Source organism: Streptomyces sp. NPDC090022 (assembly GCF_044748145.1).
Taxonomy (GTDB): Bacteria; Actinomycetota; Actinomycetes; order Streptomycetales; family Streptomycetaceae; genus Streptomyces.
This window is the reverse complement of the sequence record NZ_JBIVFN010000025.1, coordinates 1-57671: the sequence shown is the minus strand read 5'-3', so window position 1 is coordinate 57671 and position 57671 is coordinate 1. Positions and strand designations below refer to the sequence as shown.

The following is a 57671-nucleotide window of genomic DNA, read 5'->3' as shown; positions in this document are numbered from 1 at the left end:
CGGCGGCGGCCTGGTACGACTTCTTCCTGACCAGGCCGTACCAGCAGTTCACCATCGCCGACAGCGACGAGGTCCAGTCGGCGGTCCTGCTGCTCGTCGTCGGCCTGCTCGTCTCCCAGCTGGCGGTCCGCGGCCGCCGGCTCCAGGCGGTGGTGGTCACGGACGCAGCCCAGCTGTCGAGCCTGGAGGGAACCGCCCGGCTCGCGGAGGAGGGCGGCTCGCCGGAAGCGGTGGTCGAGTACGCGCGCACGCAGCTCGTGGAGCTGCTGGGGCTGCGCGGCTGCCGTTTCGAGTACGGGCACCTGACGGGGCGGCTGCCCCGGCTGGAGCACGGCGGCGGCGTATGGCTGCGCCGTCCGGGCCGGATCACGGAGTACGCGGACTGGCCGGACGGCGAGACCGAGCTGCGGGTGATCGGCGGCGGCCACTACTACGGCCGCTACCTCCTCGACGCGTACCCCGGCCGGCCCCTGCCGCCCGAGGCGGCCCGTCTGGTGGCGGTCGCGCTGGCGGCCCAGGTCGGCGCCGCGCTGGATTCGGCCGGCCTGTCCCACCCGGGCTGACGGTACCCGGGCTGACGGTACCCGCCCCGGACGTCCGGGCCCGCAGGGGCCGCGGGGCGGTTCCGGCCGGGCGGAGAAGGTTTGGCTGCCGACCTCTTGTGGTGGGGAGCGGAGGGGCGCTATCCATGTCCCTACCGTCAGGAAACTTTCCTTACGATCGCACGATCGTCAACAGATGGAGAGACCTTGAGATCCCCACGCCTCCGCCTGATCGGCCTCGCCGGCTCCGGCATCCTGTCCGGCGCTCTCCTCACCGGACTGGCGGGCGGCTCGACGGCCACCGCCGCCGCTCCCCCCGCATCCCCCGCCGCCGCGCCCGCCGCGCCCGCCGCATCCGCCGCATCCGCCGCGGCCGTGGTCCACGAGGCCGAATCGGCCCGCGTCTCGAAGGGACTGGTCGAGTCCAACCACGCCGGGTACACCGGATCCGGCTTCGTCAACTACGACAACGTCAGCGGCGGTTACGTCGAGTGGACGGTGAACGCCGCGCAGGCCGGCAGCGCCGCGCTCACGTTCCGCTACGCCAACGGCACCACCGTCAACCGCCCCATGACCATCACCGTCAACGGCACGCCCGTGGCCACCGGCAAGGCCTTCAACGGCACCGGCGGCTGGACCTCCTGGACGACCGCGGGCCTCGACGCCACCCTCCGGGCGGGCGCCAACACCGTCCGCGCCACCGCCACCACCGCCAACGGCGGTCCGAACGTGGACCACCTGTCCGTGGACGCGGGCACCACCCCGCCGCAGCCCGGCACCACGCCGGTCGGCATCAACGGACAGCTCACGGTCTGCGGCACCAAGCTCTGCAACCGGTACGGCAAACCGATCCAGCTGCGCGGCATGAGCTCGCACGGCACCCAGTGGTACCCCCAGTGCCTCACCAACGGCTCGCTCGACGCCCTCGCCAAGGACTGGAACGCGGACGTGCTGCGCGTCTCGACGTACGTCCAGGAGGGCGGCTACGAGACCGACCCGGCCAGGTTCACCGCCCTGGCCCACTCGCTCATCGAGCAGGCCACCGCCCGCGGCATGTACGTGATCGTCGACTGGCACATGCTCGACCCGGGCGACCCGAACGCCAACACCGCCCGCGCGAAGACCTTCTTCTCGGAGATCGCGGGCCGCCACAAGGGCAAGAACAACGTCCTCTACGAGATCGCCAACGAGCCCAGCGGGGTCTCCTGGTCGCGGATCAAGAAGTACGCCGAGACGATGATCCCGCACATACGGGCCATCGACGGTGACGCCCCGGTCCTGGTCGGCACCCGCGCCTGGTCATCGCTCGGCATGTCCGAGGACGGCACCGAGTCCGAGGTCGTGAACAACCCGGTCAACGCCTCCAACATCATGTACACGTTCCACTTCTACGCCGCCTCGCACGGCCAGGAGTACCTGAACACGCTCTCCCGGGCGGCGGAGCGCATCCCCATGTTCGTCACCGAGTTCGGCACCCAGGACTACGCCGGTGAGGGCGCGAACGACTTCACGATGTCGCAGAAGTACCTCGACCTGATGGCCTCGAAGAAGATCAGCTGGGTCAACTGGAACTTCTCCGACGACTGGCGCTCGGGCGCCGTCTTCAAGGACGGCACCTGCAACGCAGGCGGCCCCTGGACCGGTACGTCGTCCCTGAAGCCGGCCGGCGTCTGGATCCGCGACCGCATCCGCTCCGCCGACAACTTCCCGACCTCCTGACAGACGCGTGAGGAAGGGGCCCCGGGCCGCCGTCACCGCGGCGGCCCGGGGCCCCTCCCGTGATCCGGCGGGCGCGGCTCAGCCGAAGCGCCCCTCCACGTAGTCCGCCGTCCGCTGGTCGGTCGGGCTGGAGAACATCGCCGGGGTCGGGCCGTGCTCGACGATCCGGCCCGGGGTGCCCTGCTCCGCGAGGAAGAAGGCGCACTGGTCCGAGACGCGGGCCGCCTGCTGCATGTTGTGGGTGACGATCACGATGGTGACCTCGTCGGCCAGCTCGCGGATGGTCTCCTCGATGCGGCGCGTCGACGTGGGGTCCAGGGCCGAACACGGCTCGTCCATCAGCAGGATCCGCGGCCGGACCGCCAGGGAGCGGGCGATGCACAGGCGCTGCTGCTGACCGCCCGAGAGGGCGCCGCCCGGCTGGCGCAGCCGGTCGCGGACCTCCTTCCACAGGCCCGCCTTGGTCAGGCACTCCTCCACCAGGTCGTCCTTCTGCGCCGACGAGGCCCGCACGCCCGTGAGCTTCAGGCCCGCCGTGACGTTGTCGTAGACCGACATCGCCGGGAACGGGTTCGGCTTCTGGAAGACCATGCCGATCATCCGGCGGGCGTCGGTCAGGCGGCGGCCGCGGGCGTAGATGTCCTCGCCGTCCAGCAGTACCTCGCCCGCGAGCTCCGCGCCGGGGATCAGCTCGTGCATGCGGTTGAGGATGCGCAGGAAGGTCGACTTGCCGCAGCCCGAGGGGCCGATGAGGGCGGTCACCTGGCCGCCCGGCATGGTCAGCGACACCCGGTTCAGGACCTTGCGGCCGCCGAACCAGGCGGAGAGGGAACGGGCCTCCAGGGAGGAGGAGGGCGCCGCGGTGACCGCGGGCAGGGGCAGCGTCTCGGTGGTCATGGGGGCCTCGATCACAGGAGGTTGGGCAGGAGCAGGGCGGCCTGGTCGGCCGCCGCGAGGCCGAGGGCGGCCAGCACGGGGAAGCCCACCAGCCAGGTGTGGGGCCGGCCCCAGCGGACCCTGGCCCAGGCCAGCGCAACCGCCCCGGCCAGCAGGGCCTGGCCCCACAGGATCAGCGGGATCCAGGCCGAGGGCTGACCGGCCAGCGGCGCCTCGTCGGCGGCCAGCCGGCCGGGGGTGCGCCCCCCGGACTGCTGGGCGGGGGTGACCAGTTCGGCGTCGACGTGGAGCACGCCCCGGGGCATGTACGGGGTGCCGTCGGCGGTCATCAGGGTCAGCAGGCCCGCGTCCCCCTTGGGCTTGACCGGTTGCCGGTCCCCGGCGCGCCGGACGCCGAGCACCCGGTACTCGTGCTCGCCCTGCCCGGTCGTGACCGTGAAGGTCTCGCCCTTCTCCAGGTCGCCGATGCGGGCGAACGGGCCGCCGTAGCCGGCCTGCCGGCCCATCAGGATGCTGGTACCGGGCTGGCCGGGCAGGACGGTGTCGCGCCGGTGTCCGGGGCCGGAGGCCAGCACGTCGGCGGTGGTCGCCTCGCGGACGACCTCCCGCAGGCCGATCTGCGGGATCGTGAGCAGCGCGACGGGCGTGCCGACCGAGGTGGGGCCGACCGGGGCGGTGGCGTTGGCGAGCCCGCCCCGCAGCTCGGCGTACCCCACCCGGCGGTCCCGCTCGTGCCGGAGGCTGCCGAGGGGGCCGACCTCGGCGACGAAGCCGAGCAGGAGGGCGCCCAGGATGGCCAGGGCGGCCCCGGCCGCCCACAGGCCGGGGCCGGCGGACGGCCCGGCGGACCCGGTGGACCCGGCGCCGCGCCCGGGCCGCCCGGCGTACGGCCCGGGCGGGGAGCCCGGGTACGGCCCGGCCGGGGGGCCGGCGGACGCCCGCCCCGCCGGGGCCGGGCCGGCTCCGGCGGGGTCGGGGCGCACGTCCACCGGCGGGGTGGAGGTGGCGGTCATCTGTCGTTCTCCGATGGTCGGTCGCGTCACGTGCCGTCAGGCACGCGGGAAGGTCAGCAGGCCGCGGCGGCGGGCCCACCAGACGGCCGAGCCGCCGATCAGGACGAGGGCCGCGGCGATCAGGGCGAGGGTGCCCGCGTCGCCACCGGTGTCGGCGAGGCTGCCGCCCGGCTTGGAGCCGGAGCCACCGGTCGTGCCGCTGCCCCCGGTGCCGCCGGCCGTGGTGCCCGCGCCGCCGGTCGTGACGTTGGTGGTCAGCCCGAGGCCCGAACCGCCCGTCGCCGTGGCGCTGGAGGTCGGCGTCGGCGAGGCGCTGCCGGAGGGGTCCGGGGTGGTGGTGGGGGTGGGCGACGGCGTACCCGTGGCCGTCGGGGTGGTGGTCGGCGTCGGGGTCGGGGTGGGCGTCGGGGTGGGCGTCGGAGTCGGCTGGCCGCCGCCGGACGGGTCGGTGGTGCGGTACTCGGTGTTCGAGGTGAACCACATCGAACCGGTGAAGTCCCCGAACGTCTCGGTGCCGAACGCCTTGCGGCACACCACCTTCAACTCGTAGCGGCCCTCCAGGGTGGTGAAGCCGGCCTCGTTGGCGTAGTCGCGCATGGTCATCGTGAGCGGGATGACGATGCCGCCCGAGGGCGCCTGCCCGTACGTGGAGATCGGGGAGTTGCCCACCACGTTCTTGCCCTCGGCCGGGAAGCCCTTGCCGGTGACCTTCACCAGGACGTTGGTGGCGGGCGACGGGCAGGCCGCCGAGGTGGTGAGGTCGACGCTGGTGGTGTCCAGGCCAGTGGCCGGGTTGATCACGGCCGTGCCGGCCGGGGCGGCCTGGGCGGCCCCGGGCACGGCGACCGCGGCCGTGACGGCCACGGCCGCGAGGGCGGCGGTGAACACGGCGATTCCGGCCGCGTCGCGCCGGGTGGGACGGGAGAACTGCACGATGGGCTCCTTCGGGGCGATCTCGGTGGTGGTGCGCCGGCCGGCCGACGCGGTGGCCGCCGCCCGGGCCAGGCGCCGGCGGCGCCACAGCCACACCCCGACCGCGACGAACGCGAGGACCAGGGCGAGCAGCGTCCACGGAACCGTCCACAGCGACACCGAACGGGTCACGGACGGGAGCTTGGGGTCCACGCCTTCGCGGGTGGCGACCGCCTGGACGGAGACGACGGCCGACGCGCGCAGGCCCGGCACCACCCCGTTCGCCTTCGCGGTGATCGTCAGCGAGCTGCCGGGCAGCAGGTCGCCGAGGTCCTTCAGGCCGCCCGCGGTGGCGGAGCCGCCGAGCATCCCGTTGATCCGGACGGCCTGGCGGGCGCCGAGCCGGACGTTGCCGGTGTTGCGCAGGGTGTACGTCACGGTCGCCGAGCCGGTGCCGAAGGGGTTGAAGGTGCCCTCGTACGAGGCCTTGACGTCCTCGACGGCCAGCTTCGGGGTCAGCTCTCCGGCGACGCGCAGGTAGACGCGCGTGCCGACGCGCTGGTCGAGGCGGACCCTGTTGCCCTGGCTGTCCGCGCCGTCGCCGGCGAGGGTGGCGACGATGCCGGCGGTGTGGTCGCCGGGGGTGGCGTCCCGGGGGACGGCGAGGGTGAAGGGGACGATGACGTTGCCCTTCGGCGGGACCGTGACCTTGTCCTTCTCCAGCTTGATCCAGCTGCCCGCGTCCTTGGGGGCCTGGCCGCCAGGGAGCAGGTCGAAGCCGCCGTCCACGGTGTTGACGGCGTCGCTGGCGTAGACGGCCAGGTCGAGGGGCTTGTCGCCGTAGTTCCAGACGGCGATCTGGTCGCGCGTCGCGGCTCCGCCGGTGACCCCGTACGAGAAGTGCGGGCGGGCGTCGGGTTCCTTGGGGCCGGCGGGCTGCACACCGAAGGTGGCCTTGCCGTCCTGCGCGTGCGCGGCCGGTGCGGGGAGCAGCGCGAGCAGCACCAGGGCGGCGAGCAGCACCGCGACCGGGGCGAGCGCCCGGGTGAGGGCGGTGACGGTCCGTGTCCGGGGCCCTGGCCCGGGCCGGGCGGCGAGATCGACGGCGGAAGAGGTCATGCGCGGGGCGTCCGATCGGGGCGGGGCCGGGCGGAGCCGGCGCGTTCGAGAAGACGGGGTACGGGTGTGGGACCGAGGCGTCAGGGGCGGGGCGGAACGGGCCGGTGTGCTGGGAAGGGCCCGCTCCGCCCCGGGGCTCACGCCTGGATCAGATGGCGGTGAGGGTGAGGGTGGCGGTGTAGGTGCCGGCCACCGTCGAGGTCGGCACGTTCAGCGCCAGGTCGGCGGTGACGTGCGCGGTGCCGAGGCCGGTGCCGTTGGCCAGGGTGCGGGCGGACTTCAGGCCCGCCGTACCGGCGTCACCGGTGGCCGCGCCGTGGGCCGCCGGGACGACGGAGCCGGGGGTGACGGTCTGCGCGGGCGCCTTGTCGACGAGCTTCGGGGACCAGCCGAGGTTCTGGCCGTTGATGCCGTGCGTGGCACCGTCGGAGAAGTCGGTGACCTGGCCGCTGACGGTCCAGCCCGGGTTGCCGGCACGGGTGTCGGTGAGGGTGACCGGGTTGATGGAACCGGCGGTGGTCAGCAGGTCGCCGTCGGCGTTCAGGACCGGCGAGGGCAGCGTGACCTGCGGGTTGGCGACGCTGATCACCAGCGCTCCGGCGTTGACGGTGGTGGTGATGGTCTCCGACGCGGAGACGCCGGCGAACGCGCCGACCACGTAGGGGATCGCGCCCGAGTCGGAACCGGTGAAGGCGCCGGAGTCGGCCGGGACGAAGACGGCGGTGAAGGAGTGGTCGCCCACCGGCAGGTTGCTGGTGGTCAGGACGGCGCTGCCGCCCGCGACGGGGACGGTGCCCAGGGTGGTGGTGTTGCCGCCCACGGTGTCGGTGAACTTCACCGATCCGGCCGCGCCCGCGGGCGTGACCGTACCGGTCAGGGTGACCGGGCTGAACTGCGGCGCGGTGGAGGCCGGGGAGACCGCGAGGGCGGTGGTGGTCTGCGCCGCCGGGACGGCCTGGACCACGTACGAGACGTTGGCGGAGGTCGAGCCGTTGTACGAGGCGCTCGCCGGCGTGAAGACCGCGGTCAGGTCGTGCGTGCCCGCGGTGAGGTTGCTGGTGGTCAGCGTCGCGGTGCCGTTCGCGACGGTGACGGCCGTGCCGAGGTTGGTGTTGCCGTCCTTGAACTGGACGGTGCCGCCCGCCCCGCCCGGGGTGACCGTGGCGGTGAGGGTGACGGGGGTGCCGGCCTGGGCCGGGCCTGCCGGGGTGACCGCGAGCGACGTGGCGGTGTCGGTCTTCACCGCCGGGTCGGTGTTCTGGTACGTGGTGTTGGAGGTGAACCAGACCGCACCGGTGAAGTCGCCGAGGCTGGTGCCGTTGAAGGCCGTCCGGCAGATCACCGTGAACGCGTACTTGCCCTGGAGGGTGGTGAAGCCCGCCTGGCTGGCGTAGTCGCGCATGGTGGAGGACAGCGGGATGACCATGCCGCCGTTGGGGGCGGTCGGGTACGTGGAGATCGGGGAGTTGCCGACCACGTTCAGGCCGCCGGCCGGGAAGCCGGAACCCTCCACCTTCACCAGCACGTTGGTGGCGTTGGCGGGGCACGCGCCGGAGGTGGTGAAGGCGATGCCGGAGGTGTCGGCGCCGGTCGCCGGGTTGATGTCGATGGTGCCGATCGGGGCGGCGTACGCGGCGGAGGCGCCCGCCAGGCCCGCCGCGAAGGCGGTGGTCACGGCGGCGACGCCGAGCGCCAGTGCGCGGGACACTCTGTTCTTCAGCACTACGGTCTCCAGAATCGGAAGCTCAGGAAGATCAGGGAAGATCAGGGAAGAGCTGGGAGGAGCGGGAAGATCAGGGAGGTGCGGGAACGTGCGGTGCGCGATCAGGGGGTCTGCTTGGTGGTGTCGCCACAGTTCGGGTTCGTGGCGAAGCCGTAGGTGTTGATCACCGAGGTCTGCTTGCAGATCTCGGAGTTCGCGCCGACGAAGACGTTGCTCCAGGGCGCGGTGGCGACCTTGCTCGTCGGGATGACGTTGTAGACGTCGCGCTTCACGCCGAAGCCGTTGTTGAGCACGGTGGGCGCGAGACCGTCGATCGTGCCGAGGAGGGCGCGGCCGCGCAGGTCGGCGATGGTCTGGGAGGACTGGGCCTGGTACTGGGCGATGGAGAAGGGCACGATCGCCGAGTCGTCCAGGACGCGGCCGTCGTGCTCCTGGACCGGGGCGCCGGCCTTCTTGTCCTTGATGCAGGGGTAGACGCCCGCGACGACGTCGGCCTCGGTGATGCCCATCTGGGACTGCCAGAAGCTGCGGGTGCCGGAGCCGGCCTGCGGCAGGTAGACCGTCATGTCGTAGTTCGGCCCGGTGCCGACGTAGTTCGGGTCGCAGTGGTAGATCGCCTTCAGGTCGGTCAGCGACAGCTTGCGCGGGATCGCCGAACCGGGGGTGATGGCGTAGCTGACGCCGTCGACCGCGAAGGGCACGTAGGTCAGGCCGGGGGCCGCGGCCGCCAGGTTCAGGGCGGAGGAGCGGGCGAAGTCGAGGCAGCCGTTGTTCGCCTGCAGGGAGTTCAGCAGCGCGGAGCGGCCGGCGCCGCTGCCGTTGGGGCGGGCCATGGTGCAGTTCGGGTTGGTCGCCGGGTCCTTGGTGGTGATGTTCGCCGAGCCGGTGGCGTCGTAGGAGCCCAGCACCTTCTGGCCGTTCACCGTGATGGCAGCGGCCAGACCGTTCATGACGTCCTGGGTGGTGTCGGAGCCGACGCCGGAGAGCTGGCGGTACTGCGGCTGCCCGGCCGGGTCGGCGAAGGCGATGCTGCTGCCGGCGGCGCCGAGCGCCAGGGCGGCCGCGGCGGCGGCGAAGGCGATCTTCTTCTTGTTCACTCGGGTTTACCTCTCGGATAGGCTGCGCCCCGGGTGGTGCCCGGCACGCGTGGGGTGCGGTTCCGTTGGCGCGGACGAATTCAGACGATGTGTCCGGGTATCACCTCCTGACGGCGCGCTGGGCGATGCGGGCGCGCAGACGGGGCAGGTAGCGGGGCAGCAGCGGGCCGGCGAAGGCCCCGAACGCCCCCACGAGGAGACAGATCAGCAGGGTGTAGCGGACGGCGCCGACCACCCAGCGCGGGGTGTCGCCCACCGCCTCGGCGGCGGGCGCGGCGGCCGGTGCCGGGCCGGCGGCCTGCGCGGCGGGCGCGGCAGGCGCTGCCGGGGCGGCGACGGCCGGGGCCGCGCCGCCCGAGGCGGCCGCGGCGCCGCCGCCGGACCCTCCCGTCCCGCTGCCTCCGGCGCCGCCCCCGGTGCCGCCCCCGACGGACCCTCCGGTTCCGGTACCACCCGCGGCGGCAGCCGAGCCGCCGGTGGAGCCGGCGCCCCCGTCACCGCCGGGCTCGGCGGGCGTGCGGCCCGCCTCGGCGGCGATCTTGCGCGCGGCCTCCCGGGTCTGGGCGCGCAGGCTCTCGGGCAGCGGGGCGTATCCGTGCGGCAGGGTGCCCGCGGCCACGCCCGAGGTCTGGCCGGGACCGGCCGCGTAGGTCAGCAGGGCGCCGTAGTCACGGCCCTCCGTCTGCGTCAGGTCGGCGGGCACGGTCGCGGCGTACGTCAGCACCGTCAGCGGGTAGGCCGCCGGGTCCTTCGCCGCGGGGTCGGGCAGGCTGGTGCCGTCCGGACCCGGCGTACGGGCGCCCGCGGCGGCGGCCAGGGCGGCCGGCTCGGGGGCCACGAACCGGCCGGCGGAGTTCAGGAGTTCGGCGCGCACCAGGCCGTACCGGTCGGCGGTGGCCGTGTCGGTGACGGCGAGGACCGCGCGGGCGCCGGCCGGCTGCGGCGGGTCCTTCTTGTACGCGGGGGGCGTCGCGGTCGCGTCCCAGGAGGTACGGGCCAGGGAGTCGCCGCGGCTCGCGGCGCGGGCGGCGGCGTGCATGTCGCTCGCGTAGGGGTGCTTGTCCTGGACGCAGAGCGGGGCGGACGGCCGGTCGTCGAAGGGCTGGCAGTACGGGTCGCTCTTGGGGAAGCTGTCGATGGGCAGCGCCATGTCCTTGTAGTGCGGGTTCACGGCCATCCCCGCGAACGCCCGGTCCCCGTGCGTCCCGGAGTTGTCGGGCACGCCGCGCAGGAACTCCTCGGCGGCCGGGTCCCGTGCCACCCACTCCCACAGCTGGCGGGTGGTGTCGGCGAGCGGCTGCGGGACGAGGGCGTCGCCGAGCCGGCCGGGGAAGTCCAGGCCCGCGAACTCGGGGTTGTGGCGCAGGAACTCCGGGTCGCGGCCGATGTTGTCGGGGTTCTTCGCGGTGCTCTCGGCGAAGCGCGAGTTGCCGTCCCGGTAGGACTCGGTCAGCAGCTTCGCGACGAGCCGCGGGGTCAGGCGCAGGGTGGACAGGCGGGTGCCGTTGCGGGCCTTGACCTCGTCGGGGGCGCTGAAGCCGGCCTGGCTCTCGATGAAGTAGCCGATGGTGATGCCGGAGAGCGAGACGGGCGCGTAGACGGGCTTGCGGGTCTCGGACGCCGCGGCCGCGCGGCCGACGAAGACCAGGCCGGGGCTGCCGGAGAGCAGCTTGACGCGGGCGGTCTCGTCCGGGACCTGGGCGTACCCGTAGATGGCCTTGGCGCCGGTCTGGCACAGGGCGGGCTGCCAGCGGGTGACGGCCTCGGCGGCCATCTCGCTGCCCAGCGTGCCGCGTTCCTCGGCGCCGATCGGGCAGAAGCTGCCGAGCGGCTCGAAGCCGAGCGGGAAGACCAGGCGGTGCTTCCAGTTGGCCGGGCTGAGCGGGGAGGACTGGAGCTGCCCGCCGGACTGGGAGGTGTACGGGCTGCCGTCGATCTCGGTGGTGCCGCGCGGGACGACGACCAGCCAGCAGCCGCGGCCGGCGGCCCTGCCGGCCGTGTCCTTGACGGCCGCGCCGCAGCCCAGGCCGGGCGCCTCGATGGCGGTCTGGGTCTCGAACCAGACCTCTCCGGCGCCGCGGGCGTTGGTGCGGGCGTAGGGCACCTCGTTGGTGCTGTTGACGTCGAAGAACTCGTTCCAGTTGCCCGGGCTGACCGGGTCGTCGTTGACCGTGCGGAAGGGGGCGTAGGAGATCCCGCTCGGGGTGGCGGGCGGCAGCGGCTGGTTCTCCGCGTCCTTGAGGCGGTCGCCGTAGTTGAGCTGGCGGCTGTTGGTGTAGGCGCCGGCGGCCTGGTTGCCGGCGCCCGCGCCCAGCGCGGAGGAGCCGCCGAACTGGCACTGGTCGGTGGTGGGACCGGTCGCCGCTTCGCCCCAGCACTGCATGATCTGGAGGTAGTTGGCGGAGTACGCGGTCTCCGAGACGGTCGGCGTACCACCCGTCCAGGAGATCTTGACGACCTGGTTCACGAGGTTGCGGGTCTGGCTGACGGTCACCTCGAGGCCGGCGAACTCGCCGCTTCCGGAGACGGTCGCCGGGGATTCGGCGCCGGCGGCGTACGCGGGCCGCGCGCCGCCGGGCACGAGGTCGCCGGTGGCCACCACGGGCAGCAGGGCCAGGCAGAGCGAGCCCAGCAGCAGGCGCAGGGCGCGCCGGCCGCGCTGCGGGAGACGTGAGCGGCGCATCACGAGCCGCCTCCGGCGCGCCGGCGGGCCAGGTGCCGGGTCAGCAGCGGCGGGCCCACGGTCAGGGCCAGAAGGATCAGCACCCCGAGCAGCATCAGGGTCGTCTGGAGCGCCCCGCCGATCCTGGACGAGGTGGTGACGGGGATGCCGAACAGGTCGCCCGCCGCGAGCGGCTTGCCGGTCTGCGGGTCGATCGCCCCTTCCCCGCCGTCGGCGGCGGCCGCGGCGCCGTCGCCGGCGCCGGTCGCGCCGCCGTCCGCGGCGGTGCCGCCTCCCGTGGCCGCGCTGCCGCCGCCACCGGTGCCGCCCGTGCCGGAGCCGCCGGTCGCCGCGCCGCCGCCGGTGCCGCCGCCCGTGGCAGCGCTACCGCCGGTGCCGGAGCCGCCGCCGGAGGCGCTGCCCGTCTGGGTGGGGGCCTTGTTGCCGCCGGTGCCGATCTCGCACTGGGTGGCGCCCTTCTTGTCGCACTCGGAGGGCTGGGGCGCGGTGTTGGCGAGGGTGTTGGTGCCGTCGGAGGAGAAGGTGGGGTTCTTGCAGTTCTTGATGTCGACGTGGGTGGCGACGACGCCGGGGATGCGGCGGACCTGCTCGAGACCGGCCTGGACGAGGTTGATCGGCAGCGGGGAGTAGCCGAGCCGGTCGACCGAACGCTGGCCCTCGCAGAGGAAGTAGTAGGCGAAGGCGCCGAGCGCCTTGCCCTTCTGCGGGTTGAAGTTCGCTTCCTGCGCCGTCGGGATGATCATGTAGCTGTAGCTGGAGAGCGGGTAGTTGCGGCGGTCGCTGCTCTCGTCGTAGACCTGCGAGAGGTCCTGGGTGAGGTCGGAGCCGATCTTGGCCTTGGTCAGCGAGACGGCCACGTTCTGGGCGGTGGGCTCGGTGTAGTAGCCCGCGCCGTTGAGGATCTTGGCGACCGGGAAGCCGGTGGTGGCCACCGCGTAGGAGTACTCGACGTAGGTGATGGTCCCCTGGTTGCCGTCCTGGGCCACGTAGCCGGAGACGCCGTTGGAGCCGGACTGGCCGACGAAGCCGCGGCCGGCGACGACGGGGAAGTTGGAGGTCTGCCCGCAGGGGGTGGTACGGCCGGCCTTGGCGCAGTAGGCGTCCCACAGGCCGGTGTGGCGCATGGCCAGCCAGTTGGTGAGCTGGGCGGTGGTGCCCGAGCCGTCGGAGCGGACCACGGGGACGATCTTGCGTGCGGGGAGGGAGCCGGCCAGGGAGGGGTTGTCCGCCTTGATGGCCGGGTCGCTCCAGGTGGTGATGACACCGGTGAAGATCTTGGCGACGACCTCGCCGGACAGGCGCAGGTTGGTGATCCGGCGGTTGCCGATCTTCAGGTTGTACATGAAGGCCGTACCGCCCGCGACGATCGGCATGTAGCTGTACTTCCGCGAGGGCGCCGGGTCGACGACGCCGGAGTCCTTGATGCCGTACGGGATCTCGGAGACCGCGAAGTCGACGGTGCCGTTGCGGAACTGGTTGCGGCCGTCGGAGGAGCCCGTACCGCTGTAGTTGACCGTCATGCCGTACTGCTTGACGTTGGCGCGCCACTGGTCGAGGGCGTTCTGGCTCCAGGTGGAACCGGCGCCGGAGACGGGCACATAGCTCTCGGCGGCGGCGGGCACGGCGCCCGGCAGCGCGACGGCGACGGCGGCCAGGAACAGCGTGAGCAGGCGGACGAGGACGCGGACGGGGCCGCGCGCGGGGGCGCGTCCGGGGTGGGCCGGGGATCGTCCGGGCATCGGGAACTCTCCTGATCAGTGACGGTGCGTACGAAGCGACGGCGGGCGGCGGGCAGCGGGCGGACCGGCCGGCCGGCCGGTGGCGGGACGACGGCGGGGCGGGCGGAGCGCGGGGCGGGCTACGACCGGGACGGCGGCTGCGGGGGCCGGTCCCGCTCCTCGGCCCGGGCCGCCATGCGGTCCGCGTCGCGCGCCGAGGCGAGGACCCGGCGGTGCTGCTGGCCGCGGCTGAGCTGGCCGGGCGCCTTGCCGCCGATGACGCGGGCGAGCACGAACAGCAGCAGCACCAGCCCCATCAGCAGGGCGGCGCAGCCGAAACCGCGGGCGATCATGGTCTGGTCGGGGTAGCCGACGAGGCTGAACGTGGCCAGGGGCAGCGACATCTGCGGCCCCTCGAAGGGGTTGGCGTTGAATCCGGCGGCGATGCCGGAGGTCAGCAGCACCGGGGAGGTCTCGCCGATGCCGCGGGCGGTGCCCAGGATCACGGCGGTGGTCAGCCCGGAGCGGGCGGTGGGCAGTACGACCGTCCACACGGTGCGCCACTGCCCGGCGCCGAGGGCGTAGGAGGCCTCCTTCAGCGAGCCGGGCACCAACCGGATCACCACGTCGGAGGCGCGGATGACGATCGGCAGCATCATCACGGACAGCGCGAGCGCGGCGGCGAACCCGGACTTGTCGTAACCGAGGATCAGGATCCAGGTGGCGTAGATGAACAGGCCGGCCACGATCGACGGCAGCGCGGTCATCGCCTCGACGATCGTGCGCACGAACCGGGCGTAGCGGCCGGGGACCTCGTTGAGGAACACCGCGCACGCCAGTCCCAGCGGCACCGTGATGACCAGGGCGATGCCGATCTGCTCGAGGGTGCCGACGATGGCGTGCAGCGCCCCGCCCTGGGTGAGCGGGTCGAGCGGGCCGCTGGCCGCCATGTCCTCGGTGAAGAAGTTGAGATGGGCGAGCGCCTCCCAGCCGCGTACGAAGGCGTAGCCGACGACGAGGAGCAGGGCCGTCAGCAGCAGGACGGCGATGCTGTGCACGAGGACCTGGGCGAGGCGGGCGCGGACGGCGGCGCCGTTCTCGTCGAGGGAGACCAGGACCGCGTACAGCGACATGAAGGCGAGGTAGAGGACGACGGTGAAGCCGAGCGGCCCGTCGAAGGGCAGCACCCTGTCGAAGAGCAGCGCGGTCAGGCCCAGCGCGGCGGCCGCGGCCCCCAGGAGGGCGAGTACGTCGCGGACGTGCACGCCGGAGGTGCCCCGGCGGACCTCGGCGGGTGCGCCGCCGCCGTCGGGGACCACCTCGGGGCAGACGGTACGGGGCGCTGCCGCTCCGGCGGGGCGGGCGGGGTCGGTGGGGTCGGCCGGGTGTGCGAGGACGGTCATGCCTCGGCCCCCGCTCCGGAGCGGCTGCGGGCCACCATCGAGGAGGCGATGAAGTTGACGACGAGGGTCATGAGGAAGAGGGCGAGGCCGGCGGCCATGAGGGCCGACATCCCGAATCCGCTGGCGGATCCGTAGCGCAGGGCGATGAGGGCGGACACGGAGTTGGCGCCGTTCTGGAGGAGGCGCCACGGCACCTCGAAGACGGGAGAGATGATCAGGTAGATGGCGATGGTCTCCCCCAGCGCGCGGCCGAGCCCGAGCATGGTGCCGCCGATCATGCCGCCCTTGCCGAAGGGCAGGACGACGGAGCGGATGACACCCCACTGGGTGGCGCCGAGCGCGAAGGCGCCCTCGCGTTCGCCGGGCGGGGCCTGGGCGAAGGCCTCGCGCATCACCGAGCAGGCGATCGGCGTGACCATCAGCGCGACGACCATGCCGGCGATGAAGCCGGAGGAGGTGTAGGAGGTGTTGGCGCTGAGCGGATCGCTCGGGTCGTCCCCCTCGACGGAGAACAGCGGGAACCAGCCGAAGTAGGTGGTGAGCCAGCGGGACAGGCCCACGACGTGGGGCTGGAAGAGGAACAGCCCCCACAGGCCGTAGACCACGCTGGGCACCGCGGCCATCAGGTCGACCAGGCTGATCAGGGTCCGCTTGAGGCGGCGCGGGGCGTACTCGGTGATGTAGAGCGCGGTGCCCGCGGCGAGCGGTACCGCGAACAGGATCGCGACGAGGCCGATGAAGACGGTTCCGGTGAGGGCGGCCGCGATGCCGAAGCGGTGGGAATCGGGCTCCCAGGCGGTGGTGGTCAGGAAGTCCACCGGGCCGGCGTCGCGCAGGGCCTCCAGGGCGCGGGCGCCGAGGAAGACCCCGACCAGGGTCATGATCAGGAGGACGACGGCGCCGGAACCGCGGGCGGAGCCGCGGAAGATCCGGTCGGCCGGGGCGCCGCCCTTGGCCAGGGCCCGCGGCGCGTCCTCCTTCCCGGCGGGTGCGTCGTCGAGGGGGGTGGTCGTGGTCGCGGCGGTCACAGCAGGCCTCCGCCGCGGACGGCCACGCCGGGCGCGTCACCGGCGCCCGGCAGGCGCAGGCCGCGCAGCCGGCGGGTGTGGGTGACCCCGGAGGCGACCTGGGCCTCGGCGGTGGCGGCGAGGAAGAGCTGGAGGCTGTGGCGGCACTCGCGCTGGCGGCGGAAGGTGCGGACCGCCTCCGCGACGCGGTGCTCGTCGAGGGTGAGCTGCCAGGTCCAGGCACCGGTGCCGGCGCCGGCCGACGGGGACATCACCACGAGGGAGGTCACCCGGTCGGCCTGCGCGCGCAGTTCCTGGACGGCGGCGCAGCAGGCCGTGAGGCTGTCGTGGACGCGCGGACTGCGGCCGAGCTCATGATTGTTGGCACCGACCAGGCGCCACGTCACGGCCTCGGCGGCGTCGCTCGCGCCCCCGGCATCCGGTGCGCCCCCGGGCGCCTGGCGTCGTGCGACATCGACCCACGACACGAACAGAAAACGTGGTTGAGACACCGATCCGCCCCCCCTTTCCCCGCACCACGGTGCATGGCTGGAAATCGGCCACCCACCCATGACCGCGGGCATGACAATCCACGGGGAGGAGGGCCGAAGAGCACACGGATCGGTGAAGGAGAAACGGAGAACGTGTGAACGCGCGGCGGGGGCGCCCCACACCCCTTGATCACATCGACGCCCTGGTCCCCCTAGGGAATTCGGGAGGGCCGGATGACCGGCCGGCCGGCACCGCCGCGGCCGCCGCCGGCGTCACCGCCCACGCCCGGCGGACGGCGGCTTAGGGGACCGTGGCCGGCCACGGCACCCAGAGGCCCCGCGTGGACCCCGCCCGGGGCGGCCGGAAACAGCCTGCGCACCGCCCCCGCCGCGTCGCGGGACAGCACAGCTGGCGTGAGGTGTCGAAGACCTCGTCGCGGGTCGCGGCCGGCGCGCACTCCAGCGCCCCGCGCAGGACGGGGTGTTCGCGGAGGGAGCCGAGCACGAGCGGCGGCTGGCAGGCGGACAGTTCGGCCAGCTCGGCCTCGATCAGGGCGCGCAGCGGCTCGCCGCCCGCGAGGAACAAGCCGCCCGAGAGGACCACGAGTTCGGGGTCGAGCACCCCCGCGATCGACGACAGACCGGTGGCGACGCCGGTCGCGAACTCCTCCAGCAGCTTGCGGTAGGGCCCCTCGGCCTCGGCGGAGGCCCGCCGCAGGATGACCGTGGCCGCCGCCAGCACCGGATCCACCACACCGCCGGACGCGGCCTCGCCGAGGCCGTCGGCGGACCAGTCGATCCCCAGCCTGCGGGCCATCTCGGGGACGGCCTGGCAGCCCGCCAGGTCCTGGTACCCGCCGGTCTCGGCCACCTCCGGCCGGCGCACCACCGGCGTCCCCGGCACGGGCATGAAGCCCACCTCCCCGGCCCCGCCCGTGCGCCCGCGGTGCAGGCGCCCGCCGAACATCATGGCGGCGCCGATGCCCTGCTCGTTCCACAGCAGGAAGAAGTCCTCGTACCCGCGGGCCGCTCCGGCGCGCCCCTCGGCGAGGGCGACGAGGTTGACGTCGTTCTCGCAGTCGACGGGCATCGGCAGTCCCGCCGCCAGGTCCCGCAGCAGCGTCGGCGACTGCCGGCCCGGCAGGTGGCTGGGGTAGCGGAGCCGGCCCTCGCGGCGGTCGAAGGCCAACGGGGCGCCCACGACGACCCGGTGGAGGTCGGCGACCGTGATGCCGGCCGCCCGCGCGGCGCCGTCGACGGCGATCACCTGGTCGACCTCGTCGCCGAGCACCTCGGGGGCCGTGAGCTCGTACGTACCGGTCGTGCGCCCGGTGATGTCCGCCACCGCCGCCCGGATCAGGCCGGGCGTCACGTCGGGTCCGGACCTCCAGCGCCGCCCGGTCGTTCATCGTGCGCAGGACCCGGGGCACACCGGGCGCTCGGTTCGTCACACGCCCCCTGGCGGACTTGTCGAGAAATCTCTGTGTCGATCGTAGCGGCGCACCGCCCGACATCCCGTTCCCGCACCGGAGACGGCAAGGCGTACGAGGGGGTGTACTAGCGGTACACCCCATCAGTGCGTACTATCGGTTCATGCCACTGCCCCGATTCGAACGGCTGCCCCGCGAACGCCAGGAGCTCATCCTCGGCGTGGCGCGGCGGCACTTCGCCGAGTACGGCACCGAGGGTGCCTCCTACAACAAGATCATTGAGGCCGCGGGATTCTCGAAGACCGCGGCCTACCACTACTTCGACGGCCGCGAGGATCTGCTGGCGGTCGTGCTCGACGAGGTCCTCGAGCGGTTGCTCGCGGCCCTCGGGCCCTGGGTGCCGGCCGCCGACGAGGCGGAGTTCTGGGGCCGTCTCGACGCGGGCGGCGGGGCCCTCGCCGCGCACCTGCGGGAGCACCCGGACGATCTGGCACTCGCCGACGCCGCCATCGGGCGCACCCACGGCGGGCCGTGGACCGGCTGGTTCGACGCCCTGGTGGCGGACGGGCAGCGGCTGGGGGTCATCCGTACCGATGTCGATCGCGGGCTGCTGGTGGCGGTGACCGCCGCGGTGGTACGGGCCGCCGACGCATGGGCGCTCGCCCGGATGCGCGAGCCCGGCGGCGAGGCCGTGCGGCACGGGGCCGCCGAGCGCGAGGCCGCCGACGGGCCCGCCGAGCGCGAGGCCGCCGAGCGCGAGGCCGGGGCCCAGCTGTGGACCCTGCTGCGCGGGCTCTGGGCCGGCGGCGGCAGCACGGAGGGGGGTGTCGTGGATGCGCGGTGATCTGGAGATTGTCTGGGAGGTGCCCGCCACCCCGGCCGGGCTCGCCGGGCGGCTGGAGCGGTTCATGGGGCCCGGCAAGTCCCGGGCCGAGTCCGCCGTGGAGAGCGTCGGCCTGGCCGGCTGCGCGCTGCTGCTCGCCGCCGGGGTGTGGGGCTCGGGAGCCACGCGCGAGTGGTCGGCCGTCCAGCTCGTCGTCGTGGCGCTGGCGGGGCTGGACCTCATCGGCGGCGTGCTCACCAACGCCACCAACGCCGCGAAGCGCTGGTACCACCGGGCCGGTCCCGGGGTCAGGCGGGCCCGGCTGCTGTTCGTCGGCGCCCATCTGGCGCACCTGGCGGCCATGGGGCTGATCGTGCTCTCGGGCGACTGGGGCTGGACCCTGGGCAATGCCGCGCTGCTGCTCGGCGGGGCGGTCGCGGTGGAGTTCGCGCCGCTGCACCTCAGGCGGCCGGTGGCGATGGCCGTGCTGATGGCCGCCGTCCTGGTGAACCTGTTCTGGCTGACGGTGCCCGCCGTGCTCGGCTGGTTCGCTCCGCTGTTCTTCCTGAAGCTGCTGGTCTGCCACCTCGTCCCGGAGGCGCCCCTGGAGCGGAGGCGGGATGGCTGAGACCGCCGGGCCGTGGCGGCCCGGCACGGACCCGGCCCCCGATCCGGCCGCCTGCGCCCGTACGCTGGCCGCCGCCTTCACCCGCGAACCGGCCGTCACCTGGATCTGCGGCGGCTCGGCGGCGGCCCGGACGCGCTGGTTCGAGACCACCCTGCGCACCCACGCCACCCTCGCCGGGGCCCGTCGGCACACCCTCACGGATCCGTCCGGGCGGATGGTGGCGGCTGCCGTCCTGACGCCTCCCGGGGCGGTGCCCGGGGCCGGCGCCCGGGCCCTCTGGGCCGCCCGGACCGCCGTACGCTGCGGCCCGCGCGCGCTGGGGCGCACGCTGCGCTACCTGCACGCGGCCGAGACCGGGGTTCCGGACGGCGCCTGGACGCTGGAGTTCGTCGGCGTGCTCCCGGAGCTGACGGGCCGGGGCGCCGGACGAGTCCTGCTGGACCACCTGCTCGACGCCACGCCGGCCCCGGCGGGCTTCTTCCTGACGACCGCCGATCCCGCGAACGTGACGCTCTACCGGCGCTTCGGGTTCGAGGTCGTGCGCCGCACGGCGCTGGCGGGGCTGGAGATCACCGCCATGGCACGGCCCGCGGGCGGCTGAGCGGGCCCGCGACGGCCGGAGGCCGTACCGGACGGATCCGGTACGGCCTCCGGCGCGTACTGCGGTACTGCGGTGCTGCGCTGCGGCGCTGCGGCGCTGCGGCGCTGCGGCGCTGCGGCGGGATCAGGCCGCCGGGGCCGGGAAGGTCGGGTACTCCACGCCGGAGACGTGCTGCACGACCCGGATGACCTGGCACGAGTAGCCGAACTCGTTGTCGTACCAGAGGTAGAGGATCGCGTTGTCGCCGTCGACCTTGGTCGCGCCGGCGTCGACGATCGACGCGTGGCGCGAGCCGACGAAGTCCATGGAGACGGCGTCGGGGGCGGTGGTGAAGTCGATCTGGCGCTTCAGCGGCGAATGCAGCGAGACGTCACGGAGGTAGTCGAGGACCTCCTCGCGGGTGGTCTCGCGGCCCAGGCGCAGGCTGAGGATGGCGATCGAGACGTCCGGGACGGGGACGCGGATCGAGCTGCCGGTGATCGGCGCCTTCAGCTCCGGCAGCGCCTTGGCGACGGCGGAGGCGGCACCGGTCTCGGTGATGACCATGTTCAGGGGCGCGGACCGGCCGCGGCGGTCGGCCTTGTGGTAGTTGTCCAGCAGGTTCTGGTCGTTGGTGAACGAGTGGACGGTCTCCACGTGGCCGCGCAGCACGCCGTACTCGTCGTCCATGGCCTTCAGCGGCGGGACGATCGCGTTGGTGGTGCAGGAGGCGCAGGACAGGATGCGCTCGTCCGGCTTGATCATGTCCTGGTTGACACCGTGGACGATGTTCGGGACGTCGCCCTTGCCCGGGGCGGTCAGGACGACCTTGTCGATACCGGGGCGCAGGTGCTTCGACAGGCCCTCGCGGTCACGCCACTTGCCCGTGTTGTCGATGAGGATGGCGTCCTTGATGCCGTACGCCGTGTAGTCGACCTCGGAGGGGTCGTTGGCGTAGATCACCTTGATCGCGTTGCCGTTGGCGATGATCGTGCTCGTCGCCTCGTCCACGGTGATGGTGCCCTGGAACTGGCCGTGGATGGAGTCGCGCCGCAGCAGCGAGGCGCGCTTGACGAGGTCGGCCTCGCCACCGCCGCGCACGACGATGGCACGCAGGCGCAGACCGTTGCCCGAACCGGCCTTCTCGATGAGCAGGCGGGCGACGAGACGGCCGATGCGGCCGAAGCCGTAGAGGACGACGTCGCGGCCGGCGGCGCGCTCGATCTTGTTGGCGCCGGTGGCACCGGCGACGGCGGCGGCGGTGAACTCCGCCACCGACAGGCCGCGGTCGTCGCTCTTGTACGTCGCGGCGAGCATGCCGATGTCGATCTGGGACGGGCCGAGATCGAGCGTCGTCAGTGCCTGCAGGAACGGGAGGGTCTCGGTGACCGAGAGCTCCTCGCCGGCTATCTGGCGGGCGAACCGGTGGGTCTTGAGGATGCTGACCACCGACTTGTTGACCAAGGAGCGGCTGTGGAGGAGGACCGTGACGTCCCGCTCGCGGTGCAGCTTCCCGATGATCGGGATCATCGACTCCGCGATCTCCTCGCGGTTCTTCCAGTTGGTGAACGAGTCGTCATTGACAGTCACAGGCGTATCTTTCGAGCTAGGCGGCGCTCACATGCTAACCCCCCGGCTCATTCGTTGCTCAAGGGTGGGGGGTCCCTGACCGGCGCAATGCCGCCCCCGGCGGCGCCCGGCCCGGTATCGGCCCAGGTCGGGCGCCTTTCGGCCGGCCGACCGGGGATCGGCGGATCGGCCGGCGGGACGGCGGTCAGCAGATCCGCGGGAGCTGTTCGCCGATCGGCAGGTCCACGACGCGGGTACCGCCCAGACCGGTGCGGGCCACCAGCATCCCCGGGTGGCTCTCCACGGCCTCGCCGATGATGCGCGACTCGCGGCCCAGCGGATGGGCGCGCATCGCCTCCAGGACCGCGTCGGCGTGCTCGCGCGGTACGAAGGCGACCAGTTTGCCCTCGTTCGCGACGTACAGGGGGTCCAGGCCCAGGACGGCGCAGGCGTTCGCCACCGCCGGCGGGACGGGGACCTCGCGCTCGCGGATGACCACGCCGGCGCCGGAGGCCGCGGCGATCTCGTTCAGCGCCGCCGCCAGGCCGCCCCGGGTGGGGTCGCGCAGCACGTGCAGGTCGGGGGTGACGGCGAGCATGGCCTCGACCAGCGAGCCGAGCGGCGCGCAGTCGCTCTCGATCTCGACGCCGAACTCCAGGCCCTCGCGCACGCTCATGATCGCCACTCCGTGGAGTCCGATCGCTCCGCTGACGATCACGACGTCCCCGGGTACGACCCGCTGCGGGCGCAGATCGACGCCCTCCGGGACCAGGCCGATGCCGGCCGTGTTGACGTAGATCCCGTCGCCGTGACCGGCCTCCACCACCTTGGTGTCACCGGTCACCACCTCGACGCCCGCGGCCCGGGCGGCCGCGCCCAGGGCCCGCGCCACCCGGTCGACCACCTCCATCTCGACGCCTTCCTCCAGGATGAACCCGCAGGAGAGGTAGGCGGCGCGGGCGCCGCTCATGGCCAGGTCGTTGACGGTGCCGTTCACGGCGAGGTCGCCGATGCTCCCGCCGGGGAAGAACAGCGGCCGCACGACGTACGAGTCGGTGGAGAAGGCGAGCCGCACGCCGCCCAGGGTGAGGGCCGCGGCGTCGCCGAGCCGCGCGAGCGCCTCGCCCCCGTACGCGGGCGCGAAGACGTGCTGGACGAGCTCGGCGGACAGGGCCCCGCCCCCGCCGTGGCCCATGACGATGCGGGGCCGGTCGCGCAGCGGGGCCGGGCAGGTCCAGGCCAGCGGGTCCGGTTCGGTCGCGCGCGGGCCGGGGCCCAGGGTCGTGGTCTCAGACAACGGGGCTCGCCTCCCGGGCGGCGACGGTGGTGGCGGTGGGTGCGGCGGTGGTGGCGGTGGCGGTGGCGGTGGCGGTGGCGGTGGACGCACCGGCGGTCGCGGGCGTCAGCTCCAGGCGCCGGTAGAGGTAGTACGCGGCGCAGGCGCCCTCGCTGGAGACCATCGTGGCCCCCAGCGGCGTACGCGGGGTGCACAGCGTGCCGAAGGCCTCGCACTCGTGCGGCTTGAGCAGGCCCTGGAGGACCTCGCCGCTGCGGCACGCGGCCGGTTCGCGGGTCTGGATGCCGGTGACCGAGAAGCGGTGCTCGGCGTCGTGGTCCCGGTACTTCGGGGCCAGCCGCCAGCCGCTCCCGGGGATCACGCCGATGCCGCGCCAGGCCCGGTCGACGACCTCGAAGACGTCCTCGAGCATGGCGCGGGCGGCCGGGTTCCCCTCCGGGCGTACGGCGCGGGCGTAGGCGTTGTCGACGGTGTGCTCACCGCGTTCCAGATGCCGTACGGTGCGCCGGACCCCTTCGAGGATGTCCAGCGGCTCGAACCCGGTCACGACGATCGGGACGCGGAACCGTTCGGCCAGCTCCGGGTACTCGCCCACCCCCATCACACTGCACACGTGACCCGCCGCCAGGAAGCCCTGGACGCGGCAGCTCGGGGAGTTCATGATCGCCTCGATGGCGGGGGGCACGCGTACGTGGGACACGAGCAGGCTGAAGTTCGGGATCCCCAGCCGGCGGGCCTGGTACACCGTCATGGCGTTGGGGGGCGCGGTCGTCTCGAAGCCGATGCCGAAGAACACCACCTCGCGGCCGGGGTTGGCCTGCGCGATCCGCAGCGCGTCGAGCGGCGAGTAGACCACCCGTACGTCGCCGCCCTCGCTCCGCACCTGGAACAGGTCCCGTCCGGTGCCCGGTACGCGGAGCATGTCGCCGAAGGAGCAGAAGATCACCTCGGGCCGGGAGGCGATCTCCAGGGCCTTGTCGATGACTTCGAGGGGGGTGACGCAGACCGGGCAGCCCGGGCCGTGGATGAGCTCGACCTCGTCCGGCAGGAGCTGGTCGATGCCGTGCCGGATGATGGTGTGGGTCTGCCCGCCGCACACCTCCATCAGCGCCCACGGCCGGGTGACGGTGGCGTGGATGTCGTCGAGCAGGCGGCGCGCCAGCTCCGGGTCCTGGAACTCGTCGATGTACTTCACCGCTGCGCCTCCCCGGCCGGGTCCACGGCGGCGTCCGCGGCGTACGCGGGCGGGACGGCGGCGCCCGCCTCGGCGGCGGCCAGTTCCCAGGGGTCGCCGAACTCCTCCTGGAGCATGCCGAGCTGGGCGAACAGGTCGAGCGTGTGCCGCGCCGACTCCTCGTCCAGGCGCTGGAGGGCGAAGCCGACGTGCACGATGGCGTACTCGCCGACCTCGAGGTCGGGCAGGTACTCCAGGCACACCTCCTTGACCACGCCGCCGAAATCGACGGTGGCCATCCTGGTGCCGTCGCGTTCCTCGATGTCCAGCACTCTGCCGGGTACCGCCAGGCACATGGGCCTTCTCCTCGCTGTGGGTGGTGCGCCGCCCGCTGCCGGGGCGGTTATCTGTCGGTGGCCGCGGCTCCGGTCCCGGCCGGTGCTGCGCGGGCGGCCACCATCAACTGGCCGAGGGCCAGCCCGCCGTCGCCCGGCGGCACGAGGTGGTGGCGCAGGACGGTGAAGCCGTCCGCGTGCAGGGCCGCGGCGCAGGCCGAGGAGAGCAGGGTGTTGGCGAACACCCCGCCGGTCAGGGCGACGGTGTCCGTGGCGTGCCGCTCGCGGGCCAGGACGCACACGTCGTGTACGAGGGAGGCGACGGCCCGGTGGAAGCGGGCGGCGACCACGGCCGCGCCGGCGCCGGCCCGCAGGTCGGCGACGATCGCCGCGAGGACGGGCGCCGCGTCGGCCCGCAGCGGGCCCCCGCCGTCCGCCCCGCCGCACCCGTCGCGCCTGCCGCGCCCGCCGGCGGCCGGGTCCGGCGGGCAGAGGGCGAACGCGTAGCCGGTGGTGTCGTCGTCGGGCGCGCCCACGGCGGCGGCCTCCAGCTCGACGGCCGCCTGGGCCTCGTACCCGGCCCGGTGGCAGATGCCCGCCAGCGAGGACACGGCGTCGAAGAGACGGCCCATGCTGGAGGTGGGCAGGCAGTTCAGATCGCGCTCCAACTGCCGTTCCAGCACCTTCAGTTCCTCGGGTGGGCAGGCGGCCGTGCACGCCAGGTCCGGCGCCGCGCCGAGGCCGGCCGCGCGCAGGTGCGCCAGCGCCATCCGGTACGGGCGGCGCACCGCGGCGTCGCCACCGGGCAGCGGGACGTACGCGAGGTGCGCGAAGCGGGTGAAGCCGTCGTAGTCGGCGAGCAGGAACTCGCCGCCCCACACCGCGCCGTCGTCACCGTGGCCGGTGCCGTCGAAGGCCACGCCGATCACCGGGCGGGTGCCGTCCAGACCGTGCTCGGCCATCGCCGCCGCAACGTGGGCGTGGTGGTGCTGGACCCGTACGACGGGGCGGCCGGCCGCGTTCCGGGCGGCCCACTGGGCGGAGCGGTAGCCGGGGTGCCGGTCGGTGGCCAGCAGGCCCGGCCGCACCCCGGTGATCGACTCCAGTTGCGCTTCGGCGCGTTCGAAGGCCTCCTGGGTGGCGAGGTCGTCCATGTCGCCGATGTGCGCGGACAGCCAGGCCTGCCGGCCCTCGGCGAGACAGAACGCGTTCTTGAGGTCGCCTCCGACGGCGAGCGCAGGTCCTACGGCCGCCGGCAGGGGGACGGGCAGCGGCGCGTACCCGCGGGCGCGGCGGACGATCAGCGGCCGCCCGTCGCAGACCCGCACCACCGAGTCGTCGCACGGCACGTGGATCGGCCGGTCGTGGGTGAGCCAGCCGTCGGCCAGGTGCGCGAGGCGCTCCAGTGCCTCGGCGTCGTCGGTGACGATCGGCTCACCGGCCACGTTGCCGCTGGTCATGACGAGCAGCCGGGGCCCGGGGGCGTCGCCGGGCAGACCGAGCAGCAGATGGTGCAGGGGGGTGTACGGGAGCAGGACGCCGAGGTCCGCGCTGCCGGGCGCGACGCACTCGGCCGGACGCGGGGCCGCCCCGGCCGGTGGCGGTCCCGCGTCGTCCTCGTCGGGACGGCGGCGCAGCAGGACGATGGGCCGGGTGGCGCCTTCGAGCAGACTCCGCTCCTCGGGGCCCATCCGCACCAGGTGCGCGACGGCGTCGGCGTCGGCGGCCATGACCGCGAACGGCTTGTCCCCGCGGGCCTTGCGGCGGCGCAGCCGGGCGACGGCGGCGGCATCGGAGGCGTCACAGGCGAGGTGGTAGCCGCCGAGCCCCTTCACGGCCAGGATCGCGCCGTCGGCGAGCAGCGCGCGGGCCCGGGCCACCGGATCGGCCCCGGCCACGGGCCCAGGCGGCCCGCCGCCGGGGCGCGGGACGAGGAGCAGGCTCAGCCGGGGTCCGCAGGCCGGGCAGGCCACCGGCTGGGCGTGGAAGCGCCGGTCGGCCGGGTCGGCGTACTCACGGGCGCAGTCCGCGCACATCGGATAGGGGGCCATGGTGGTGTGGGCCCGGTCGTACGGCAGCCCGGTGACGATCGTGAAGCGCGGGCCGCAGTGCGTGCAGTTGATGAAGGGATGGCGGTGCCGCCGGTCGGCGGGGTCGGCCAGTTCGCCGAGGCAGGCGGCGCAGGTGGCGGTGTCCGGGGAGACCAGGGTGCGGGCGGGTCCGCCGGTGCGGGAGGCGAGGATCGTGAAGGCGCGGCCGTCGCCCGTGGCGGGCAGTTCGTGGTGGTCGACCGAGTCCACGCGGGCCAGCGGCGGCGCCTCGGCGGCGATCCGGTCGCAGAACCGGGCGACGGCCGGGGCCGCGCCCTGGACTTCCGCGACCACGCCCTCGGGCGTGTTGGTCACGTGCCCGGACAGCTCCAGGGAGGTGGCGAGGGTGTAGAGGTACGGCCGGAAGCCGACGCCCTGGACGACGCCCCGGACGGTGACCCGGCGCCGCAGCGGCCCGTCCCCGGCGGGAGCCGGTGCCGCGGGCCCTGCCGGTGCCGCTGCCGGAGCCGCTTCCCGGGCCGCTGCCGGGCTCGACGGACCGCTCACGAGCGGGCCGGGGCGCCGGCCGCGTCCACCCGGGCGTGCGGGTGGGGATGCGGGCGGGAGGCGGACGCGGCGTGCCCGGGACCGTCGTGACCGTGATCGTGGTGGCCGTGATCGTGGTGGCCGTGGCCGTGATCGTGGTGGCCGTGATCGTGGCCGTGGCCGTGATCGTGGCCGTGCTGGTGTACCGCCGCCTCCGGCCCGCGGGCCATGACCGGGATGTGGCGGGGCCCGCCGCCGGCCACCGCCAGCGCCCGGTCCAGCACGCCCCCGATCCCCCGCCCCTGGCGCGCGGACGTCAGGAGCACCTCCACACCCGGATTGACCTGCTCCACATGGGCCCGGAAGGCCGCCTCGTCGAAGCCCACGGCGCCGGCGATGTCGGTCTTGGTCACCACCACCAGGTGGGCGAGCCCGAACGCCGTCGGGTACTTCAGCGGCTTGTCCTCGCCCTCCGTCACGGACGCGAGGACGACGCGCAGCGATTCCCCGAGGTCGTAGGAGGCCGGGCAGACCAGGTTGCCGACGTTCTCCACGAACAGCAGCCGCGTGTCGTCGGGCAGCCAGCCCTGGAGGTGGGCGCCGAGCATCCCGGCCTCCAGGTGGCACAGCCCGTCGGTGAGCACCTGCTTGACCGGGACGCCGGAGCGCGCGAGCCGGACCGCGTCGTTCTCGGTGGCGAGGTCGGCGGTCAGCGCCGCGACGGGCACCGACCGCTGCCGTGCCAGCAGGAGTTCGTGTTCCAGCAGGGCGGTCTTGCCGCTGCCCGGGCTGGAGAGCAGGTTCACCACCGCGGTGCCGCGGGCGGCCAGTCCGGCCCGCAGCGCACCGGCGGTCGCGTCGTTCTTGGCCAGGACGGCCTGTTGCAGGTCGACGACCTCACGGCACATGGTTCAGCGCTCCTCGTCGGATGGGTTCGCGGTGGCGGTGGTGGCGTGCGGCCGGCCGTCCTCCCACTGCACGCCGGCGATCTGCAGTTCACGGCCCGCGAGCAGCTCGGTGCTCGACCCGCCGCACTCCGGGCAGCTCAGCCGGGGCGGCATGCCGACGGCCCACGCGTGACCGCAGGAGCCGCAGCGGGCCCGTCCGGGCACGAGGTCGGTGACGAGGGCGGCGCCCTCCAGTACGGTGCCGGCGCAGGCCAGTTCGAAGCAGAAGGAGAGCGAGTCGGGGACGACACCGGCCAGTTCGCCCACCTGGAGCCGTACCGAGTGCACCGCCGTGACGTCGCCGGCCCGCTCCGCAGCCGCTTCCACCTGGCCGATCACCGCCAGTGCGATGGACATCTCGTGCATCGGTCTCCGTCCGCCCGCCGGCCCCCCATTAGAGGCGAGCTGCCGGCACGGGCGGTTCCGGCACGCCGGTGGGCGCGGGCGGCGTACGCCGTTCGACGCAGCGGCCCGGCGCACCGGGGGTGCGCCGGGCCGGCCGGGCGGCGTACGGGACGGGGTGACCCGTCACATCCTGCGCAGGCGCAGATAGCGCCTGAGGTCCGGCAGCACGTGCAGCACGACGGCGGCCACGGCGCCCGCCACCGCTCCGCCGACGAGGGCCTTCTTCATCCCGTGTCTCCTCACTTCGCAGCTCATTGGGCGGCTCCGGCGGCCGTGGCCCGCGGCGCGTGCTCCCCGGGGCGGCCGGTCGGCACCAGCTCTTCGACCATCCGTACGGCTTCCGGCACGGCGGCCGCCACCGGCGCGCTGAGGCCGATGCCTTCTTCCACCGACTCGGGCTCGCACCCCACCACCAGCGTGCGCCGCGGGGGCTGCCCGCCGGTGCCCGCGCACAGGGTGCCGAGCAGCGCCAGCACGGTGTCCGGGGTCATCCGGTGGCCGTCGAGCGCGACGCCCGGCGGTGCGGCCGCGCCGTGGTCGCCGGAGTCGGTGTGCTCGATCAGGTACAGGGTGCCGGGCTCGCCGCCGCGCGCGGTGGCGTCGACCAGGACCAGGGTGTCGTAGCCGTCGAGGAGCTGGTACGCCAGGTGCACCCCGCGTACGCCGATGTCCACGACCTCGACGTGGGCGGGAAGGCGGCGGCCGCCGAGCGCGCGGACGACCTCGACGCCGAAGCCGTCGTCCCCGAGGAAGATGTTGCCGATGCCGGCGACCAGGATCCGGGGGGCATCGGAGGCGCCGGGGGTGTCGGGCGGGTCGGGAAGGTTCATGCGTCGCCCTCCAGCGGCGTGACCTCGTCGGGCTGGAAGTACAGGAACCGTCCCTGCTCCCGGCGGATGTCGGCGCCCGGGTCCCCCTCGACCGTGACGGCCAGGTGGACCGTGCCGTCCACGTCGTGCAGGACGGCCTCGACCCGCGCGGTGCGGCCGCGCAGGAAGAGGTCCTGCGCGTCGGTGCGGCGCAGGCCCGGCCGCAGTACGACGCGGCTGCCCGCGCCGAGCGCCCGGCCGGCCACGACGACGGTGTCCGTGGCCGGGTCGAAGCCCGCGTCGCTCGCAGGGTCCCACCAGGGGGTGTCCGGGCGCGGCACGCCGTACTCGTCGGGAAAGCCGTCCCCGCTCCCCGGGGTGGCCGTGCCCGGTCCGGTCACCTCGCGCAGGCTGCGTACCGCCCCGTGGAGCCGTTCGAGCACGTCGGCGGGGAGCGAGTCCGCCAGGTCGATCACGGCGGCGGCCCGGTCGTCGGTGCCGCGGGCCTCGCGCTTCTCCTCGTCGGTGAGGGCGGCCGTCCGCAGGGCGAGGATCTCGTCGATCTCGGTGGAGTCGTAGAGCGCGCCCGGGCTCTCGGGGGCGATGGCCGGGTGGTCCTCCAGGATGATCGGCGAGGACAGCACCAGATCGGCGCTGCCGGGTTCGCCGGCGAGGACGGGCCAGGTGTGCTGGTTGCGGCAGGCGGCGACCGCGTCCCTGGCCCACTCGGGGGGATCGGTCATCGACAGGAACGAGCCGGAGGTCAGGCCCATCAGCAGGTGCGCGCCGACCAGCGAACGGGGCAGCGCCGCCTCGCGGTCGGGGTCCCGTCCGTCGGGGGGCGTCCAGGTGCTGGTGTTCTCCACGACGGCGGTCAGCCGCAGGGTCCGGTAGGGGCCCTCCAGTTCGCGGGCGGACAGCCGTACGGCGCCGCTGATCGCCGCGCGGCGGCGGACCAGCCGGCCGACGGGCCGGCCGGCCGCGTCGTGGACCGGTTCGGTGTCCTCGCCGGCGGGGCGGTCGAAGGCGACCGTGACGCCGTCGTCGGCCAGCAGGCCGGCGACCGGTACGACCACCTCGACGCGCTCCTCGGTGCCCTCGTCCCAGGGGACCAGGACCCGGTCGGGCAGCCGGAGTTCGGGCACCGTCTCGAACCCGCCGTCGGGGCGGGCCTGCTGGACGGTGCGCCGCCGGGGGTGCAGGAAGCGCACCTCGACGGCGAGGGCGGCGCCGGCCCGGGGTTCCATCAGGCACTCGGTCCGCTGGAAGTGGTGCTCGGCGGCGACGGCGCCCCAGGCGGGCGGCACCAGGACGCCGAACTGCCAGCGCAGCCGGTTCTTCGCCGCCGAGGCCCGGTAGGGGTAGAGCACGTAGCCCTCGAAGAGGACCGCGTCGGCCACCTGCCGGGCGAGCGCGAACCGCGCCTCGGTCGGCGGCGGGAAGACGGCCGGCGCCGCCGGGGTCCCGGGTGCCGTAGCGGTCCCGGTCCCGGCAGCTGTCACGGTCCCGGTCCCGGCAGCTGTCACGGTCCCGGTCCCGGCAGCTGTCACGGTCCCGGTCCCGGCAGCTGTCACGGTCCCGGTCGCGGTCCCGGTCCCTGTCGTCGCGGTCACGGCGCCGTCCTTCCCGCGGCGGCGGTCAGCGCCTGGTAGGGGTCCCGGCGGGCCGGGCCCGCCCCGCCCGCCCCGCCTGCGCCACCTGTCCCGTCCGCCTCGTCCGCCGCGTCGAGCAGCGCGCGTACCGTCGCCTCCCAGGACGGCAGGGCGCGCCGCGAGCGGTAGGCGAGCAGGGCCGCCATGGTCTCGCCGGGCAGCCTGATCCAGCCGCACCCGGGGAAGTGCTGCTCGATCATCTCCCGCCATACGGCGACCGGCATGCGGTACGTCGCCTCGCGGTCCCAGGGGACCGGCTCGACGTGGAAGCCGCCCGGCCCGGTGAAGGCCGTGCCGGAGAAGAGCATCAGCAGCGGGACCTCGCCGTCGGTGAGCGCGTCGAGGTAGCGGGTCGCGGCGATGTCCATGTCGTAGGTGCAGGGCACCACGAGGTCGGTCTCGGTCTCGCCGGTGAAGGCCGGGACCATCAGGGGGATCTGTGCGAACTGCACCGGCTTGAGCGTCTCGCCCCAGCGCGAGCGCTCCCCGAACAGGTCGGTCAGGCCCTCGGCCTCGGCGGCTCCGTAGCCGCGCCGGGCGGGTTCGATACGGATCTGGCAGCGCAGGGCCAGGGCGTGCACCCGGGTCCCGCCGGACGCCGTCACGCGCAGCCGGAAGACGAGGGTCGGCCCGGCGGCGTACCGGTCGGCGCGGACGCCGGTGCAGCTGAAGGAGAACTCGGTCACGGCCGGCCCTTCCCGTCCACGGTGCGGGCGCGGCCGGCCACGTGGGCGAAGAAGGCGTCCAGGGCGGCACGGGCCTCGGCCCCGCCGTCGAAGCCCTGCCACAGCAGTCGCATCCGGCCGACGAGTTCGTACGCGGTGTCGATGGGGACGAGGTAGCAGTCGCAGCGGCCGTCGACACGGCGCAGCAGGAGCGCCTCGACGTCGGGTTCGAGCAGGCCCGCCAGGCGGCTGCCGCCGAGGACCGCGTCCCAGGCGGCCGGTTCGAGTTCGCTCTCGGTGGCGCCGGCGGGGCTCGGGTAGAGGGCGACGAGCCGGTCGAGGGCGGCGTTGCGGAAGAAGAACGCGACGCCGACGGGGATCTGGAGGGCTTCCCAGGCACCGTCGCCGAGGCGGTGCTCCGGATCGGTGAGGTAGCGGTCGGGCACCGCGCGGAAGCGGCCCGCGGCGGCCGCGCCCGGCTGCTCCATGAGCAGGGCGCAGGAGGCGCAGGCGCAGAGCAGGGCCCGCCGGTCGGTGTCCACCAGGTGGCGGTGGTCCTGTTCAGCCACCGCCGCCGCACACAGCTCGCACCGCTCCACCGGCGCCGGCCGCTCCGCCAGGAACCTGCGCAGCCCCCGCCCACGGGCAGCCCCGGGGACACCGGCGGCCCCGAGGGCACCGCCAACCCCGAGGGCACCGCCAGCCCTACGGGCACCAGCAGCCCCGAGCGCATCGGCAGCCCCGGGGGCATCGGCCACCACGGTCCGGGCGGCCCGGGAGACCGCGGCCCCGGGCGTCCCGGCCCGGGGGCCTTCCGTACGGGTCGGGTTCATGAGCGCTCCGCCGCGGTCGCCCGCGCGCCCGCCGCCGTACGCGGCGCCGGGCCGATGTGGAGCAGCGGCGGCTCCTTGGGGGCCTGTTCGACCTCGACGGCCAGGACCTCCGGCGCGAAGCAGCCCAGCGCGTCCTGCGCGGCCTGCCGGGCGGAGTCGGCGGTGCTCGCGCAGCCGCAGCCCGTGCCCGCCCCGCCGCCCGTGCCCGCCGCCGCCCGCAGCCGCAGGGTGCCGCTCGCCTCGTCGAAGGCCACGGCCTCCAGCGTGTGGCCGCGTACGGCGGCCAGCGCACGGGCGACCCGGGTGTCCCGGTCCTCGGGGTGGAGGTCGTGCAGCACGAGCAGGCTCGCGACGAGTTCGTCCCCGAGGAGCGCCGCCAGCGGCCCGTCCGCGGGCCGCCGCCCGCCGGGGGCGGACAGCAGCTCCAGGATGCGGGCCAGGCCGGAACCGTAGAAGTCCATGAGGGACCGCACGAGTTCCTCGGCCGCGCTGCCGGCCGCCGGGTCACCCGTGGCGGCCAGCCGGTCGAGCACGTCCTCGACGCGGCGCCCGGTCTGCTCGGCGTCCACGGGGCGGTGCCCCGTCGTCGGCGCGCTCATCCGCCCAGTCCGCTCAGGCCGGTGGGCACGTGCATCTTCTGCACCGTCTTGCCGCCGCCGACGTACATGTGGACGCCGCAGGGCAGGCAGGGGTCGAAGCTGCGGACGGCGCGCATGATGTCGATGCCCTTGAAGTTCTCCGGGGAGTTCTCCTCGAAGATCGGCGTGTTCTGCACGGCGTCCTCGTACGGGCCCGGCGTGCCGTAGGAGTCGCGGACGCTGGCGTTCCACGGGGTGGGCGGGTACGGGTGGTAGTTGGCGATCTTGCCGTCGCGGATCACCATGTGGTGGGAGAGGACGCCGCGCACCGCCTCGGTGAAGCCGACGCCGATACTCTCGTCCGGCACCTCGAACTTCTCCCAGGTCTGGGTGCGTCCGGCCCGCACCTCGGCCAGCCCCTGCTCCGCGCAGTGCAGCGCGACGGCGGCGGCGTAGGCCTGGAAGTAGGTGCGCGCGCGGTTGCGTTCCAGCGCGTTGCTCCAGCGCGGGATCTTCCACTCGAAGGTGGTCTCGGGCTTGGTCATGGTGCGCGGCAGGTTGATGACGACGCTGCTGCCGGTGGCCTTGACGTAGCCGATGTCGACGAGCCCGGACAGGGCGGTGGACCACAGCCGGGCGATGGGGCCGCCGCCGGTGTCGAGGGCGAGGTGGTCCTTGCCGTCGAACCAGCGGGGCGACATGACCCAGCTGTACTTGTCGTCGAAGTTCCGCTTCTGCGGGGCGGGGATGGTGTGCTGGTTCCAGGGGTGGCGCGGGTCCACCGGGTTGCCGAGCGGGTCGTGGGTGACGAACAGCTCCTGCCCCTGCCAGTCGTCGTAGTACGAGCTGCCGAGCAGGATGCGGATGCCCAGGTTGATCTCGGTGAGGTCGTTGGTGACCAGCTTGCCGTCCACGATCACACCGGGGGTGACGAACATCTTCCGTCCCCAGTCGGTCATGTTGGCGTAGGTGAAGTCGCAGTGGGCCGGGTCGTTGAGCGCGCCCCAGCAGCCGAGCAGCACGCGCCGCCGGCCGACCTCCTCGTAGCCGGGCAGGGCCTCGTAGAAGAAGTCGAAGAGGTCGTCGTGGAGCGGGACGACGCGCTTCATGAACTCCACGTACCGCATCAGCCGGCTGAGGTAGTCCGTGAAGAGCTGGACGGAGGCGATGGTGCCGACGCCGCCGGGGTAGAGCGTGGAGGGGTGCACGTGGCGCCCCTCCATGAGGCAGAACATCTCCCGCGTGTAGCGGCTGACCTGGAGGGCCTCGCGGTAGAACTCGCCCTCGAGGGGGTTGAGCGAGCGCATGATGTCGGCGATCGTGCGGTAGCCGTGCTCCGCGGCGTGCGGGGCCTCGGTGCGCTCGGCCAGTTCCAGGACGCCGGGGTTGGTCTCGCGGACCATCTTCTCGCAGTAGTCGACCCCGACCAGGTTCTCCTGGAAGATGTTGTGGTCGAACATGTACTCCGCGGCCTCGCCGAGGTTGATGATCCACTCGCCGAGGTGCGGGGGCTTCACCCCGTACGCCATGTTCTGGGCGTAGACGGAGCAGGTGGCGTGGTTGTCCCCGCAGATCCCGCAGATGCGGCTGGTGATGAAGTGCGCGTCACGCGGGTCCTTGCCGCGCATGAAGACGCTGTAGCCGCGGAAGACGGACGAGGTGCTGTAGCACTCGGCGACCCGCTTCTGCTTGAAGTCGATCTTGGTGTGGATGCCCAGGCTGCCCACGATCCGGGTGATCGGGTCCCAGGCCATCTCCACCAGGCCGCTGCCGTCGCCGGCCGCCTTCTTCGTCGGTGCCATCGTGTCTGCCGTGCCCTTCGTCGTGCGGGGGTCAGGTGCGGGGATGAGGAACGGGGGTCAGGAGCGGGGGTCAGGAGCGGGGGGTCGGGTACGGGGGCGGGTACGGGCGGCTCCCGCTACCGCCAGGGCGGCCGGAAGCCGGTGGTGATCTCACGGCCCGTGTGGCGCCACGCCGGCTCCTGGTCCACGGTCCGGGTGGTGAAGGACCGCAGCCGCCGGATCACCGCGCCGTACGCGCCGCTGGCGGTCCTGGAGACCTTCGCCCCGGGCGGCTCGTCCATGAAGGGCATGAACTTGTCGGGGAAGCCGGGCATGGTGCACGCGATGCAGATGCCGCCGACGTTGGGGCAGCCGCCGACGCCGTTGATCCAGCCGCGCTTGGGCACGTTGCACTTGACGACCGGGCCCCAGCAGCCGAGCCGGACCAGGCACTTCGGGGAGTCGTACGTCTTCGCGAACTCGCCCTGCTCGTAGTAGCCGGCGCGGTCGCAGCCCTCGTGCACGGTCGCGCCGAACAGCCAGGTCGGCCGCAGCTTGTCGTCCAGGGGGATCATCGGGGCGGCGCCGGCGGCCTGGTGGAGCAGGTAGGTGAGCGTCTCGGCGAAGTTGTCGGGCTGGATCGGGCAGCCGGGCACGCACACGAGGGGGATGCCGGCCTTCGACGTCCAGTCCCAGCCGAGGTAGTCGGGCACGCCCATGGCCCCGGTCGGGTTGCCGGCCATGGCGTGGATGCCGCCGTACGTCGCGCAGGTGCCGATGGCGACCACCGCCAGCGCCTTGGGCGCGAGCCGGTCGATCCACTCGCTGGTCGTGATCGGCTGGCCGGTCTCGGGGTCGTCGCCGAATCCGCACCAGTAGCCCTCGGGCTTGATCGCCTCGTTGGGGATGGACCCCTCGACGACCAGCACGAACGGGTCGATCTCGCCCCGCTCGCCCTTGAAGAACCACTCGATGAACGTGTCGGCGCCGCCGACCGGACCGCACTCGAAGTCGATGAGCGGCCAGTGCACGGCGACCTTCGGCAGACCCGGCAGGACTCCGAGCACGATCTCCTCGATGCTCGGCTGCATCGCGGCGGTGAGCGCCACGGAGTCGCCGTCGCAGCTCAGCCCCGCGTTGATCCAGAGAATGTGGATCGTGGGCGATTCGTCGGCGGGCTTGCCGTCGGCGTCCGCAGCGGTTGCCGCGTGCGGCGTGGCTGCAGTCATGGGACCGCCTCCTCGGGAGGTTTGTGGATGAAGCCCTGCATTTCGGACCACCAGAGTCCTTGCTACCAGCCCTCCGGCCGGAGTGGGACGTCATCCAGGACCGTTCCGGTGACGCCGGGCCGCGCAGGTCCGGTGACGTCGGTGCTCGCCGGTCCGGTGACGTCGGTCTTCGCCGGTCCGGTGAAGCCCGGCCGCGCGGCCGTGCCGGAGCCGAGGTGCGCCGGGGTGCGCTCCGGCCGCTCCTTGCGGACGAACGCGCGCCGCAGCGCGTGGTACGGGGCGTCCGGGTCGTGGAAGGTGCGGTGCATCCGGGCCAGCTCCCGTTCCCGGAAGGCGGCCAGCGGGGTGAGGCTCTCCCGCTGGTCCCGTTCGGCCTTCTTCGCGGCGATCCGCGACGGCGTGCCGGGCAGGCCGGCCAGGTGGGCCGCGAGGCGGGCGGTGCGGGCGGCGAAGTCGCCCGGGCCGCACTCGATCACCCGGTCGGCCAGGCCGAGCCCGCGGGCGCTCGCGGCGCTCACCGGCAGGGCCTCGGCCATGAGCCGGTCCGCGACGACGGCGCCCACCCGGCGCGGCAGGGAGTACGTCCAGTACTCCGACCCGTACAGGCCCATCAGCCGGTAGTGCGGGTTCAGTACGGTGCCCGCGCGGCACCACACCTCGTCGGCGGCCAGCGCGAGCATGACGCCACCGGCCGCCGCGTTGCCCCCGACGGCGGCGACCACCAGCCGGTCGGTGGTCTCCAGGACCGCCCCGACCAGGTCGTCGATGGCCTCGATGTTGGCCCAGGACTCGGCGGCGGGGTCGGCGGCGGCCTCGATGACGCCCAGGTGGATGCCGTTGGAGAAGAAGTCCCGCTGCCCGCCCAGCACCAGCACCGAGGTGGGGCGGGTGCAGGCGTAGCGGTAGGCGTCCAGCAGGCGCCGGCACTGCGTGGTGCTCATCGCGCCGCCGGGGAAGGAGAAGGTGAGGAAGCCGCAGCTCGCCTCCTCCCGGTAGCGGATGTCGGACCAAGCGGCGTCCGGCCGGCCGGGGTGGTACGGGTGGTACGGGTGCTCCGGCTCGTCCGGGAACAGCGGCGCCGGGACCTCCGGAAGGGGCGGGAGCCGGTCGCCGAGGGCCTGGACGGCGGGCAGTTTGAAGGTGCGCGGCTGCCCGGGCAGGCGCCGGGGGCGCAGCTCGGGGATCCAGACGGCGCCGTCCGCCGTGGCCCGGCACACCGCTCCGGCGCGGGTGGCCAGCAGTTCCCCCGGGCGCCCGCGCAGGGTGTGTTCGGGGTGCCCGCCGTGCAGGTAGTACTCACCACCGAGCAGGACGTCCAGCACTCCGGGCTGCGAGTCGGCGGCGCGCAGCGCCCGTACCACCGCGTCGGTGGGGTCGGCGGTCCAGTCGATCCGCCGGACGCTCTGGTCGAGGTAGGGGCGGGTGCGGGGCAGCACCCCGCCGACGGGTGCGGCGGCCCGGCCGTCCTGGGGGCGCGGCCGGTAGGTGCCCGTGGCGAAGCGCTCCACGGCGAGCAGGACGGCGGCGAGGGCGGCGTCGGCGATCTCGTTGCGGTAGAGGTCGCTCTTGGAGACGGGCGGCAGGGGGCACGGGACGGTCGCCCACACGTCGCCGGCGTCCATCTCCTCGTCGGCCTGCAGGACGGTCACGCCCCACCGGTCGGCGCCCTCGTGGATCGCCCAGTCGAGCGAGGAGGGGCCGCGGTCGCCGACGGGGCCGGGGTGGACGATGAGGCAGGTGTGCGCCGACCACACCTCGCGGGGGATCGCCGTCTTCAGCATCGGCGCCACGATCAGCTGCGGGGCGTGCCGGTCCACGGCCTCGGGCAGGGACCCGCCCGGCAGCGCGAGTTCCACGGCCACGGTGTGGCCTCGGTCGCGCAGTTCGGCGTGGACGCGCTGGGTGAGGCTGTTGAACGCACCGGCCACGAGCAGGATGTGCACGGCGGCCTCCGGGCGGGCGACACGGGGCGCCGACGGGCGCCGCGGGCCGGACGCTCCGGCCGTTGCCGATCGTCGGGGGCGCCGGACCCGCGGGCCGGGAGACAGGCTGCGAGGTCACCCGAAGGACGGTCGGCTACCCGCCACCCGGCCGCCGCGCGCCTCGGCGTACCGGCGCGTCAGCCGGTGGCGGGCCGCGGGTAGACGCGGGACTGCTTGACGCTGCCGAAGGCGAAGCTCGACTCGATCGAGGCGATACCGGGGATGGCGTGGATCCGGTGGCGCACCAGGGCCTCGTAAGCCTCCAGGCTCTCGATGACGACGCGCAGCAGGTAATCGCTGCTGCCGGCCATCAGGTAGCAGTCCTGGATGTGCTCGATGACCTGGACCTGCTCCTCGAAGACGCGGACCGCCTCCGCGGTGTGGCGTTCCAGCCGTATCCGGACGAAGACGGTGATCGGCAGCCCGAAGGCCACCTGGTCGACCGTGGCCGTGTAGCCGCGGATCAGACCGGACTCCTCCAGCCGCCGGACCCGGCGCAGACAGGGCGACGGCGACAGCCGGACCCGGTCGGCGAGGTCCTGGTTGGACAGCCGTCCGTCGGCCTGCAATTCCCGGACGATCTGCAGATCGACTGCGTCCACTGGCTCTCCTTGGCAGATTCTGCCCCCAAGCTATGCCTGAGAGGCAGAACTGGCAATCGCCTGCCCCGGCAAAAGCCCTACGGTTGCCTTCTGGCCGGATCCGGCCCCTGAGGCTGGAGGAGCCACCTTGCCCCGCTCGGCGACCACGCCCGCGCCCATACCGGCGCCCACCCGCGCCCCGGCCGCGCCCCGCTCCGGCCCCTCCCCCCAGGCCCGGGGCATGGCGGCCCTCCTCGTCACCGTCACGATCTGGGCCGCCTTCGCACTCAGCGCCCGCGCCCTGAGCGCCTCCTCCCTCCTGCCCGCCGACGCGGCCCTGCTGCGCTTCGGCGTCCCGCTCCTGGTCCTGGCGCCGGCGCTGTGGCGGCGCCGGCGGCGGATCGCCGCGGTCCGCCCGGCCGCCGCACTCAAGATCGCTTGCGGTGCGGGGGTGCCGTTCTTCCTGGCCGCGATGTACGGCGGCTCCCTGACCTCGGCGGCGTTCGTCGGCTCGATCGTCCCCGGGATGGTGCCGCTGTTCGTCTCCGCGCTGATGGTGGCCGCCGGCCGCGGCCTGCCCCGGGGTACGCAGGCGGCGGGCCTGGCGCTGATCACGGCCGGCGTGGCCGCCCTGGTCTGGCGCTACGTCGTCCCCGTGGACACGGACGTCCTGGCCGGCGCGGGGCTGCTGCTCCTCGCCAGCGGGCTCTGGGCCCTGTACACGGTGGGCCTCAAGGAGGTGGACCTCGATCCCGTCGGGTCGATCGGCCTGCTGTGCCTGCCCTCGTTCGCGGCCATCGCCCTCCTGGTCCTCACGGGAGTCCTCCCCACGGGCCTGGCCTCCGCCGCCCCCACCGACATCGTCCTGTTCCTGGTGGTGCAGGGCCTCGGCGTGGGCCTGTGCGCGGGCCTGCTGTACGCGTACGCCATCCGCAGGCTGGGCGCGGAGCGCAGCTCCGCCGTCGGCAGCCTCAGCCCCGTCCTGGTCGTCGTCCTCGCCGTCCCGCTGCTGGACGAGTCGCCGACCCTCGCCGTACTCGTCGGCGTCCCCCTGATCACCGCGGGCGTGGTGCTGGCCAACCGCCGCCCCCGCACCTGAGCCCGCGCCCGCACCGCACCCTCTCCCGCGCCCGAACCCGACCTGAGGTCCCCGCAGATGCTTGAGCTCCTCCTCCCGCCGCCCGTCGACCCGCTGTGGGACCTGGCCGAGGCGTACGGCGCCGACGCCCGCCCCGAGCGGCTGAACCTGGTCCTCGGCGTGTACCGCGACGACCGGGGCGGCACCCCGGTGATGGCGGCCGTACGTGAGGCCGAGATACGCCTGGCGGAACGTTCCGCCTCGAAGGAGTACCGCGGACTGTCCGGGAACGCCGCGTTCAACCGCGCGATGCTGTCGCTGATCCTCGGCAGTGGCCCCTCCGCCGACCGGGCGGTGGCGGTCCAGACGGTCGCGGGCAGCGGAGCCCTGCGCCTGCTGGCCGACCTGATCTGCCGGACCCGCCCGGGCACCACCGTGTGGATCAGCGATCCGGCGTACGTCAACCACCGGCCGATCCTGGAGGCCGCGGGCCTGACCGTGCGGACGTACGCCTGTACCGACGGCCCGGCCATGCTCCGCGACCTGACCCGGGCCGGCCGCGACGACGTCGTCCTCCTGCAAGGCTGCTGCCACAACCCCACCGGCGTGGACCCCTCCGCCGAGGACTGGGAAGCCATGGCCGACCTCGCCGCCCGGACCGGCTGGGTGCCCTTCGTGGACCTCGCGTACCACGGCCTCGGCGACGGCCTGGCGGCGGACCTGGCGCCCACCCGGATGCTCGCGGAGCGCGTACCCGAGATGCTGATCGCGATCAGCTGCTCGAAGAACTTCGGCCTCTACAGCGACCGCACGGGCTGCGCGATCGTGGTCGGCACCTCGCGCCAGGCCCTCCGGCACGCCGAGACGGCCCTCCAGAACGCCGCCCGCACCCTCTACTCGATGCCCCCGGAACACGGCGCGGCGGTCGTCACCACCATCCTGGAGGACGAGACCCTCCGCACCCTGTGGCAGACGGAACTGGACACGATGCGGGCCCGCATCGAAGCCAACCGCATCACCCTGGCCACGCACCTGACCGCGCTGGGCCACGAGGCCCAGGCGCGGACCCTCGCCCGCCAGAAGGGCATGTTCTCGATGCTCCCCCTGACCCCGGAACAGATGCTCCGCCTGCGCGCCGAGTGCGCCATCTACGGCACCACGGCCGGCCGCATCAACATCGCGGGCCTCCCGACGGACCGCGTCGAGTGCGTGGCGAAGGGCATGGCCCAGGTCCTGGACGCCCCATAGCCCCGTCACACAGCCAGTCCTCCCCGCGCTCGAAGGACCGGACGATGGGATCCCCCTCGGCGGCGGCATGCTCCCGGGCGTGCCGCACCGGCGAGGAGTCACAACGCCCGACGTGCCCACAGGTCAGGCACAGCCGCAGATGCACCCAGGCCCCTCCCGGCCGCATGCAGTCCTCACACCCCTCCAACGAGCCGGGCACGACAAGCCGGACCATGACCAGATGCCGATCGGGCGCCGCTGCCCATCGCGGCTTCCGGGTCTGGCTGTGCGGCACGACTCCAGGCGGGCGGGTTGCACCTCCTGCACCGTGCGCCTGCTCTGGTAACAACGACCTCGAGGGTCACGCGCCCAGCGAGGCCGATTGCTGTCTCAATCAAGGGCTTCATAGCCGAGACCGGGCTCGCGCTGGAGCCCCCGTAGCCCCGTCACCCTGCCCTTTCAACCTCAGCGTCAGACCACGCTGAAGCCCCGCCAGGTGTTACCTGGCGGGGCTTCAGATTTGCACCCGTGGATTCACTCCCGGTGCCGCTGATTGGGCACCATCACCGGGGCGTCGCAACGAATCCGGAGCGGCTCCCTCTCTTACGGGAGAGGATCAGAGTGTATCGATTTCGTTCCCCTTCGAGTCAATGATCGCGTAGTCGCCGGGATAGGGGACCCAAACCCCAATCCCATTAGGCCACGAGACAATTTCAAGCGAGGCCACGTTTGAGATTGCGGTCCGGAGAAAGACCGCCTCACCGTCGCTCAGGGAGAAGGTGGTTCCTACCGGCTCGAAGCACACCTCGACGCTTTCCCCTTGCGCCGCCGCAAATTTCAGGTCTACGACCTGCTCGTTCTTGCTCACCCGACTATCTCCAAGCATCGATGATCTCCTGAGTCAGCACCACGCGCGCCGGTGCAGTCTTTCCACCCTTCCCTGCAAGCGCTGCGCTCTGGTAGAAGTCCTGCAATTTCTCCGCGTCACCCCTGCTCGCCAACCCTCTCAATTCAGCCGGGGAGCGTGTTCCTATGAGGTGAGAGGGATCTCCAGAACCCCAGACGCGCCCGCCCACTTCTTGCAGGGTGCCACCTTCAAGTTTCGGAACGCCGACCCTGCCGCCCGGATTGGTGAGATCGGTGGCGTTCCCCTTGGAGTCGACCGAGAAGCGAGGATCACAGTTGCTGTTGTGAACGAGGACTGGAGTCTCGCCCGCCAGCACATAGTACGTGTGGAAGTCAGCTACGGTGAAGTTGTACGTTACAACACGCTCCGCGTAGGGATGGTTCCCAGTAACCTGAACTAGGTCGCCATCGTCCGTGAGGAGCTTCGCCCCCGCAGTCAAGTCTCCAGCATCAATCCACCTCTGTTCCAGGGGAGACCAGAATGGGTGCTCGCGGGTGGCGACGATCCGACCTTGCCCCTCAGCGCCTTCGACCGAAAGGGCGTTGAGCTCCCTTTCACCTTCCGTTCGAATCAGCTGAGTTACGACTTTCGCCTTAGATTCTCCGGAGACCGGGTCCGTGGATTTGACTTCGTCACCCTCAACGATGTCTTCGATCTTCTTCGTCGAGCCATCACCCATTACGACCAAGGTTCCGGCTAGGAAGCAGTTGCCCGCCGTACCCCTGCCTGTCCCTGTCGGGCCATTGCTCCTTCCGTGGCCCCAGAGTTCAGCCGCGAGGCCGGGGATTTGGAAAGCGGCACTCTCGGTGTTGATGCCGTGTTCCAGCAGCCAGTTGTCGAAATCGCCGCCGTAGTCACATCCCGGCGTTCCAGCGCCACCGTTCCAGCAGTCGTCGTCACCGAACACCCACCCGAAGAGTGACGCGGTGTGGACGCCGCTGCTTATCGCGCCGTAGAACGCTTCTGCGACCCATGTGGAGTTGCTTGTGTCCGGCTTTGGCTTCGGCTTCGGCTTCGGTGTCGGCTTGGCCGGGTATTTGACGCCGCCGCCGTTGGCGCCTTCGCTGTGGCAGAAAAGTCGGCAGCCTCTGGTGAGCGTGCCTCGCTTGGCGCTGTACCGCGTTGCGGTTTCTACGACCTTTTCGGGGGCGGATTCGAAGCCGGGATCGTCGTTACCGCCTTCGAAATACCTGAGCCCGTCCGGGTCGGAGTAGGTGAAGGGGTTGTTGGCGGAGTAGGTGTAGCCGTGGAGTTGCTGCGAGTCGGTGAGGTCCATGATCGGGTCGACGGATATGAATCGGCCGATCAGGGGGTCGTATTCGCGGGCTCCGATGTGGGTCAGGCCGCTGTCGTTGTCCTTGGTGCCTCCGACGAAGGTCTTCTCGCCGGTCCACGTCGTCGGCTGGGTGCCGCGGGCGTCTCCGAACAGGCCCGTCTTGCGGCGGGTCACCGTCTGGGTGGTGTCCGCGGTGACCTGGGTGGTGCCGGTGTTGTGGTGGTCGGCGAGGGTGAAGGTGAGCTTGCCGGCCGTGCGGACCGCGACGTCGCCGTAGTAGCGGGTGCCTGTGACCGTGCCCGACTTGTCGAGCTTGAGTTCGTTGCCCGCCGGCAGGTAGAGCGTGGTGCTGTCCTTCTCCTTGCGCAGGAGGCGGCTACCGGTGGTGTCGTAGACGAACGTGTTCGTCGTGGTGCCCTGGATCAGGGACTTCAGGCGGCCTTCGGGGTCCCAGTCGAGGTACTGGGTTTCGCCGGTGCCGCTCTTGCGGGTCTTGGTGTTGCCCGCCGCGTCGTAGGTGAACGTTTCCTCGTGCGGGTCGGTGCCCGTCTGGGTGACCTTGGGCAGGTCGTGCTTGCCCGGGGTCGGGGGCGCGTAGGTGCGGACGGTGTCCGCGGTCGGGCCCGAGGCGGTCTGGTGCTTGGTTTCGGTCTTGCGGTTCCCGATGGCGTCGTAGGTGTACGTGGTCCAGTACGGGTCCTCGCCGCCGATGACGGATGCGGAGGGGGTGGCGGCGCAGGTCTCGCCCTTGTTGGTCCAGGCCTCCGTGATCCGGCGCAGGGCGTCGAGGTTGACGCACTGGATGTCGGTCGTGCGGGCCGCGTCCTGGCCGTACGCCGTGGCGATCGCGGTCAGGTTGCCGACCGGGTCGTTGGTGTACTTGGTGTCCTCGAGCCGCTGCGGCGCGACATCGCGGTCAGTGACGGCACGCGTGAGGGTACCGGTGTGCTCGTCGTACTCCATCGTCCGGTACAGGCGCTGGCCGGACGCGCCGAGTTCCTGACGGACGGTACGGCCGTAGTGGTCGTAGGCCATCGCCGAGACGAGGCGGCTGTTGCCGGCGCCCATGCTGTTGAGCAGACCGGAAACCTGCTTGTAGGTGCTGCCGACCGTTTCGGCGGGGAGGCCGCCCATGGCCGGCTGCTTGGTCGTCAGGGGCTGGCCGGCGATGTTGTAGGTGTTCGTCCACTTGTAGGTGCCGGCCAGGGCGCCGGTGTCCGGGGTGGACGGGATGGTGACCTGGGTGTCGAGCGGCTGGTAGAGGTCGTTGTAGGCAAGGACCTCCGTGGTGTACGCCGCGCCGTCGACGTAGCGCGTCGACTTGGCCGGCTGGCCCTTGGCCACGGTGTCGTAGACGGTCGCGGTCAGGGTCGTGGCCCCCTGCTTGGCGGCTACAGGACGACCGAGGTCGTCGTAGTCCGTGTGCAGGGTGATGCCTCGGGCGTCGGTGACGTCCGTGACGCGGTCGCCCGCGTCGTAAGTGGTCTTGAGCAGGCCCTTGTCCGGGTCGTTGACCTCGGTCTTGCGGCCGCGGACGTCGTAGGTGTACGTCCACTTGGCGTTGACCGGGTCGGTGACCTGGGACAGTCGGCCGAGCCTGTCGTAGGTGTAGAAGGTCGACTGTGAGGCGGTGCGGGCCGGGTCGGTGTACTGCCTGGCCTCGACCGTGCGCCCGAGGGCGTCGACGACCGTGGTCGTCACGGTGCCGCCCGGAGGCGGGACGACCGTGGTGGTGTCACCCGTGTAGCTGGTCGTGGTGCGCTTGGTCTCGACGCCCTTGTTCTTGGCGATCACCGCGGTGGGGCGGCCCGCGCCGTCGAAGAGGGTGTCGGTGGAGGCCGGGTAGTTGAGTTCCTGCCCCGTGACCAGCTCGGGCGAGGGCGCGCCGTCGGCGTAGTAGGTGCCGGAGGAGCGCCAGGCCAGGCCACGGGTGTCGTAGAACGTCTCCGTGATCAGACGGCCTGCCAAATCGGGCGACTGGGTCTGCGTCTGGCGCTGGCGCAGCAGTCCGTCCTGGATGGAGTGGACGACCGCGTACTTGCGGTCGTGGGTCAGCGTCTTGGACGTGACGACGTTGGGGCCGCTGTTGCGGACGGTGTACTCGAAGGCGCGGCTGGGGAGCTCGGGGTAGGTCTCGGCCGCCCAGTTCGGGACCCAGACCTTCGTGGTCCGGCCCAGTGCGTCGTACGCCGTGGTGGTGACCTTGCCGTTGGGGTCGGTGACCTTGGTGGCCTGGCCGCGCAGCGGGTCGATCTGGCTGGCGACGGTGTGGCCCATCGGGTTCTTCGCCGTCATCGCCGTCGCGGCTTCGCCGGTGGCCGGCGTGTACGCGGTGGTGGTCACCTTGCCGTAGGCGTCGGCGGCCGCCAGGGCCCGGCCGTACATGTCGTAGCAGAGTTGGTTGCCCGCCGCGCCGCAGGTGGACGGGATGCTGTTGGTGGTGTCGTAGCCGTCGCCCCTGCCGTTGATCTTCTCGGTCTTCGTCACCAGACCGGTGCCGGGGACGGTGCCGAGCGTGCCGTTGTCGTAGTAGGTCCGGGTGTCGTCGATGATGTCGGCCGGACCGGTGCCGGGAGTGTCGCACGGCAGGGCAAGGGTCTCGACGCGGCTGGTCCGGTTCAGGATCCACGTGGCGGTGTTGCGCGCGTAGGTGGTCCTGGTGCAGGACTCGTCGCCGGTCTTCGCGGTGTCGCCGGTGGTCGACTGCCAGTCGACCATGCCGTAGTCGTCGAAGTGACGGCTGGCCTCGGTCGTGCGGGTGCCACCGGTGACAGTGGTACGGGTCGACTCCTTCTCGACGTTCGTCTTGTAGGAGACGAGGTCGGGCAGGCCGGGACGTACCCGCTTGGCCACCAGACCCGAACGCCACGGGGTGCTGGACGTCGCGCTCACGAGCTTGCTGGTGTCGTCGCCGTCGTAGGTGGCCTTCTCGCGGACCATGCCGGCGAACTCGGGCCGGTCGGTGACCGCGGCTCCCGTGCCGTCCTTGACCTCCTTGCCGTCGAGGCCCCGGAAGTAGCGGGTCTCGGACAGCGTGCGGGGGTCGCCTGTGTCGCCGGTGCGGGTCTGGACGAGTCCGTATCCGCGGGAGACGGAGTGGACGCGGTCCTCGGCCTTGGTGAACTCGCTGGTGTCCTTGTCCCAGGCTGCTCCGCCGAGGTAGGTGTACGAGGTCACCTCGTCGGGGGTCGAGGCGAGGTTGTCGCCCTCGAGGATCTGCGTGACGACGTACGTGTTGAACCAGTCGAGCTTGGCGGTCTCGCCCTCCCACGCCCACTTGACCGGGTAGCAGCGGGTGGTGTTCGTCGCGTCCGCGGCCGGGAGGGCGGTGGGGGTGCAGTCCTGCGGGGAGTAGGTGACTCCGATCGTGCCACCGGTCTCGGTGGTGACCTTGGACATCCGCAGCCGGACGTAGGGGGCCAGGCCGTCGCCGGTCTTGTCCACCCGGTTGGGCTTCTGCTCACCGGTGAAGGTGACGGGATCGAGGGTGACGTCCGCCGCCGGGCCCGCCTTGGCGGTGCGGGTGATGGACTTCAGCCACATCGGGGTGGAGATGCCGTCGCCCGAAGGCGGGAAGTTCTGGTCCAGGGTCCACGAGTCGACATCCTGGTAGGCGCCGCCGGTGAGGAGCTTGGTGTGGATCGCCGTCAGGCGCATCCGCGACCAGAACGTCGGCGAGTACTGCCCCTTGCACTCCGTGGAGCCGTCCTTGCAGAACAGGTCGTACGGGGAGTCCGGCCAGTTCTTGGCGTTGGCCTCGTCGAAGGTGCCGCAGTTGGCCAGGCAGCGCTCGCCGACGTCGAACTTCACCTGGGCCATGGCCTGGCCGGTGTAGACGGCGTCGGAGCGCAGGCCGTAGTCGATGCGGTCGAGCCAGCCGCCGCGGATGTACTGGGTGACCGTGGCCTTGCCGGTGGTCTCCGAGACGTTGCGGCCGTAGTTGTTGGTCTCGGTCTTCCAGTAGTACGCCATCGCGTCGCCGCCCGGGGTGACGACGTAGTCGAGCTGCCAGCGCCAGACCTGCTGGCACCAGGCGCTCGCGAAGGAGGCGTTGTAGCAGGGCTCGCCCGCCTGGTTGCCGAAGACGGGCGCGGTCCAGGCCGAGTTCGTCGTCGGCGTGGACGCGTCCTTCCAGCCCGGCAGGCGGTTCAGACCGAAGAAGTACTGCGTACCGTCGGTCGTCGTGATCTTCCAGTGCTCGCCGTCGTTGTCGCCGTTGACGGCGCCGGTGAGCTTCTCGACCTTCTCGCCCGAGTCCGAGGCCGGGTGCCAGCCCTTGCCCTGCTCGTAGACGAGCTCGGTGGACTTGCCGCCCAGCGACAGCGTGGCGTTGTCGTTGAACCAGCACTGGTCGCCGACCTTGGTGGTGTTGGTGCCACCGCTCTTGTCGTCGTTGCACGGCTTGTACCGGCGCTCGATGAAGCCGGGCTCCCAGGACCAGCCGTCACCGATCCACGAACCCTGGCTGTTGGACTGGCCCGTGCGGCCGTCGACCGACTGGGAGCTGTAGCCGAGGGAAATCTGCGGTGCGAGCCCACCGGGCACCGACGGCGCCGAGACCGGGTATGACCAGGAGAAGCCCCCGGTCGAACCGCCCGCGCTCCACGCACCCGAGGACTGCAGCGAGGTCGCCTTGTAGTCACCCGTGGGACCCGCGTCGCCGGCCGTCGCCGCCAGGACGGTCGCGCCGACCGCCGCCGCGGGAGCCGCCTTCGCCACCGGTGCGCCTGCGGACTTGGCCGCAGGCACGGATGTCGTACCCGGTGTCGTCACCTGGGTCGACAGCTTGCCCGTACGCGTGTCGTTGTGCGTCTGCAGAGGCTTCTGCGTACGGCACTCCGCGCGATCGGGCGTCGTGAGCGCGCACGCCGGAAGCTCCACCAGGCGCAGCCGGGAGGCGTAGTCACCGCCGTAGGCGCCCCGGAAGGAGTTGTAGTCCACCTCGACCTTCGCCGATGCGGACTGCGCGCTGCCGTCCGAGCGGCCCACCGAGAGCACCACACCGTCAACGCCGGCCTTGCGCGCCGCGTCCTTGCCGACGACGGAGACCTTGACCTTTGACGGTGCTTCGGCCGCCTTGCCCGGGGCGGCGTAGACCGCAACCGGGAGCTTGCCGGCCTGCTGCGCGCGCGGGCCGACGACGGGCCCCTGCGCAGGCCCCGACAGGAAGGACTTGGAGACCGGCCCGGAGGCCCCCCTCAGGTCCACATCCGCCGATCCGGCCGTCGGCCAGGCCACGCTCGGCGCCTTCCACGCGGTCGCACTCGCGTCGTCGCTCTTCGGCGCTCCGCCCGTACGGACCGGCTGGACCGGAACCGCCCTGGGCTGCTTGAGCTGCGGTAGCGACGGCTTGGATTTGCTGTCTGCTACGGCAATCGCGCTCGGGAGCATACCTGAGAGGACTGCGGCGGCCAATGCCACAGAAAGCCCTCTCGTGCGAAATGTTCTCACACCCCACCCCATGCTTCTAGAAAGATTTACCGGCGCAGGCTAACAGCACAGATTCCCGCTATTCGATCCTCATCAAATGGCTCCAATTCACCATCCGACACCTCTTGTTACCGCAAAGTAGATCCATCTGAATCAATCGGACAAGCCGAGAGGATCGGCTCAGATTCGCAGGTGAGAGCTACATATGGAGTGCAGGTTCCAGGTAGAGTCGCGCCGACTATCGGACAGATGGAGTGTGCGTGAGAAGAAGAGAGGCCCTGCCCGGTGCGCCGGGCGGGCGGGGGATTTCACGAATAGTCGCGCTGGCCGTGGCAAGCGGAATAGCTGCTACCGGATTGGCTGTAATTCATCCGCCTGCGGCCGCGGCCGCCGCCGCCACCGATCCCGTCGCCGACGGTTCTATGAGTGCGGAGGACTTCGCGCTCGCCAAGGCGAAAGAAACCGGCCAGCCCTACGAGCTGACCTCCGCGCGGACCGAGGCCTCGGACACCTGGGCGCTGCCGACCGGCAAGTGGTCGGTCAAGCGGCACGGGACGACCGTGCGCGTCCGGCGCGCCGGCGGCTGGGTGGCCACCGACCCGTCGCTGCAGTTCGCGGCGGACGGGAAGGTGAGGCCGAAGGCGTCGGCCGTCGCGATCACTTTCTCGGGCGGGGGCACCGGTCCGCTGCTGACCGGGGTGAAGAACGGCCGGACCCTGTCGCTGACCTGGCCGAAGGCACTGCCGAAGCCGACACTCGCCGCGAACGTGGCGACCTACGCCAATGTGCTGCCGGACGTCGACCTGCAACTGAAGGCCGAGGTCGAGGGGTTCTCCCAGCTGCTGGTGGTCAAGACCGCTGCCGCTGCCAAGCATCCCGACCTCACGACGCTTAAGTTCAAACTCGACACCATGGGCCTGGACGTCACCAAGGACGCGACGACGGGGCTGTTGAGCGCGGTCAACCCGGCCGGTGAGGTGGTCTTCACCTCCCCGAACCCCGTGATGTGGGACTCCACCACCACCGGGGCAGCGACCCGGACCCTCGCCCGTTCGGCTGTGGCCTCCTCGGGCTCGGGGACGAAGACCACCCCCGCCGAAGTCTTCGTGCCGCCGGCCGGGGCCCAGAACGCGCAGATGCCGACCACCCTCACGGGCGGCACCCTGGAGATCAAGCCCGACCAGGCGCTCCTGACCAGGCCCACCACGACGTACCCCGTCTACATCGACCCGTCGGTGGCGTGGGGCGAGCGGCAGAACTGGGCGTGGGCGTACCGCACGTGGCCGAACAACTCCTACTGGAACACCAAGGAGGACGTGCGGGTCGGCTACGAGGACGACACGAACGGACTCTCCCGCACCTTCTTCCAGCTCGACACCTCCGCCGTCAGGGGCGCCCAGATCTCGAAGGCGACGTTCCGCCTGAAGGAGACCTGGTCCTGGTCCTGCGAGCCCAAGCCCGTGGAGCTGTGGACCACCAACCCCATCTCCCCGCAGACCACCTGGAACCAGCAGCCCAACCGGCGCACGTGGCTCGACACCGTCACCGCCGCCAAGGGGCGGCCCGGCTGTGAAGCCGGAAACCTGGAGTTCAACGCCACCGCCGCCGTCCGGGAAGCGGCCTCCAACGGCCGGTCCAACGTGACCATGGGGCTGTACGCGTCCAACGAGAGCGACAAGTACCACTGGAAGCGCTTCGACCCCAAGACCGTCACACTGGAGATCGAGTACAACAACCCGCCCAACACCCCGGCCGACCCGGGTACCTCGCCCTGGGTCCCCTGCAAGCAGGGCGGCTCGATCGGCAACACCAACGTCGGCCTCTACGCCAGGATCTCCGACCGTGACGCGGGGAACCTGAACACCGAGTTCCAGATCTTCACGTCCGGCCAGAGCACGCCCTCCGTGAGCCAGACCGTCCCTGCCACCAACGGCACGATCGCCACGTGGAGCGTCCCGAACGCATCCCTCCCCGACGGGAGCTACACCTGGCGGGCACGGACGACCGACCAGGACGGCGCCCAGTCGGGCTGGTCCCCGACGTGCACGTTCACCGTGGACCGGGCGCGGCCGGCGAACCCGCCGAAGATCGCCTCGACCGTCTTCCCCGACGGCACGAACGGCTGGCCGCAGGTGACCGGCAAAGCCCGCCAGGAAGGCGACTTCACCCTCTCCGCGGGCGGTGACAACGGCGTCGTCTGGTACGGCTACTACACCGACTGGGACCCGGAGGTGAAGAGCACCTCGGTCGCCCCGGGGGCTCCGTTCACCGCGAAGATCACCCCGCCCGGCGCCGGCCCGCACTTCGTCTACGCCTTCACCCAGGACGCCGCCGGCAACCGGTCCGACATCGGCGTGTACCGCTTCTACGCGGCCCGCGCTGCGGCGAAGGACGTTCCCCACGACCTCAACGGGGACGGCCACCGCGACATCTGGAGCAACGACCTCTTCGGCAGCCTCCTGACCTACGCGGGCCAGGGCAACGGCAGACTCTCCGCCATGGTCGCCTCCCCCGAGTCCTTCGCCGGCTCCCAGGTCGCCGACCTCGGTGACTGGAACGACGACGGATACAACGACATGGTCTCCCTGCAGCGGCAGCCCGGCGAGCCGGAGAAGACGCTACGGGTCTGGGAGAACAACGGCCGCGGGGCCGTCACCAACCCCGTCGAGAAGACGGTCTCGCAGCCCGCGGAGAACCACTGGTCCAACGCGGAGCAGATCATCACCCCCGGCGATCTCAATGGCGACCAGGTCCCGGACCTTCTCGTCAAGCATGGCGACAAGCTCTGGGCGTACTACAACACCGTGTACGGCAACCTCGACGACGCCCCACCCGTACTCGTCGGCGGCACCGACTGGGACAAGTACACCGTCATCGCTCCCGGCGACCTCAACGGCGACCAGGTCCCCGACCTGTGGCTGCGGGACAACGCCACCGGCGACGTCCTGAGCACCCACGGGCAGAAGAGCCGGGACGAGGGCCAGGCGGTCGACCTGGGTACCTGGGGCACCCTGAACCGCACCAAGATCGGTACCGGCCTCACCCAGGCCGCTTACCCGCAGATCGGCTCGTCCGGCGACCTCAACGGCGACAACATCACCGACCTGTGGGCCCGTCAGGCCGACAACACCATGGTCGGCTGGCCGGGCAGGGCCACCGCCGACGGCTCCACCGTCGGCTCCTTCGCCCCGCGCTTCGAGATCGACGGAGTCCCCGGCGCCCGCATCACCGCCGGTACCACCCTGGCCTCCGGGCAGGAACTCTCCAGCGGCAGCTCCAAGCTGCTGATGAAGTCCGACGGCAACCTCGTGCTGCTCAGCAAGGACGGCAAGCAGCTCTGGGCCACCCGAACCGCCGGGAATCCCGGAGCCACGGCCCGCATGCAGAACGATGGCAACTTCACCGTCCTCGCCGCCGACGCACAGACCGTGCTGTGGAGCAGCAGGAACGGCGTCCCTGGTTCCCACGCTGTGCTCCAGCCCCGCGGCGTGCTCGTCCTCTACACGCCCTCCGGGCAGAGCCTGTGGACCAGCGGCACCCAGAACCGGCCGGACTTCAACGGCGACGGCTACACCGACATGACACTGCGCGACTCCAGCGGCGACCTGTGGGTCTATCCCGGCACCGGCGGCAGCGGCACCAGCACCTTCGGCAGCCGGTACTTCGCCGGCAGCGGCTGGTGACGCGATTCCTGGACGAACCTCTACAGCACCGACTTCACCAACGACGGGTACACCGACATCGTCGGCCGCACCCGTGAAGGCGACCTGTACGTGTACCCGGGCACCGGCCGGACCGGAACCGAGACCACCGGCAACCGCGTTCTGATCGGTACGGGCTGGAACTCCTTCGTCGACCTCGGCTTCGCCGACGTCGACGGCGACGGCCGTACCGACGTCGTCGGCCGTGACGGCGGCGGCAACATGTGGGCCTACCCCCACAGCGGAGGCACGGGCACGCAGGCCCTGGGCGGCCGCGTCCTCTTGGGCACCGGCTGGTGGCCGGCCGACTGGCCCGCGTTCCGGCTGGCCGACTTCGGCAACGACGGCAAGACCGACATCGTGGGCCACAACGCCAACGGCAAGCTCCTCCTCTACCCGAACACGAGCAGCGGCGGTTCGATGACGTTCGGCGCCCCCAGCGTCTTCGGCGAGGGCTGGTGGCCCGGCGAGTGGAACTTCCTCGCCACGGACATGAACAACGACGGCACGCCGGAACAAGCCGGCATCACCCGCACCGGGGACCTCTACCACTTCACCCCCGGCCGCAACCTAATCGGCATCGGCATGAACGGCTACGACGTCATCTTCTGACGTGAGCCCAACACTGAGAGGGGGTGGGGTCCGTACGGGCCCCACCCCCCTTCCGTGCTTCCTCCCTCGTCCGCGCGCGGCTCGCGCACGGCGTACGGCGCCGGGTGTGTGCCCGGGGTGTGCGACCGAGCGCCCCCTGCGGGGCGTGACGGGCACCGTGCCGTCTGCTGTTCTGGTGTCGGAGGTGGGGCCGGTGGACCGGGTCGATCGGGTGCGCGGGGTGTCGCGGGTCGTGGTGGTCGGCGGCCTCGGCGGCGCGCTGTGAGCCGGCGGGAGGACGCGGAGGTCGCGGCCGAGCTGCGGGTCCTGGGGCACCTGCTGGTGGAGGCCGCCCGGCGGGACGGCCGGGCCGCAGCGCAGCGGGTGGTCAAGCGGGCCACGCACGTGCTGGAGCGACTCGCCCCCGGTGATCCGGCGGTCGTGGACGTGCTGGTCCGGCGTTCGGCGGCGTACCTGCTGGTCTTCCGGTCCGGCGGCGGCGAGGCCGACCTGCACGACGCCGTACGGTCGGCGCGCGACGCGCTGCGGGTCGCCGGCCACGGCGATCCGCGCCGGGCGGAGCTGGTCCTGGGCCTGGCCGGGGCCCTCCAGCAGTGCTACGAGGTGTTCGGTGACCTCGGGGCGCTGGACGAGGCCGTCGTGCTGTGCCGTTCGGTCGAACGCTCCGGGGCCCTGCGCCACCTGCTGGCCGAGTGCCTGCGGCTGCGGTACGAACGGACCGGCGCGCCCCGCGACATCGAGGCGGCGCTGCGGGAGCTCAAGGGGCCCGGTGACCCGGCCGATCAGGCCGATCCGCGGCCGCTGTCGGGGCGCTCCGTCGCCCACCTCGCCCGCTACCGGCGCACCGGCGACGAGCGGGACCTGGCCCGCGCCGTCACCTGGTCCCGGCGGGCACTGGACGTCTCCTCCCCCGCCCACCCGGACCGCGGCGAGACGCTGGCGCGGCTGTCGCTGGCCCTCGAGGCCCGCTACGAACGCACGCTGGACCCGCGGGACCTCGACGAGGCGGTCGAGCGGGCGGCCGAGGCGGTCGCCGCCGTCCGGGCCGACAACCCGTGGCACGCGCGGTACCTGTACGGCCTGGGGCTGGCACTGCGCACCCGGTACGACCTCGGCGGCGACCCCGAGGACCTGGACCGCGCGATCGCGGTCGCCCGGCGCGGGCTGGCCCTGCGGCTGCGCGGCCCGGCCCGGGTGTCCCTGCTGCACCACCTCAGCGGCTGCCTGCGGCTACGGGCCGCGCACGGCCAGGACGCGCGCGACCTCGCCGAGGCCCAGCGGCTGGCGGACCGTGCCGTGGACGCGGCGGGCGACGACACCGACGTCCGGGCGGCGATGCTGGCCGCGGCCGCCGGGACCCTGCTGGCCCGCCGCGCCGACCGGGCCGAGCCCCACCTGCTGCGCGAGGCCGTCGCCCGCTACGAGGAGGCGCGGCGGCTCATCGGCCCGCGCCACCCGGCCCGGGCCGTGATCCTGCTGGACCTCGGGGCGGCCCTGGAACGCGGCGGCACGCCCGCGACCGCCGTCTACCGGGAGGCCGCGCGCCTCGCCGACGCCGCAACCTGCGTACGGCTGCGCGCCGCCCGGGCGTGGGGCGAGAGCGCGGTGCGGCAGCGGGACTGGCCGGAGGCGCTGCGGGCGTTCAGCACCGCCGTCGAGCTCCTCCCGCGGCTCGCGGGGATCGCCCTCCCGCGCCCGGACCAGCGGGCGCAGCTGGCGGCCCAGTCCGGGCTCGCGGCCACCGCCGCCGCGGTGGCGCTGCACGCCGGGCAGCCGGGCACGGCGGCCGTGCTGCTGGAGCAGGGCCGCGCGGTCCTGTTCCAGCAGCACGGCCTGGACGCGTGCGGTGACGTCGCCGAGCTCCGTGAGCGGGACGAGGAGCTGGCCGCGCGGTTCGAGCGGCTGTGCCGGGCGCTGGACCCGGGGCCGCGGCCACCGGCCGGCGATCCGGGCCCGCAGGCCGTCGACGAGGGCCGCCACCGGTCGGCGGAGTGGGAGGAACTGCTGACCTCGATCCGGGGCCTGCCCGGACTGGCGTCGTTCCTGCGGCCGCTGAGCGTGCCGGAGCTCCAGGCCGCCGCCGTCGACGGGCCCCTCGTCCTGCTCAACGTGAGCCCGCTGCGCAGCGACGCGCTGCTCGTGCGGCGGCCGGGCACGGACATCGAGGTGGTGCCGCTGCCCGACTCCCTCGCCGCCGGGGTGGAGCACCACGTGGCGGCGCTGACCGGGGAGGCGTCCGCCGCGGTGCGCGGCGAGCGGATCGGGGCCGCGCTCGCGTTCCTCCGGGAGGCCGTGGTGGAGCGGGTCCTGGCCCGGCTGGCCCCCGAGCGGGCGCGGGACGGGGAACTGCCGGGGGGCGGGGAGCTACCGGGGGACGGGGAACTGCCGGGGAACGGGGAACCGCCGGAGGGCCGGGAAGTGCCGGGGGACGGGGAACTGCCGCGGGTGTGGTGGGTGCCGGGCGGGCCGGCCGCGCTGCTGCCGTTCCACGCGTGCGCCCTGGACCGGGTGGTGTCCTCGTACACGGCGACCGTCCGCGCGCTGCTGCGGGGCCGGGAGGCGGGCGGGCCGGTGTCCGGGCGGGCCCTGGCCGTGGGGGTGCCCGTTCCCGAGGAGGAACTGGCGCACGTCGCGCGGGAGATCGAGCTGGTCCGCGACGGGCTCGGGGGCGGCGTACGGACGCTGTGCGGTCCCGTGTACGGACCGGCGGCGACCGCCGAGCGGGTCCGCGCCGAGCTGCCGGGCACCACGCTCGCGCACTTCGCCTGTCCCGCCGAGGGGCGGCTGGCCGATCCGGCGGCGGGCCGGCTGCGGCTCCTGGAGGGCGATCTCCCGGTCGGGGAGATCGCCTCGATGCGACTGCGCGGGGCCCACCTGGCGTACCTGTCGGCCGCCGCCACCGCGTCCGGCGGCACGCGGCCGGCCGACGAGGGGGTCTCCCTCTGCGCGGCGTTCCAGCTGGCGGGCTTCCGGCACGTCGTCGGCACCCTGTGGCCGGCCGGTGACCAGGCCGCCGCGTGCGCCGCCCCGTGCGCCGCGGCGTCGGTCTACGCCGAGCTGCGCGCCGATCCGCACCGGGTGGCCCGTGCCGTGCACCGGGCGTCGGTGCGGGCGCGGGCCGAGCATCCCGGCGAGCCGCTGCGGTGGGCGGCGCTGGTCCACACCGGCCCGTGACCCATCGCCCCGGAACCGGAACCGGAACCGGGCCCGAGCCCGGCACCGGGACCGGCGTCCGTCAGTCCCCGTCGCGGACGGCGACGATGCCGTTGAAGACGCCGACGTACGCGGTGCCGTCCGGGCCGAGGGTGATGGGGGCCCAGTTGTTGTCGTACAGCGGGCCGGTGCCGGTCAGCCGGCGCCAGCGGCGCTCGCCGGTGCGGAAGTCGACGGCGGTGAGGTACCAGGCGTCGATACCGAGGGCGTGGGGCTCCTTCTCGTAGAAGTAGAGCAGCCCGTTGCCGGTGGAGAGTTTGGGCACGGTCGACGGGGAGCGGACGGCGCTCTCCCAGACCGTGTCGCAGCCGCTGCCGTCCGGGCGGACGTCGATGCGGGTGGCACCGCCGACGACGCTCTTGCCCAGCAGCAGGGTGGTGGGGTTCTCGTACCCGTAGTTGTTCTCGACCACGAGGCTGTTGCCCCAGCTGATCAGGGAGTTGTCGGTGGTCGAGGCGCCGGGTCGGAACACCGGCACCCTGCACACCAGCCGCCGGTCGTCCGGGATGCCGGCGCCGCGGCGGAAGACCAGGACGTTCATCCGGTCGTCGGCGTTGTCGGTGATCGCCACGTAGCCGTCGCCGAAGAGGTCGGGGGTGGTGCCCGAACCCTGGTTCACGGAGCCGGGTTTGGTGCCGGTGCCCCGGTCGTACGGCTGGCGCCACTGCACCTCGGGCGTGCCGTCGGCGGTGGCGCGGAAGCTGTAGAGGGCGTGGTCGGAGACGATCGAGACCCCGTCCTGGGCGACGGAGAAGGAGTTCTGGATCTCCTCGCCCCGCAGCTGGACGGAGCGGATCGCACCCGTGGCCGGGTCGACGGTGCCCACCCGGCCCCGCCGGGTGACCCACCAGATCCGGCCGTCCCAGTCGGGCATGACGGAGGTGACGGGGTCGCAGGTGCCGCTGGGCCGGAGGTTGGTCCAGCTGACGCAGTCGTGCGGGACCTGCCCGGTCAGGTCCCAGTCGTTCTCGACGGTGAACTTCCAGCTGCCGTCGGCATTCTGGCTGTGGGCCAGGCGCAGGATGTGCTGGCGGGAGTCGGCGAGGACGGCCCGGTCCTGGTGGTCCAGGTAGAAGTAGGCGCCGCCCGAGGTGTCCTTGAAGATCTTCGAGAAGTCGAGCGAGGTGATCGCCTCGACGGTCGAGGAGCGCTGCGGGAGCTGGTGTTCCGCGAGCGTGTCGAGGGTGCGCGGGTCGAGCAGTTTGACCTTGAAGCCGGAGAAGGTGCCGCAGACGGTGACCAGGCGGCCGCCCGCGTCAAAGGTGGCGGTGGCGCACTCGCCGCCGAGCGCGGCGATCTTCTGGCTGGTGACCTGCGGGTTGCGGCCGAGCGGCCCGGACCAGGGGGTGGTGGCACTGCCCGCCGCGTCGGCGTGCATACCGCTGCGGCCGTTGGGCGCGAGGAAGGGGTGCTGCGGCGGCCCCTGTCCGGGCAGCGGGGCGGCCGCCGCCGGACTGCCGTCGTAGTGGCCGACCAGGCGGTGGCCGGGCGCCTTGGGTATCTCCTCGGCCTGCGCCGGGGAGCTCCCGGTCAGCACCATGAGGGCGACGAGGGCCGGGACCACGGCGCAGTTCAGCGTTCTTCGGAACATCCGGACGTCCTCCGTTCCAACTCTTCTGTTGACACTGCGTATGACAGTCGCGCCGCCGCCCGACGCTAGATCGCCGTGCCGGAGGAGTCCATGGCGGCGTCCCATGATTCATGAACGCGCAACAGAGGGGAGGGAGGAGACGAGGGAAGGCTCAGGGGTTGAGGCTGCCGACCACGGCGGCCGTGGCGGTCAGGCCGTCGTGGATGGTCGCGGCCATGCTGCTGCTCGCGAGGTAGAAGCCGAGCAGGACGCACACGAGCGCGTGGGAGAACTTCAGACCGCCGTTGCGCACGAAGATCCACGCGAGGACGAGGAGCAGGACGATCGCGGAGAGGGAGATCAACGGATTTCTTCCAGGAGGCTCCGCCCTTGAGGGCGGGGAGGAATGGATCCCTGGCGCGGAGCCGCGAAGCGGCGGAGTTCTCTGCACATCTGTCC

The 57671-nt window shown here is 72.8% G+C and carries 41 protein-coding genes and 2 pseudogenes (1 of these 43 running past the window's edge); 10 read left to right on the top strand and 33 right to left on the bottom strand.

Annotated elements, in window-relative coordinates:
• Both ACIPXB_RS30695 and ACIPXB_RS30690 read left to right on the top strand, forming a co-directional pair.
• On the top strand, positions 1–563 hold the 3' portion of the coding sequence (locus ACIPXB_RS30695) for a DUF4118 domain-containing protein (protein ID WP_401455096.1). 196 nt of this gene lie to the left of the window's left edge; 563 of the gene's 759 nt are visible here — the last part of the coding sequence; the start codon falls outside the window, past its left edge; it ends in the stop codon at positions 561–563.
• Positions 564–956: 393 nt separating this feature from the next.
• Positions 957–2261: a cellulase family glycosylhydrolase gene (locus ACIPXB_RS30690; protein WP_401455153.1), complete on the top strand. Its 1305-nt coding sequence runs from the start codon at positions 957–959 to the stop codon at positions 2259–2261.
• A 78-nt stretch (positions 2262–2339) separates the two neighbouring features.
• Here the strand turns inward: ACIPXB_RS30690 and ACIPXB_RS30685 are convergent, their stop codons facing one another.
• From ACIPXB_RS30685 to ACIPXB_RS30635, 11 genes and pseudogenes are all read right to left on the bottom strand, one after another.
• The gene (locus ACIPXB_RS30685; RefSeq protein WP_401455094.1) at positions 2340–3158 is read right to left on the bottom strand and encodes a phosphate ABC transporter ATP-binding protein; all 819 of its coding nucleotides are present in this window, start codon (positions 3156–3158) and stop codon (positions 2340–2342) included.
• Positions 3159–3169: 11 nt separating this feature from the next.
• Entirely contained in the window at positions 3170–4171 is a 1002-nt protein-coding gene (locus ACIPXB_RS30680; RefSeq protein ID WP_401455092.1) for a sortase, read from the bottom strand.
• Between the two features lie 36 nt (positions 4172–4207).
• A complete protein-coding gene (locus ACIPXB_RS30675; RefSeq protein ID WP_401455090.1) occupies positions 4208–6202 on the bottom strand; it encodes a WxL protein peptidoglycan domain-containing protein in 1995 nt (664 codons plus the stop codon).
• Positions 6203–6350: 148 nt separating this feature from the next.
• Positions 6351–7925: an Ig-like domain repeat protein gene (locus tag ACIPXB_RS30670; RefSeq protein ID WP_401455089.1), complete on the bottom strand. Its 1575-nt coding sequence runs from the start codon at positions 7923–7925 to the stop codon at positions 6351–6353.
• A 101-nt stretch (positions 7926–8026) separates the two neighbouring features.
• The gene (locus ACIPXB_RS30665; protein ID WP_401455086.1) at positions 8027–9022 is read right to left on the bottom strand and encodes a substrate-binding domain-containing protein; all 996 of its coding nucleotides are present in this window, start codon (positions 9020–9022) and stop codon (positions 8027–8029) included.
• 100 nt (positions 9023–9122) lie between these two features.
• Positions 9123–11705, bottom strand: coding sequence for a hypothetical protein (locus tag ACIPXB_RS30660; RefSeq protein ID WP_401455085.1), 2583 nt, complete (start codon positions 11703–11705; stop codon positions 9123–9125).
• Positions 11705–13444 carry a phosphate ABC transporter substrate-binding protein PstS gene (gene pstS / locus ACIPXB_RS30655; protein ID WP_401455082.1) on the bottom strand — a complete coding sequence of 580 codons (1740 nt, stop codon included), beginning with the start codon at positions 13442–13444 and terminating at the stop codon, positions 11705–11707. The genes ACIPXB_RS30660 and pstS overlap by 1 nt, the downstream gene beginning before the upstream one ends.
• Positions 13445–13563: 119 nt before the next feature.
• Positions 13564–14826: a phosphate ABC transporter permease PstA gene (gene pstA / locus ACIPXB_RS30650; RefSeq protein ID WP_401455080.1), complete on the bottom strand. Its 1263-nt coding sequence runs from the start codon at positions 14824–14826 to the stop codon at positions 13564–13566.
• Positions 14823–15854 (bottom strand): phosphate ABC transporter permease subunit PstC, encoded by a 1032-nt coding sequence (gene pstC, locus ACIPXB_RS30645; protein WP_401455078.1) that lies wholly within the window; start codon positions 15852–15854, stop codon positions 14823–14825. Before pstC ends, pstA begins: the two co-directional genes overlap by 4 nt.
• Entirely contained in the window at positions 15851–16321 is a 471-nt protein-coding gene (locus tag ACIPXB_RS30640; protein ID WP_401455076.1) for a hypothetical protein, read from the bottom strand. The genes pstC and ACIPXB_RS30640 overlap by 4 nt, the downstream gene beginning before the upstream one ends.
• A 415-nt stretch (positions 16322–16736) precedes the next feature.
• Positions 16737–17705, bottom strand: a pseudogene (locus tag ACIPXB_RS30635) (ROK family protein); the annotation flags it as partial.
• Between the two features lie 212 nt (positions 17706–17917).
• Between ACIPXB_RS30635 and ACIPXB_RS30630 the strand changes: the two are divergent.
• From ACIPXB_RS30630 to ACIPXB_RS30620, 3 genes are read left to right on the top strand one after another with little or no spacing between them, the layout of a single operon-like run.
• Positions 17918–18598 (top strand): TetR/AcrR family transcriptional regulator, encoded by a 681-nt coding sequence (locus ACIPXB_RS30630; protein WP_401455075.1) that lies wholly within the window; start codon positions 17918–17920, stop codon positions 18596–18598.
• On the top strand, positions 18588–19205 hold the full coding sequence (locus ACIPXB_RS30625) for a hypothetical protein (RefSeq protein ID WP_401455073.1): 618 nt from the start codon (positions 18588–18590) through the stop codon (positions 19203–19205). Before ACIPXB_RS30630 ends, ACIPXB_RS30625 begins: the two co-directional genes overlap by 11 nt.
• A complete protein-coding gene (locus ACIPXB_RS30620; protein ID WP_401455072.1) occupies positions 19198–19806 on the top strand; it encodes a GNAT family N-acetyltransferase in 609 nt (202 codons plus the stop codon). The genes ACIPXB_RS30625 and ACIPXB_RS30620 overlap by 8 nt, the downstream gene beginning before the upstream one ends.
• A 123-nt stretch (positions 19807–19929) precedes the next feature.
• Here the strand turns inward: ACIPXB_RS30620 and ACIPXB_RS30615 are convergent, their stop codons facing one another.
• From ACIPXB_RS30615 to ACIPXB_RS30535, 17 genes are all read right to left on the bottom strand, one after another.
• Positions 19930–21375 carry a glyceraldehyde-3-phosphate dehydrogenase gene (locus ACIPXB_RS30615; RefSeq protein WP_401455071.1) on the bottom strand — a complete coding sequence of 482 codons (1446 nt, stop codon included), beginning with the start codon at positions 21373–21375 and terminating at the stop codon, positions 19930–19932.
• Between the two features lie 184 nt (positions 21376–21559).
• The gene (gene hypE / locus ACIPXB_RS30610) at positions 21560–22651 is read right to left on the bottom strand and encodes a hydrogenase expression/formation protein HypE (RefSeq protein ID WP_401455069.1); all 1092 of its coding nucleotides are present in this window, start codon (positions 22649–22651) and stop codon (positions 21560–21562) included.
• Complete coding sequence (gene hypD / locus ACIPXB_RS30605; protein ID WP_401455068.1) at positions 22644–23846, bottom strand: hydrogenase formation protein HypD; 1203 nt, start codon at positions 23844–23846, stop codon at positions 22644–22646. The genes hypE and hypD overlap by 8 nt, the downstream gene beginning before the upstream one ends.
• The gene (locus ACIPXB_RS30600) at positions 23843–24181 is read right to left on the bottom strand and encodes a HypC/HybG/HupF family hydrogenase formation chaperone (RefSeq protein ID WP_401455065.1); all 339 of its coding nucleotides are present in this window, start codon (positions 24179–24181) and stop codon (positions 23843–23845) included. The genes hypD and ACIPXB_RS30600 overlap by 4 nt, the downstream gene beginning before the upstream one ends.
• 47 nt (positions 24182–24228) lie before the next feature.
• Positions 24229–26757 (bottom strand): carbamoyltransferase HypF, encoded by a 2529-nt coding sequence (hypF, locus tag ACIPXB_RS30595; RefSeq protein ID WP_401455063.1) that lies wholly within the window; start codon positions 26755–26757, stop codon positions 24229–24231.
• The gene (gene hypB / locus ACIPXB_RS30590; RefSeq protein WP_401455061.1) at positions 26754–27644 is read right to left on the bottom strand and encodes a hydrogenase nickel incorporation protein HypB; all 891 of its coding nucleotides are present in this window, start codon (positions 27642–27644) and stop codon (positions 26754–26756) included. Before hypB ends, hypF begins: the two co-directional genes overlap by 4 nt.
• Before the next feature lie 3 nt (positions 27645–27647).
• Positions 27648–28049, bottom strand: coding sequence for a hydrogenase maturation nickel metallochaperone HypA (locus tag ACIPXB_RS30585; RefSeq protein WP_401455058.1), 402 nt, complete (start codon positions 28047–28049; stop codon positions 27648–27650).
• 162 nt (positions 28050–28211) lie between these two features.
• Positions 28212–28316 (bottom strand): DUF6893 family small protein, encoded by a 105-nt coding sequence (locus ACIPXB_RS30580; protein ID WP_401455056.1) that lies wholly within the window; start codon positions 28314–28316, stop codon positions 28212–28214.
• Positions 28317–28339: 23 nt separating this feature from the next.
• The gene (locus ACIPXB_RS30575; RefSeq protein WP_401455054.1) at positions 28340–28918 is read right to left on the bottom strand and encodes a hydrogenase maturation protease; all 579 of its coding nucleotides are present in this window, start codon (positions 28916–28918) and stop codon (positions 28340–28342) included.
• Positions 28915–30399: a hypothetical protein gene (locus ACIPXB_RS30570; protein ID WP_401455053.1), complete on the bottom strand. Its 1485-nt coding sequence runs from the start codon at positions 30397–30399 to the stop codon at positions 28915–28917. Before ACIPXB_RS30570 ends, ACIPXB_RS30575 begins: the two co-directional genes overlap by 4 nt.
• 107 nt (positions 30400–30506) lie before the next feature.
• A complete protein-coding gene (locus ACIPXB_RS30565) occupies positions 30507–31235 on the bottom strand; it encodes a DUF6084 family protein (RefSeq protein ID WP_401455051.1) in 729 nt (242 codons plus the stop codon).
• Positions 31232–31846, bottom strand: coding sequence for a DUF5947 family protein (locus tag ACIPXB_RS30560; protein ID WP_401455152.1), 615 nt, complete (start codon positions 31844–31846; stop codon positions 31232–31234). The genes ACIPXB_RS30565 and ACIPXB_RS30560 overlap by 4 nt, the downstream gene beginning before the upstream one ends.
• Positions 31847–32043: 197 nt before the next feature.
• Positions 32044–32646 (bottom strand): hypothetical protein, encoded by a 603-nt coding sequence (locus ACIPXB_RS30555; protein WP_401455049.1) that lies wholly within the window; start codon positions 32644–32646, stop codon positions 32044–32046.
• Positions 32643–34427 carry a nickel-dependent hydrogenase large subunit gene (locus ACIPXB_RS30550; protein WP_401455047.1) on the bottom strand — a complete coding sequence of 595 codons (1785 nt, stop codon included), beginning with the start codon at positions 34425–34427 and terminating at the stop codon, positions 32643–32645. Before ACIPXB_RS30550 ends, ACIPXB_RS30555 begins: the two co-directional genes overlap by 4 nt.
• A 116-nt stretch (positions 34428–34543) precedes the next feature.
• Positions 34544–35635, bottom strand: a complete 1092-nt coding sequence (locus tag ACIPXB_RS30545) for a hydrogenase expression protein HypE (RefSeq protein ID WP_401455044.1) — start codon at positions 35633–35635, stop codon at positions 34544–34546.
• A 62-nt stretch (positions 35636–35697) separates the two neighbouring features.
• Positions 35698–37578: an enoyl-CoA hydratase-related protein gene (locus ACIPXB_RS30540; RefSeq protein ID WP_401455041.1), complete on the bottom strand. Its 1881-nt coding sequence runs from the start codon at positions 37576–37578 to the stop codon at positions 35698–35700.
• Between the two features lie 176 nt (positions 37579–37754).
• Positions 37755–38219 carry an Lrp/AsnC family transcriptional regulator gene (locus ACIPXB_RS30535; RefSeq protein ID WP_401455039.1) on the bottom strand — a complete coding sequence of 155 codons (465 nt, stop codon included), beginning with the start codon at positions 38217–38219 and terminating at the stop codon, positions 37755–37757.
• Between the two features lie 127 nt (positions 38220–38346).
• On the opposite strand from ACIPXB_RS30535, the gene ACIPXB_RS30530 reads away from it, so the two are divergent.
• Together ACIPXB_RS30530 and ACIPXB_RS30525 are read left to right on the top strand one after the other, a co-directional pair.
• Positions 38347–39297, top strand: coding sequence for an EamA family transporter (locus ACIPXB_RS30530; protein ID WP_401455037.1), 951 nt, complete (start codon positions 38347–38349; stop codon positions 39295–39297).
• 57 nt (positions 39298–39354) lie between these two features.
• Positions 39355–40524 (top strand): aromatic amino acid transaminase, encoded by a 1170-nt coding sequence (locus tag ACIPXB_RS30525; protein ID WP_401455034.1) that lies wholly within the window; start codon positions 39355–39357, stop codon positions 40522–40524.
• Here ACIPXB_RS30525 and ACIPXB_RS30520 read toward each other — a convergent pair.
• The 3 genes from ACIPXB_RS30520 to ACIPXB_RS30510 all read right to left on the bottom strand — a co-directional run bounded on the left by ACIPXB_RS30520 (position 40448) and on the right by ACIPXB_RS30510 (position 47924).
• Positions 40448–40690, bottom strand: a complete 243-nt coding sequence (locus ACIPXB_RS30520) for a UBP-type zinc finger domain-containing protein (RefSeq protein ID WP_401455150.1) — start codon at positions 40688–40690, stop codon at positions 40448–40450. The genes ACIPXB_RS30525 and ACIPXB_RS30520 overlap by 77 nt on opposite strands.
• 429 nt (positions 40691–41119) lie before the next feature.
• Positions 41120–41371 (bottom strand): hypothetical protein, encoded by a 252-nt coding sequence (locus ACIPXB_RS30515; protein ID WP_401455032.1) that lies wholly within the window; start codon positions 41369–41371, stop codon positions 41120–41122.
• Between the two features lie 4 nt (positions 41372–41375).
• Positions 41376–47924 carry a polymorphic toxin-type HINT domain-containing protein gene (locus tag ACIPXB_RS30510; RefSeq protein WP_401455031.1) on the bottom strand — a complete coding sequence of 2183 codons (6549 nt, stop codon included), beginning with the start codon at positions 47922–47924 and terminating at the stop codon, positions 41376–41378.
• Positions 47925–48538: 614 nt separating this feature from the next.
• Here ACIPXB_RS30510 and ACIPXB_RS30505 point away from each other — a divergent pair.
• The 3 genes and pseudogenes from ACIPXB_RS30505 (at position 48539) to ACIPXB_RS30495 (ending at position 55603) form a co-directional block, all read left to right on the top strand.
• Positions 48539–51799, top strand: coding sequence for an FG-GAP-like repeat-containing protein (locus tag ACIPXB_RS30505; protein ID WP_401455030.1), 3261 nt, complete (start codon positions 48539–48541; stop codon positions 51797–51799).
• A gap of 42 nt (positions 51800–51841) precedes the next feature.
• Positions 51842–52429, top strand: a pseudogene (locus ACIPXB_RS30500) (FG-GAP repeat domain-containing protein); the annotation flags it as partial.
• 261 nt (positions 52430–52690) lie between these two features.
• Positions 52691–55603, top strand: coding sequence for a CHAT domain-containing protein (locus ACIPXB_RS30495; protein WP_401455028.1), 2913 nt, complete (start codon positions 52691–52693; stop codon positions 55601–55603).
• A 61-nt stretch (positions 55604–55664) separates the two neighbouring features.
• On the opposite strand, the gene ACIPXB_RS30490 is transcribed toward ACIPXB_RS30495, so the two are convergent.
• Positions 55665–57182 (bottom strand): hypothetical protein, encoded by a 1518-nt coding sequence (locus ACIPXB_RS30490; protein WP_401455147.1) that lies wholly within the window; start codon positions 57180–57182, stop codon positions 55665–55667.
• Positions 57183–57384: 202 nt separating this feature from the next.
• Entirely contained in the window at positions 57385–57576 is a 192-nt protein-coding gene (locus ACIPXB_RS30485; protein ID WP_401455025.1) for a hypothetical protein, read from the bottom strand.
• Positions 57577–57671: the final 95 nt, after the last annotated feature.

Excerpts from the sequence above, each read along its gene's own strand:
- ACIPXB_RS30525 (WP_401455034.1), top strand. The coding sequence starts at position 39,355 with ATGCTTGAGCTCCTCCTCCCGCCGCCCGTCGACCCGCTGTGGGACCTG.
- ACIPXB_RS30575 (WP_401455054.1), bottom strand. The coding sequence starts at position 28,918 with ATGAACCTTCCCGACCCGCCCGACACCCCCGGCGCCTCCGATGCCCCC.
- ACIPXB_RS30580 (WP_401455056.1), bottom strand. The coding sequence starts at position 28,316 with ATGAAGAAGGCCCTCGTCGGCGGAGCGGTGGCGGGCGCCGTGGCCGCC.
- hypB (WP_401455061.1), bottom strand. The coding sequence starts at position 27,644 with ATGTGCCGTGAGGTCGTCGACCTGCAACAGGCCGTCCTGGCCAAGAAC.
- ACIPXB_RS30625 (WP_401455073.1), top strand. The coding sequence starts at position 18,588 with ATGCGCGGTGATCTGGAGATTGTCTGGGAGGTGCCCGCCACCCCGGCC.
- ACIPXB_RS30505 (WP_401455030.1), top strand. The coding sequence starts at position 48,539 with ATGAGTGCGGAGGACTTCGCGCTCGCCAAGGCGAAAGAAACCGGCCAG.
- ACIPXB_RS30555 (WP_401455049.1), bottom strand. The coding sequence starts at position 32,646 with ATGAGCGCGCCGACGACGGGGCACCGCCCCGTGGACGCCGAGCAGACC.
- pstA (WP_401455080.1), bottom strand. The coding sequence starts at position 14,826 with ATGACCGTCCTCGCACACCCGGCCGACCCCACCGACCCCGCCCGCCCC.
- ACIPXB_RS30630 (WP_401455075.1), top strand. The coding sequence starts at position 17,918 with ATGCCACTGCCCCGATTCGAACGGCTGCCCCGCGAACGCCAGGAGCTC.
- ACIPXB_RS30600 (WP_401455065.1), bottom strand. The coding sequence starts at position 24,181 with ATGTGCCTGGCGGTACCCGGCAGAGTGCTGGACATCGAGGAACGCGAC.
- ACIPXB_RS30550 (WP_401455047.1), bottom strand. The coding sequence starts at position 34,427 with ATGGCACCGACGAAGAAGGCGGCCGGCGACGGCAGCGGCCTGGTGGAG.
- ACIPXB_RS30520 (WP_401455150.1), bottom strand. The coding sequence starts at position 40,690 with ATGCGGCCGGGAGGGGCCTGGGTGCATCTGCGGCTGTGCCTGACCTGT.
- ACIPXB_RS30620 (WP_401455072.1), top strand. The coding sequence starts at position 19,198 with ATGGCTGAGACCGCCGGGCCGTGGCGGCCCGGCACGGACCCGGCCCCC.
- ACIPXB_RS30545 (WP_401455044.1), bottom strand. The coding sequence starts at position 35,635 with ATGACTGCAGCCACGCCGCACGCGGCAACCGCTGCGGACGCCGACGGC.
- ACIPXB_RS30680 (WP_401455092.1), bottom strand. The coding sequence starts at position 4,171 with ATGACCGCCACCTCCACCCCGCCGGTGGACGTGCGCCCCGACCCCGCC.
- ACIPXB_RS30660 (WP_401455085.1), bottom strand. The coding sequence starts at position 11,705 with ATGCGCCGCTCACGTCTCCCGCAGCGCGGCCGGCGCGCCCTGCGCCTG.
- pstS (WP_401455082.1), bottom strand. The coding sequence starts at position 13,444 with ATGCCCGGACGATCCCCGGCCCACCCCGGACGCGCCCCCGCGCGCGGC.
- ACIPXB_RS30675 (WP_401455090.1), bottom strand. The coding sequence starts at position 6,202 with ATGACCTCTTCCGCCGTCGATCTCGCCGCCCGGCCCGGGCCAGGGCCC.
- ACIPXB_RS30585 (WP_401455058.1), bottom strand. The coding sequence starts at position 28,049 with ATGCACGAGATGTCCATCGCACTGGCGGTGATCGGCCAGGTGGAAGCG.
- ACIPXB_RS30490 (WP_401455147.1), bottom strand. The coding sequence starts at position 57,182 with ATGGTGCTGACCGGGAGCTCCCCGGCGCAGGCCGAGGAGATACCCAAG.
- ACIPXB_RS30685 (WP_401455094.1), bottom strand. The coding sequence starts at position 3,158 with ATGACCACCGAGACGCTGCCCCTGCCCGCGGTCACCGCGGCGCCCTCC.